The organism is Yimella sp. RIT 621, assembly GCF_004146205.1.
GTDB classification, from domain to species: Bacteria; Actinomycetota; Actinomycetes; order Actinomycetales; family Dermatophilaceae; genus Yimella; species Yimella lutea.
Map to the genome: position 1 here is coordinate 1 of NZ_SEIP01000020.1, position 41,510 is coordinate 41,510.

Consider the following 41,510-nt stretch of genomic DNA (forward strand, 5'->3'; position numbering starts at 1 on the left):
CGACGCAGCCGCTCGACCGAAACGTGGGTGTAGACCTGGGTGGTCGCGAGGCTGGAGTGCCCGAGCATCTCCTGCACCATGCGTAGATCCGCTCCCCCTTCGAGCATGTGGGTGGCGGCGCTGTGCCGAAGGCCGTGCGGACTCAGGTCGGGGGCGTCGGGGACGTGCCGCAGCGCCGCCTCCAACGAGCGCCGGATCGTGCGTGGGTCGATGCGGGAGCCCCGACGACCGAGGAAGAGCGCAGGGCCCGATCCGTCGACGGCCAACTTCGGCCGACCTTCACCCAGCCAGTGTTCGATCGCGATGCCGGCCGGGCGGCCGTACGGAACCGTCCGCTCTTTCTTCCCCTTGCCGAGGACCCGAACGACCTGGCGGTCACGATCCAGATCGTCGATGTCGAGCCCGACCAGCTCACCGATGCGCAGGCCGCTGGAGTAGAGCAGTTCGAGGGCCGCGCGGTCGCGCAGGTGCACGGGGTCGGAGTCGTCGGCTGCCATCTCGGCGATCCGCATCAAGTCGCCCGCCTCCGACTGCCGCAGAACGCCCGGGAGAGTCTTCGACTTCTTCGGCGAGGCCAGCCGCAGCGCAGGATCCTGTTCCAACTCACCGCGCCGTACGGCCCAGCGGAAGAAAGCGCGGACGCTGGTCGCTCTGCGGGCGATCGTCGACTTCGCCGCGCCGTCCTGCGACATCTGCGCCAGCCAGGACCGCAGGTCCGCCAACCGCACATCGTCCCAGCGCTGGATACCTCGCTCGCCGAAGAACTGTGCCAACGCACTCAGGTCCCCGGCATAGGCCCGGACGGTGTGCTCCGACCGATTGCGTTCGACTTCGAGATGCCGCAGGAAGTCTGCGACAAGGACGTCGTCGAGCGGGCAGGCCATGGCGCAAACGCTAGTCTCCCGATCGTGTGCCGGCCGCCTGAAACGCCGGGTCCCGTCTACCGGCCTGGCTCACCTCGTACCAGGCGCCAACCTCCGTTCCGTTGTTCGGCCAGACCGAGTGCGTTCAGTTCACCCAGTCCGGCCAGCACCTCAGCCACCGCCAGACCTGCCCGCGCCACGAGTTGGTCGACATTCACCGTTCTGGTTGCCGGGAAAGCGTCCCTGGTACGAGCCGCCACTTCCGAGACGAGATCGAGCAGAGTGTCGGGTTCGCGCCGATCGGGTGCAGCGCAGGCCTCGAAAGGACCGAGCAGTTCGATCACCTCGCTCGCGTCACACACCAGGTGCGCTCCCTGGCGGATCAGTTCGTGGGAGCCGGCGCTGGTCGCGGAGGTCACCGGTCCGGGCATCGCGCCCACCGGGCGCCCGAGATCATTCGCGTAGCTCGCGGTGTTGAGCGATCCGGACCGCAGACCCGCTTCGACCACCACCGTGCCGCCGGTGAGCGCCGCGATCAACCGGTTGCGAGCAAGAAACCGGTACTTCATCGGTGTCTGTCCCGGCGGATACTCCGATACGAGGACTCCGTCGTCCCGGATGCGGTCCAGTAGGTCGCGGTGCGCCGCTGGGTAAGCACGGTCAAGCCCACAGGCGAGCGCGGCGACTGTCGCCGATCCCGAGCCGAGTGCTCCCTCGTGCGCTGCGGCGTCGATCCCGAATGCCGCACCCGAGACCACTGTGACGCCGTAGCTGCTCAGTTCGGCGGCCAGGGTCCGCGCGAGCGTGCTTCCGTACGGCGTGGCCGCCCGGGACCCCACGATCGCGACCGAACGGGCGACCAACTGATCGAGCCGTCCGTGCCCGCGCGCCCACAGACACCAGGGAGGCACGGCCAGATCGTCCAGGCCGGTCGGCCATTCGTCGTCGCCGGGGAAGATCGGTCGCATTCGCAGGCACCTTGCGGCGTCCAACAACCGATCGAGTTCGAGTTGTTCGATGCGTGCACGGCACCGTTCGAACGGTCCGCCGAGACCGTTCTGCACGGTCGTCCACGCGTCCTGGGCCGACAGGCCCATCAGCTTCGGGGTGACGACGCGATCGAGTGGTTCGACGGCGATGTTGAGCCGCAGCCTTGCCTCGCGTTCGGCAGTCAGGTGCCGCATTTCGGCGTCGAGCGACTGCCGGTGACCGGACTCGGTACTCATGCCGCCTCCTGTGCCGACCGCAGACCCAATGCCTGCATGAGATGTGGCGCCTGCGGGCGATCAGCGCCGGCGAGGTCGGCGAGTGTCCAGGCCAGGCGCAGGCAGCGGTCGTAACCGCGCAGCGTGAGGATCCCGCGGTCGAGCTGATGGTCGAGCGGCCGCGTGACCTCCGCGGGCAGTCGCCAGCGCCCGGACCGCAGGACGGCCCCGCTGACCGAAGAGTTCGTCGTCTGACCTTCGCTCGCCCAGCGTTCACGCTGTCGCCGTCGCGCGACCTCCACCCGTTCGGCGATCACCGCGGAGGGTTCCTGGGGCGGCGCGTTCTGCACCTTCGTCACTGCCTGGACCTGCAACTGCACGTCGACGCGATCCATCAACGGGCCGGACAGCTTGTTGCGGTAGGTACGCAGAATCGTTGCGGTGCAACGACATCCACGGGTGAGGCCGAGGCCGCACGGGCACGGATTGGAAGCGAGGATCAGTTGGAAGCGCGCCGGGTACTTGAAGTAGCCCGCCGAACGCGCCACCTCGACCATGCCCGACTCCAGCGGTTGGCGCAGCGCGTCGAGCACCTCCCTGGAGAACTCCGGGCACTCGTCCAGGAACAGCACTCCACCGTGCGCGCGACTGATCGCGCCGGGCCGCACTTTCTGCGTGCCTCCGCCGACCATCGCCGCCATGCTCGCGCCGTGGTGGGGCGCCACGAACGGGGCGCGGCGCACCAACTCGCCGTCCTTCAACGCGCCGAGCACCGAATGGATCGCCGTCACCTGCAGCGCGGTCTCCTCCGGCAGTGGCGGCAGGATGCCGACCAGCCGCTCGGCGAGCATCGTCTTGCCGGCTCCGGGAGGCCCGACCATCGCAAGGTTGTGTCCGCCGGCGGCGGCGACCTCGATCGCGAACCTGGCCTCTGGCTGACCGATGACGTCGGCCATGTCGTGCACTGCGCGATCACCCCGCTTGCGAGGGGCCGGCACGTCCGGCAACGGCGGGAGCGGCCGCCTCTTGTACACACACTGGTAGCGCTCGACGATCTGGGCCAGGGATGACGCCGGTACGACCTGGATCCCGCTCACCAGACTGGCCTCGCGCGCATTGCCCACCGGCACCACGACGGTCGAGACGCCGTGATCACGTGCTGCAAGCACCGCCGGCAGCATGCCCGCGACCGGACGAAGCATCCCGTCGAGTCCGAGCTCACCGAGATGCACAATGTCGCGAATCACGCTGGGATCCAGTGCTTTTCGTGTCGCCAACACGGCCAACGCGATCGCGAGGTCGTAGCCGGATCCTTGTTTGGTCAGCGCCGCCGGCGAGAGATTCACGGTGATCTTGTCGCGCGGGAGCAGGAGCGTGCTGTTGGCCGCAGCAGCTTTGATCCGGTCGGGAGCCTGCCGGCATGCGCTGTCGGGCAGACCGATGATCCCGAATGCCGGCTGCCCGGGGCTGGTGAAGGCCTCGACCTCCACGACCGTGCCGTCGATACCGTTGACGGCAACACACAGCGTCCGTCCCAGAGTCATGCGATGTCCCGCAGGTGCTCGAGGTCGACGACGCTGCCGTCGACCAACACGATGCCGATCAGATCGACTCGCACCTGTCGGGCGAACAGACGTTGCTGTGACAGGTACATCCGCACGAGGCGGTGCAGCCGATCGATCTTCGCCTGCTTGACGGCTTCGACGGGCCGTCCGAAGTAGGCGGTCGTCCGGGTCTTCACCTCGACGGCGACCACGCATGCCTCGGCCTGGTCGTACGCGATCAGATCGAGCTCACCGGCAGGGCACCGCCAATTGCGTTCGACCACGATCCAGTCGAGTGATCGCACGTAGTCGGCGGCGATCTCCTCGCCTTCTTCCCCCAGCGACCGACGGTGCCGGGTCATTTCTTCGCTCATCAGCTCACCTCCGACGGTGAGCCTGCAACGACGCCCGAGGACGGGCGAACGCTCAGTGGCGGGCTGTGGACAACCCGGTACTCAGATCGAGGCTGTGGATCACTCCGGCATCTGCAGGTCGCGGGGCGGGAGTTCCTCGACGTTGACGTCCTTGAACGTCAGCACCCGCACGTTCTTCACGAAACGCGCCTGTCGGTACACGTCCCACACCCACGCGTCGTTCATCCGGACGTCGAAGAAGACCTCGGCGCCTTCGCCGCGCACCAGCACGTCGACCTCGTTGCACAGGTAGAACCGACGCTCGGTCTCCACGACGTGCGTGAACAGACCGACGACGTCGCGGTACTCGCGATAGAGCTGGAGTTCCTGCTCGGTTTCGTACTTCTCAAGATCCTCAGCGCTCACGCGCCCTCCTTCACGCTGGTGCGCTCCACTGTAAGCGTGCTGTCGCTGCCGGCGTCGCATCCGTCGAGCACCTGATCGGCTTGAGTGAATCGGCGCCAGGAGCGGCGGTGCAACTCACACGGCCCGTGCTCATCGAGTGCGGCCAGGTGGTCGGGCGCGGAGTAACCCTTGTTACCGGCCCAGTTGTAATGCGGGTGCTGGTCGTGCAGGGCGAGGAGGATCGAGTCGCGTTCCACCTTGGCCAGCACGCTTGCAGCTGCAACGGACGAACACTTCATGTCGGCCTTGATCATCGTCCGTACCGGGGGCGCGGGCGGCTGATCACTGACCAGAGCCAGCAGTCCTTCCTGGCGTGGGTCGGTCAACCAGTCGTGGTTGCCGTCCAGAATCACCAGGTCGGGCACGATCGTCAGTTGCGCGAGCGCGCGGCGTCCGGCCAACCGTAGTCCGGCGATGATGCCGATCTGGTCGATCTCGGCCGCACTGGCGTGGCCGACGGCGTGTTCGAGTGCCCAACGCCGCACTCGCGGAACCATCGCCTCACGGGCGCGCGGGCTGAGCAGCTTGCTGTCCTTCACGCCGGCGGGTGCGGTGCGAGTGCGCTCGTCGATGACGACGACTCCCACCGACACCGGTCCGGCCAGCGCACCGCGTCCGACCTCGTCCATTCCGGCGAGCACCCGGTAGCCCTCGCGTTGCAGCGCCCGCTCCGCTCGCAGGCTCGGCTTGCGGCCGACCGTCACTTGTTCGGCACCTTCTCGAACGTCGCGGGGTGGGCATCGACACTCTGCATCCGTGTCAGCGGCCAGGCGACGGCCACGACCTGTCCGGTGATGTCGGACTCGGGCACCGACCCCTTGCTCCCGGTGCCGTCATCATGACCACGGGAGTCGTAGGACGAGTCCCGGTTATCGCCCATGACCCAGATCCGGTCCTTCGGGACGGTGACCGAGAAGTCGGTCTGGCAGGGCTTGACTCCAGGCTTGAGATACGGCTCGTTCAGCGTGACGCCGTTGACCTTCATCTTCTGGCCGGAACACGCCACCTCGTCGCCGGGCAGGCCGATGAGCCGCTTGACGAGGTGCTGAGCGCCACCCGGAAGGATGCCGACGAAGGTCAGGCCGTCCTTGACGACCCGCTTCACGGCGTTGCTGCTCTCGGGCGGCGGGGGTCCCCAGGTGGCCGGCTGGGAGAACACGACGACGTCGCCGCGATGCAGGTCGGAGTGTTGCGGGGTGAACTTCGAGACCACGATGCGGTCCCCGATGTCGAGGGTGTTCTCCATCGACTGCGACGGGATGTAGAACGGCTGCGCCACGAACGTCTTCACCAGGAACGACAGAGTCAGCGCGATGACCGCGACCACGATCGCTTCCTTCAGGACGCTGGCCTTACCGCGCTTGTGCTGGGCATCCTGTTGTTCGGGAACTTCGCCGGGCGCGTAGGAATCATCGACCTTGGCGTCGTCCGGGGTGCTACGCGAGGTGTCGTGCGGGTCGTTCGCCTTCGCGGAGTCCGCGGAGTCGTTCGTCATGAATTCGGCACCTTGTCGAAGGTCGAGGAGAAATTGCTGAGCCCACCCATTCTGTCCAGTGGCCAGACGATTGCAACTGCCCGCCCCGTGATCGAGTCGATCGGGATCGAACCCTCCAGGCCGCCGGATTCCTCATCGTGCGCACGGCTGTCGCTGGAACCGCTGCGATGGTCGCCCATCACCCAGGCTCGACCCTGTGGGACGACGATGTCGAACGGCTCGTCGCAGGCTTCGTCTCCCGAGTAGAGGTAGGGCTCGGAGACCGGCTGCCCGTTGATCTTCATGCGTTCACCCGGCACGCAACTCACCGAATCACCGGGAAGTCCGATCAGCCGCTTGATCAGGTGGTCGTCGCCCTCCGGGTAGAGCCCGACGAACTGCAGCGGCTTCACGATCGCGTTGGCGATGGCACTGCGCTCGACGTTCGGCGACTCGAGCCAGTTCTCGTCGTCGGAGAAGACAACGACGTCGCCGCGCTTGAGATCGAACGGCCCGGGGGTCAATTTGCTGACGACCACCCGATCGCCGCGGACGAGGGTGTTCTCCATCGAACCCGACGGGATCCAGAACGGCTGCACCAGAAAGGTTTTCACGAGCACCGACAGGACGAGGGCAATGGCGACGACGATGCCGAGTTCACGCAGGAGGGACCGTGGACGACTCGACTTCTTCTCGCGCCCGAAGCGGCTCTTGCGGGGTGCCGCGGGGCCCGGAAGCCGTCCGACCTGGTTCGGTTCACCTCGCTTGGTGAGCTCCGCCAGTTGTTCGCGGGAGATGGACTCGGTCGCCGATACGTCCGGGTCCTGGGGACGCGGGAGCCGCCCGACCTGCTCGCGTTGCCCGTGTCGGCGCAGTTCGTCGAGCTCGTCGGCCGAGATGGCATCGGTCTGTTGGACCGATGAGTCCTGGGTGTTCGCCTTGAGGCGCTTCAGGTCGGCACGAGAAAGAGCACCGGTGACGGCGTCGTTCGTCTCGGGTTTCGAATCCTTGCGCGGCAGGCGGAACTGACGGTCATTCATCGTCCACACTCCCCCATCCGCTCTTCGGCCAGTATCTCCACACGACCTCTCCGATGACATCGGCGGCCCGTACGCTCCCTCCACCTGGGTCTCCCAGGTGATTACGCGAGTCGTCGGACGCCGGTCGATTGTCACCCATCACGAAGTACCGCCCCGGCGGGACCCGGATGCGCAAGGGTGTCGTGCTCGCCAGCACCCCGGGTGCGAGGTACGGCTCCTGGACAACGACGTCATCGATGCGAAGCGTTCCCGCCTCGTCGACGGTCAGTCGTTCGCCCGGCAGACCGATGACCCTCTTCACGTACACGCGCTCGTTCGGCCGGATTCCGAGGAAGTCGCCGATCCGCTGCAGCGTTCCTCGATCGGGGTGCTGATCGTAGAAGGCCTCGTCGGCGACGAACACCACCAGATCGCCGCGCTCGAGTTCTCCGTTCTTGGTGACGACGATGCGGTCTCCGGGTGACAGCGTGGGTGACATCGACCGCGACGGCACGGTGTACGTCTCGAACACCAACGGACGAAGCAACACCAACACCGCAAGTGCGGCCAACACTGCGATCCACGCTCGCCGACGCCCGGAACGCCGAGGGGAAGCAGAAGGCGGCGACGCGTCCGAAGACACATCGCCGCCCTCGAGGGTCACGACTGGACTCAGGCCTTGCTGGCCGGGGTCTCGCGACGCTCCTTGATCTTGGCTGCCTTGCCGCGCAGTTCGCGCAGGTAGTACAGCTTCGCGCGACGCACGTCACCGCGGGTCACGACCTCGATCTTGTCGATGACCGGGGTGTGCAGCGGGAAGGTGCGCTCGACGCCGACGCCGAAGCTCATCTTGCGGACGGTGAAGGTCTCGCCCACACCGGCGCCGTGGCGGCGGATGACGACACCCTGGAAGACCTGGACGCGGGAGCGGTTACCCTCGACGACCTTGACGTGCACCTTGACGGTGTCACCGGCGCGGAACGCGGGGATGTCGGACTTCAGGCTCTTGGCGTCGAGCTCGTCGAACTTCTGCATGACTGCTGCTTCCTTGTGGCGCCACAGGTCGCCACGATTTCGTGGTTCGGAACGTGTCCCTTTCGGCCTCATGACCACCGGAACCTGCCGATGGACCACTCCCCCTGCGGCGGGGGCCAGGACACAAGGACCAAGTTTGCCAGAGACTCGGCCCACCGGTGAAATCGTGCCGCTCCTCGACATGCAGCTCACATCTGATGATCCAGGTTGCTTCCGGCAGCGCCGGCGGAACCAGTCGTGACCTGGATGTCAAGGCGCGAACCGGGATCGCCAGTTACGCGTCCGGGTGAGACAGCCGGTAGGCGGCGTACATGTCCGGACGCCGAGCCGAGGTGCGCTCGAGTCGCTGCTGGTGGCGCCAAGCGGCGATCCGTCCGTGATCTCCCGACAGCAGGATCTCCGGGACAACCAGGCCGTTCCAGTCGGCCGGCTTGGTGTAGACGGGGTACTCCAGCAGGCCGTCCTCGTGCGATTCCTCCACGAGCGACTCGGCATTGCCGATGACGCCGGGCAGCAGTCGCGCGATCGCCTCGACCATCGCGAGCACCGCCACTTCGCCGCCGTTCAGAACGTAGTCGCCGAGCGACAACACTCGGACGTCGTAGTCGCGAGCTGCGTACTCGTAGACGCGTTCGTCGATTCCCTCGTAGCGACCGCAGGCGAAGACCAGTCGCTCCTTGCCCGCCAACTCGCGGGCGATCTGCTGGGTGAAGCGTTCGCCGCCAGGACCGGGGACGATCAGCGTCGGACGCGAATCATCGTCTGCAGCAAGCGAATCGAGGGCCTCACTCCACGGCTGCGGCTTCATCACCATGCCGGCGCCGCCGCCGTAGGGAGTGTCATCGACAGTGCGGTGCCGATCGTGCGTCCACGTCCGCAGGTCGTGCACGCGCAGGTCGAGGAGACCGTCACGGCGAGCCTTGCCGATCAGCGACAGGTCGAGGGGCGACAGGTACTCGGGAAAGATGGAGATGACGTCGAGGCGCACGCTCACTCCCCCAGTTCGAGCAGACCGGGCGGCGGATCGGCGATGACCTTGCCGGCGTCGAGGTCGACCTCGGGCACGATCTGCTCGACGAACGGCAGATAGGCGGTGCGACCGTCCGGCAGCTCGATCTCCAGCAGGTCCTGTACCGGACGCGGATGCAACGCAACGACCTTCCCGAGGGTCGTGCCGGCGGTGTCGACGACTTCGAGACCGACGAGGTCGTCCTCGTAGAACCCCTCGTCGTCCTCCTCGTCGGGAGCGGCGAACAGACGGGTGCCACGGAGCGCCTCGGCGGCAGTGCGGTCGCTCGCCTCCTCGAAGGAGAGCAACTGGATGCCGTTGTGCACGCGCTCGGCGCGGATCGTCAGCAATCCGCGATCGGGCTCGGTCGAGAAGCTCGCCCCTTCGACGAAACGCTCCTGCGGGGAGTCCGTGTGTACCTGCACGGTCACTTCACCCTTCAGACCGTGGGGTTTGCCGATGCGAGCGACGAGAACCTCATCCATGGGCGTCATCCTTCCAAAGTCCTCGACCAAGTCCCCCGTGATTCCTCGGTGGGCATCACCAGCGACAGTGCCGACACCATCACGGCACCGGCGAGCGGTAGTAACATCGCGTGCTGAATGCCGAACTCGTGAACGAGCAGACCCATGATTCCCGGGCCGACGAGCGTCGTCGCGTACCCACACGTGACGACCCGCGACATCGCGCGTCCGCCACCGAGCATGCCGGCCAGCCCGTAGATCTGCGGCGCAACGAGTGCCATTCCCCCACCGACGAGTGCCCAACCGAGCAGGAGCACCGGCATCGTGGGGCCCAAGATCGCAACGAGGTACCCGGTTGCTGCGACACCGGCTCCGATGCGCACGACGAGTCGGCGACCGAACGTGTGCACCAGGTAGTCGCCGCACATGCGAACCCCGACCATGCACACCGAGAACGCTGCCAGACCCCAGGCCGCGGTCGTCGAGGAGACCTCGGCGACGTCGCGCACGTGCACCGAGGACCAGTCGAAGGCAGTGCCCTCGGCCAGACCGAAACCGACGGCCATGGCGGCCAGGATCCAGGCGACGCGGGGGACCTTCGTCCGCCCTCCCGATTCATCGGTGTGATCGATCGGCGCGGTGTCGGCCGCGAACCGGTGCAGCACGGGCAGATCGGTGGCGATCAGCACCGCCGCGATCACGAACGCAGCCACCGAGATCGTGACCGCCCCGCTGAACAACGATCCACACACGAGCACGATCAGCGCCCCCAGCAATGATCCGATCGACCAGCAGGCGTGAAAACGGCTCATCAGCGGACGTGGTCGCGCCTGTTCGACCTGCACGGCCATGACGTTCATCGTCGTGTCCACCAGGCCGTTGCCCAAGCCGTACACCGCCGCCACTGCGACGGCCACGGCCAGGTTCGGGGAGGCCGCGATGAGGAGCATCCCGGCCGCCATCACGACGGTGCCGAGACGCAGCGGACGCAGCGCCCCACCGTGGTCGGCCATGCGTCCCCCGATGTTGATACCGCCGATCGCCGCCAGACCGAAAGCCATCAGCAGAACGCCGAGCCCACGGGCGTCGGTGTTCCAACGGTCGGCCAGCGTCGGCATCAGAGCGCCGACGGTGCCGACCCCGACACCGTTGACCACGAAGGTCGCGACCGTGGCCACGACGGCGTCGCGGCTGCTCAATGCAGAACGCACTTGGTGAATCCTCTTGTGTCAGTAGTGGATCGGGGAAACGCGAGACTCCCCGGAGGTTTCCCTCCAGGGAGTCTCGTGCAGGTGTCGGCGATCAGCGGCTGCGATCGGTGTCGACGATGTCGACCCTGATGTTGCGGCCGGATGCCAGAGCCTGGACGACCGTGCGCAGCGCCGAAGCGGTGCGACCGGATCGGCCGATCACGCGGCCGAGGTCGTCGGGGTGGACGCGCACCTCCAGGAGTTCGCCGCGGCGAATCTCCTTGTGGCGCACCACCACCTCGTCGTCGTGCTCGACGATGCCCTTGACCAGGTGTTCGAGCGCTTCCTCGAGCACCGGATCAGCTCTCGGTGGTCTCGGCCTCGGCCTCGGCCTTCGCCGAGTCCGGGGTCTCGTCGACGGTCACGGCCTCGTCGGCCTCGACCTGCTCGACCGTCTTGGCCTCGTCCTTCTTCGGGGACTCCGCCTTCTTCTTGGCGGTGGTCGCCGAGCCCTTGTCAGCCTTGTCGGCACCGTCCTGAGCAGCCTTGAGGGCCGCCTCGTACAGAGCCTTCTTCTCCGGCTTGGCTTCCTTGACCTTCAGGGTGCCTTCGGCGCCGGGCTCGCCCTTGAACTTCTGCCAGTCACCGGTGACCTTCAGCAGCGCCGCGACCTGCTCGGTCGGCTGCGCGCCGACGCCGAGCCAGTACTGCGCGCGCTCGGAGTCGATCTGGATCAGGCTCGGCTCTTCCTTGGGGTGGTAGAGGCCGATCTCCTCGATCGCGCGACCGTCACGCTTGGTGCGCGAGTCCATGACGACGACGCGGTACTGGGCGTTGCGGATGGCGCCGAGGCGCTTCAAACGAATCTTGACTGCCACAGTTGTGGTGTCTCCTGTTCATAGTTATGAGCGGCGGCAAGACCGGGTGAAGTCCACACCGGGGAGCCGTCGCTCGGGGCCGTAGTCCCTCGCCGCCGGGCGCGCGAGCGAGCCGTGTGCGAGTGGGTACGCGATCCATCATGCCAGAGCAGCCCGTGACCCTCCCAATCCGAAGTCTCACTCCGCCGGGGCGTGCTTGTCCAGGAACGCGTAGATCTCGGTGTCGTCGACGCCGGGAAAGACTCCCGGCGGCATGGCCGCCAAGAGGTGCGAGTGCACCCGCGCGGACGGCCACGCACGTCCGTCCCAGCGTCCGGCGAGGTCGGTGGGCGGCTGCAGGCAGCACGAAGGATCGGGGCAGCGCGACTTCGACCGCTCCTGGGTGTCGCGGCCGCGCATCCACTTCACATGCTGATATGGCACACCGACGTTGACCGAGAACGATCCGGCCGGCGTGCGGTCGACGACGGCGGTGCACCAGTACGTGCCCGAACGGGTGTCGGTGTACGCCTGGTAGGCCTTCGTGAGATCAGGCTGCTCGAAGACGCGGCGCGCGGTCCACTGGCGGCACACCCGCTGCCCCTCGATCGCACCCGTCGTGTCGGACGGGAAGACGATGCCATCGTTCTCGTACGCCTTGTAGATGACACCGTCCTGGGAGATACGCATGAAATGCACCGGAATGTCGAGGTGCTTGGTCGCCAGGTTGGTGAAGCGGTGAGCTGCGGTCTCGTACGACACCGCGAACGCGTCACGCAGGTCCTCGATCGCGATGTCCTTCGCGGTCTTGGCCGATCGCAGGAAGGAGACGGTGTCCCTCTGCGGCATGAGCAGCGCGGCGGCGAAGTAGTTGATCTCGACGCGTTGCGACAAGAACTCCGAGTAGTCGGCCGGGGGACGGTGCCCGAGGACGAGGTGGCCGACCGCCTGCATCGCCAGCGAGCGTGAATCGTGTTGCCCCGCTTCGGGTTGCGGCAGGTAGATGCGCTTGTTGCGCAGGTCGCTGACCGACCGGGTGGACGTCGGCAGGTCGGACGTGTGCACGAGTTTGTAGCCGAGGTGCCCCGCGATCCGGTCGATCGCGGCGCGACTGATCGGACCGCCCGGGTGGTTGATCGACTTCAGCAACTGGGCGGCTTCGTTCTCGAGTTCACCGAAGTAGTTGTCGGCCGAGCGCATCCGCTCGCGCAACTCACCGTTGGCCCGGCGTGCATGTTCGGGTGTGGCCGCCTGATCGGCCTGCGCCGATGCCATCGCCTCATGCATTCCGACGAGGGCTTCGAGCGCCTCCATCGGCAGCCGCGGACCGATCTTCACCTTCGGCAGACCGAGCGACTCGTAACTCTCGGCACGCTGCGCCTTCTCCAGCCGAATCTCCAGGGCCGCGCGCCGGCTCGGCGGAGTTGCTGTCAGGAAGTCCTGCACGGACGCGTCCAGCACCTTGGCCAGAGCCGCCAGGACCGACAACCGCGGCTCACGCTTGCCTGTCTCGATCAGCGACAACGCGGACGCCGAGATGCCGATCGCGTCGGCGACGTCACCGAGCGTGCGGCCAGCCTCCTGGCGCACGTGCCGCACCCGGCGTCCGATGGTCAGCGGGTCGGGGGCAGCGCTGTCGAGATCGACCTGTTCTCCCGGCGCTTCGGGCTCGGTGAGGCGGCCGATTGCGGCAACGGAGTTCATATGCCCCACCCTGGCGCGACCCTTGGAGGCGGTGCGACGTAGGTCACTCGAAACAGACGCCATGGCTGCATGTTACATAAAAATTCGTGGATATTTACATCGGTAACCCGGTTACTTTCGCGTCAGGCGGGTCAAGAATCGAGATGCAGCAAGGATTCCACCGAACGAATGAGGAGCCATGACCGACCACAAGCAGCTGTCCGCCGAAGAGCTGGCCAAGGACTGGGAGACCAACGAGCGCTGGAAGGGCATCGACCGCGATTACACCGCGGAAGACGTCGTCAAGCTGCGTGGCTCCTTCCCCATCGAGTACACGCTCGCGCGGCGTGGCTCCGAGCAGCTCTGGGAGAAGCTGCACACCGAGGACTTCGTCAACGCCCTCGGCGCCCTGACCGGAAACCAGGCCGTCCAGCAGGTGAAGGCCGGCCTCAAGGCCATCTACCTGTCGGGTTGGCAGGTCGCCGGTGACGCCAACCTCTCCGGCCACACCTACCCCGACCAGTCGCTCTACCCGGCCAACTCGGTGCCGTCCGTCGTCCAGCGCATCAACAACGCGCTGCTGCGCGCCGACCAGATCGAGCACTCCGAGGGCATCAAGACCGTCGACGAGTGGGTCGTGCCGATCGTCGCCGACGCCGAGGCCGGCTTCGGTGGACCGCTGAACGCGTACGAGCTGATGAAGGCCATGATCGCCGCCGGCGCGTCCGGTGTGCACTGGGAGGACCAGCTGGCCTCCGAGAAGAAGTGCGGTCACCTCGGTGGCAAGGTGCTCATCCCGACCCAGCAGCACGTCCGCACCCTCAACGCCGCCCGCCTCGCCGCGGACGTCGCCGGCGTGCCGAGCGTGGTCATCGCCCGCACAGACGCCGAGGCCGCGACGCTCATCACGACCGACGTCGACGACCGTGACAAGGAATTCCTGACCGGCGAACGCACCGGAGAAGGCTTCTACAAGGTGCGCAACGGCATCGAGCCGTGCATCGCCCGCGCCAAGGCGTACGCGCCCTACTCCGACCTCATCTGGATGGAGACCGGCACGCCTGACCTGGAGCTTGCTCGCAAGTTCGCCGAAGCGGTCAAGGCCGACTTCCCCGACCAGATGCTGGCGTACAACTGCTCGCCGAGCTTCAACTGGAAGAAGCACCTCGACGACGCGACGATCGCGAAGTTCCAGCGTGAACTGGGTGCGATGGGCTTCAAGTTCCAGTTCATCACCCTGGCCGGCTTCCACGCGCTCAACTACTCGATGTTCGACCTGGCCCACGGCTACGCCCGCAACCAGATGTCGGCCTACGTCGAGCTGCAGGAGCGCGAGTTCGCATCGGAGGAGCGCGGCTACACCGCCACGCGTCACCAGCGCGAGGTCGGCACCGGCTACTTCGACATGATCTCCACCGCCTTGAACCCGGACAGCTCCACCACCGCGCTCAAGGACTCCACGGAGACCGCTCAGTTCCACAAGTGAGCACCACCTAGTACCACTCGGGCTCCTGCGGTCAACTGGCTCCGGTCGCAGGAGCCCGAGTTCTCAATCAGCACAACGCAACCCGCGAGTCAGAACCAGCCGGCACAGAGCCGGGGCCCCTGAAGGAGGCACGTCATGAATCGACCCAACGGCACCCCGACGGTGCGTGGAACCATGCACCCCCGCTTCGACGAGATCGTCACCCCCGAGGCCCTTGCGTTCGTAGCCAAGCTCGACGCCGAGTTCGCCGGCCGCCGGGCCGAGTTGCTCCAGGCACGTCGTCAGCACTCACGCCGGATCAGCCAGGGCGCAAACCTCGACTTCCTGCCCGAGACCGCGTCCATCCGCGAGGACACCTCGTGGCGGGTCGCCGATCCGGCACCGGGCCTGGAGGACCGCCGGTGCGAGTTGGTTTCCCCGGCCAACCGCAAGATGGCCGTCCACGCCCTCAACTCCGGCGCCGACATCTGGCTCGCCGACCTCGAGGATGCCACCGCGCCGTCCTGGAAGAACCTCGTCCAGGGTCAGCTCAACCTGTTCGACGCGGTGCGGGGCCAGCTGAGCTACGACGAGTCCAACGGCGAGCGCCTGTCCGTCGGTGAACACCGTCCGACCCTGGTCATGCGTCCGCGTGGGTGGCACCTGTGCGAGAAGCACCTCGCCGTGGACTCGCGTCCGATGTCGGCTTCATTGGTCGACTTCGGTTTGTACTTCTTCCACAACGCCCAGAAGCTGATCGACCTCGGTGCCGGTCCGTACTTCTACCTGCCGAAGATCGAGAACCACCACGAGGCCCGCCTGTGGAACGACGTCTTCGTCTTCGCGCAGAACCAACTCGGCATCCCGCAGGGCACTATCCGCGCGACCGTGCTCATCGAGACGATCACCGCGGCGTTCGAGATGGAGGAGATCCTCTACGAACTGCGCGAGCACTGCTCGGGCCTCAATGCCGGACGCTGGGACTACATCTTCAGCTACGTGCGCACCTTCGCTCACCGTGGCGAGGAGTTCGTGCTCCCCGACCGCGACAAGATCACGATGACCACCCCGTTCATGCGGGCGTACACCTCGCTGCTGGTCTCGACCTGTCACAAGCGCGGCGCGCACGCCATCGGTGGCCCGGCCGCGGTCAATCCGACGCTGCAGGACGAGGAGCGCCGCCTGCGCGCCCTCAACGTCGTCCGGGCGGAGAAGGAGCGCGAAGCTGCTGAGGGCTTCGACGGTTCATGGGTCGCTCACCCGGCGCTGGTCGAGACCTGCCGGACCGCGTACGCGGCCGTCCTCGGCACCAAGCACGACCAGCGTGATGTCCAGCGCGAGGTGCAGGTGACTGCGGACGACCTCATCTCGCTCGACGGCGTGCAGCAGACGATCAGCCTGCAGGGTGTGCGCACCAACGTCTCGGTCGCGCTTCGCTACCTCGCCTCGTGGATCGGTGGACGTGGCGCGGTCGCGATCGACACACTGATGGAGGACGCGGCAACGGTCGAGATCAGCCGAGCCCAGTTGTGGCAGTGGCTGTTCCACGAGTCGCAGTTGGCCGAGGGTCCGTTCGTGACGCGTGACCTGCTCGACCGGGTGGTCGACGAGGAGATGACCAAACTGACCCGCGGCTTGGACGACCGACACACCGAGCGCTACCAGCAGGCCCGCGGTGTGCTGGAGGAGACCGCGTTCGGTGAGTACCTGCCGGGCTTCTTCACCACCTACGCGTACGTGCGATACCTGATCGACCGTCCGCTGCGGATCAGCGGACCGATCGACAAGGAAGACATCCGCCAGTCGGAGATGGTCGACAGCTCGGCGAAGGCCGGCTCGGCCGCCTGACACACGACCGCGAAAGTCCGCGGATCTGCGAGGTCAACTCGCCGGATCCGCGGACTTTCGCGTTGTTCAACCGAGAGCGAGGGCGCGGGCCTCAAGTGCAATTCGTGCGATGGCGGCGGGGCCGGTGGCGCCTACATGGACGAACAACACTCGCTCGGGCTGGACGTCTGCCCTCCGTAGGATCTCGTCGACGACGGCGGATCCCGTTGTGCCCGAGCCGATCTCAAGCACCGCTCCCCCAGCCGCGTCGGCCAGTACCGCCGCCGTCTGCTCCGGACTGAGCACTGCGTCGGACAGGACGGGGACGCCGAGTTCGCACGCCAGGTCCCGGGCCGTCGGAGACGACCCACCTGCGGACTCCACGACCACGGTGACCCTTGGATGGTCGTTCGGCCGGTACGCGACGGGATGCTCCTCAGCGGTGATCGCGTACGAGTCGTGGTCGCGCCAACTCGCCGGTCTGCCCGCGCCCTCGAGCCAGAGCATCCGCTTCATGTGCCGTTCACGCCGAAAACCGATGGACCGCAACAGACCTGCCGACCGGACGTTGGCTGGTTGCACGTTCGCTTCGAGGCGATGCAGACCCATTCCGTAGGGCTCGGCGGTGAAGACAAGACCGAGCAGGACACGCATACCCTCGGCGAACAAGCCCGTGCCGGCGTACGGATCGTAGGAGTTGTAGCCCATCGTCGCCGATTGGAATCGTCCGCGAATTACGTTGGAGACATTGACGATTCCGACGATCGCGTGATCGCCGACGGGTTTGCGGGCGTGGATGACGAATGTACGGTGAACCGAACTCTGGCGCTCGAGCTGCCCGGCGAGGTCGCCCGGGTCGACCGGGTTCCACTCCCGGATTCGCTCGGCCGAGCGCGCAACGGCCCGCATGTACGGGACGACGTCAGCCTCGTGCACGGTCGCGACCCACACCCGCTCTGCGTCCGCTCGCAGAGGCGGCAAGGGACCAGACATGGGGAGTCAGACGACCTGACCGCGCAACACGACCTGCTGCGGGTCCTTGAGCACGCCGACGTCCTCGCGTGGGTCGGACGCGTAGACCACGAAGTCGGCGCTCTGGCCTTCCTCGATGCCCGGACGCTCCAGCCAGGCTCTCGCCCCCCAGGTCGCGGCGCTCAACGCTTCGAGGTTGGTCATGCCCGCCTTCACGAACTCGGCCACTTCGTCGCCGACGAGTCCGTGCGGCAATTGCCCGCCCGCGTCCGTGCCGACGTAGATCTTGACGCCGGCCTCGTGGGCGGCGGCGACCGTCTCGAACCGGCGGTCGTACAGGTCGCGCATGTGTGCGGCGTACTTGGGGAACTTAGCCTCACCGGCCTCGGCGAACTTCGGGAAGTTCTCAATGTTGACCAGCGTCGGGACGATCGAAATCCCTTGAGCCGCAAACTGATCGATGCTCTCGGTGGTGAGACCGGTGGCATGTTCGATGCAGTCGGTGCCGGCTGCGGCGAAGTCGAGCAGCGACTCCTCGCCGAAGCAGTGCGCGGTGACCCGTGCGCCTTCCTCGTGCGCTGCGTCGATCGCCGCCTTCAGCGCTTCACGTGGCCAGCACGGCGCGAGGTCACCGCGGTCGCGGTCGATCCAGTCACCGACGAGCTTGACCCACCCGTCGCCGCGCCGAGCTTCCTGGCGGACGTAGGCGACGAGGTCTTCGGGTTCGATCTCGTGCGCGAAGTTGCGGATGTAGCGCTTCGTGCGAGCGATGTGGCGGCCGGCCCGGATGATGCGCGGCAGGTCGTCGCGCTCGTCCATCCAGTGCGTGTCGACCGGTGAGCCGGCGTCCCGCAGCAGCAGAGCGCCCGCCGTCCGATCGGTGATCGCGTGTTCCTCGGCCCGCTGCTGCGTCACCCCGCCGGTCGCCTCGAGACCGACGTGACAGTGCGCGTCGACCAGCCCCGGAAGGACATAGCCCGACACGGTGTCGACGTCGCCGGACAGCGGCCGGTTGAAGGTCACCCGTCCGTCGACCACCCAGAGTTCGTCACGAACCCCGGTCTCGGAGACCAGGATCTGGCCCTTCACGTGCAGGACGGCGCTCATGTCCTGACACTATCGGGCGGGGCAACCCCTCAGTCCAGCGAACGTTCGCGCTGTCTGCTTGGCGTCGGCGAAATCCCAAGTGCGGAAGAGGGATCGGTGATCGCCCATATTGTTCTCAGTCCCGGTCGGCTGCGAGGAAAGGGCGGATCGTGCTCAAGAAGACGTCCGGCTTCTGAGAGTGCGGCCAGTGGCCCACGTCCTTGATGGTCACCAACCGGACGCGTGGAAACAACGCCCTCATCGCGTCGGTGTTGCGCGGCTGCACGTAACCCGAGTCACTGCCTGCCACCCACAGGGTGGGCCCTTCGTACGGCTGGGCAGCGGACGCGACGTCCTGCGGCCATCCCCCCAGATCCGCCAGTGAGCGGGCGATCAGGTCGAGGTTCATCTGCCAGCGCCAACCGTCGTCCTCGCGGCGCAGGTTCTGCAGGAGAAAAGCGCGTACACCCGCATCGTCGACCCATTCCTGGGCAGTGCGGTCGGCGTCCGACCGGTTCTCGATGCGGCCGAGGTCCATCGCCTGCATGCCCTCGACGTAGTCGTCGAAGGTGGTGAGCCCACCGTAGGAGACCGGCGAGATGTCGACGACGATCAGTCGCTTCACGAGTTCCGGGTGCTGCAACGCCAGCAGCATCGCGGTCTTTCCACCCATCGAGTGGCCGAGAACGATCCACTGCTCCCCCGGTGCCGATCGGTCGAGTTCCTCGGCAACGGCGTCGGCCATCGCTTGGTACGAGAAGTCCTGGGTCCACGTCGACCGTCCATGGTTCGGCAGGTCGATCAAGGTCGACCGGTACTGGTCACCGAGAGCTTTGGCGATCTGGTTCCAGTTCTTGCCCTGACCGAACAACCCGTGCAGGAAGGCGATTCGCGGACCCTGCGAGCCGACGGACGTGGTGTGCAGACGGGGCGACACGGTTCTCCTGATCGAGGTGGTTCGAACGGCGACAGCCTAACGCTGTCGTGACCACACGACCTTCGCTGCCGGGCGGCACCTCGGTCCGCTCGAAGGGGTGCAGGGCCTCATGTGGCGTACCACCAGCCAACGGATCACTTGTCCGACGGCGAGAACGCGAGCTTCGCGCAACAGGCGCCGGGCCGGTGGCCCGTCCTAGGACGCGCTCAGTCCTTGTCGGCACCCGGGCCGAGGAACTTTTCGAAGCCCTTGGGGAGCTTGAGGTTGCTCATGTCCGGTTCGTCCTGCTGCCCGAACGCGCCGCCGAAGGCCTTCTCGCGAGCCTCCGATTGCCGTTGCGCGAGTGCTGCTTCTTCCTGGGCACGCTTGGCCGGGTTGCCCGACTTACCCTTCTTCTTCGGTTGCTGCTTGGCCCGCTTGCCGCCACCACCGGCCATGCCGGGCATCCCTGGCATGCCCGGCATCCCTGGCATCCCACCGCCCTTGCGCATCTGGCGCATCATCTTCTGCGCCTGACCGAAGCGTTCCAGCAGCTGGTTGACCTCGGACACCGTGACGCCCGAACCCTTGGCGATACGCGCGCGCCGCGAACCGTTGATCTGCTTGGGGTGAGTGCGCTCGAAGGGGGTCATCGAGCGCACCATCGCCTCGACCCGGTCGAACTCACGCTCGTCGAGCGAGTTCAGTTGGTCGCGCATCTGCGCCATGCCCGGCATCATGCCCAGGATCGACTTGAGGTTGCCCATCTTCTTGACCGCCTGCATCTGCTGCAGGAAGTCGTCGAAGGTGAAGTCCTCCTCGTCCATGAACTTCTTGGCCATCGCCGCGGCCTGACCACGGTCGAACGCCCGCTCGGCCTGCTCGATGAGGGTGAGCACGTCACCCATGTCGAGGATGCGCGAGGCCATGCGGTCGGGGTGGAAGACCTCAATGTCCTTCACACCCTCGCCGATGGAGGAGTACAGGATCGGCTTACCGGTGACGGTCGCGACCGACAGCGCCGCACCACCGCGCGCGTCACCGTCCAGCTTCGACAGCACGACACCGGTGAAGTCGACACCCTTGCTGAACGCGAGCGCCGTCTCGATCGCGGCCTGACCGATCATCGCGTCGATGACGAACAGCACCTCGTTCGGCTCGATCGCGTCACGGATGTCACGGGCCTGCTGCATCAGGCTCTCGTCGACGGCAAGGCGTCCGGCGGTGTCGACGATCACGACGTCGTACTGGCGCACCTTCGCCTGGCCGATGCCGGCGCGTGCCACCCAGACCGGGTCGCCGAAGCTGCGCGTGCCTTCACCGGATTCGGTCGTCGCGTCGTGGCCGCCCTCGTTGCCGCGCTCGGGAGCGAAGCACGGCACTCCGGCGCGCTCGGCGACGACCTCGAGCTGACGGACGGCGTTCGGACGCTGCAGGTCGGCCGCGACCAGGAGCGGGAAGTGGCCCTTGTCGCGCAGATGGCGGGCCAACTTGCCGGCGAAGGTCGTCTTACCCGAACCCTGCAGACCGGCGAGCATGATGACGGTCGGGCCGGTCTTGGCCATGTTGAGATTGCGGGTCTCGCCGCCGAGGATCGCGATGAGTTCCTCGTTGACGATCTTCACGACCTGCTGACCCGGGTTCAGCGCCGCGCTGACCTCGGCTCCGAGCGCACGCTCGCGGACGCGTCCGGTGAACTCGCGCACCACGGCGGTCGCGACGTCGGCGTCGATCAACGCCATCCGGATGTCACGGATGGTGGCGTTGATGTCGGACTCGGTCAGTCGACCCTTGCCACGGATGTTCTTGAAGGTGGCTGTGAGGCGGTCACTCAGGCTGTTGAACACCGCACAAGGGTAATCGGTCGAGCGCCTCGGTCGAATCCGCGCATCACCGTCCGGATAGGTGGCTTCGGCGGCCGAGCCCTGGTCAGGCCTGCATCGCGTCGATGACGGATCCGATCAGTGCTGCCGCTGCTGGTGGTTCGAGCGGTCGTCCGTCGGCAGCCGTCACATAGAACGTGTCGAGGGTCTGGCCGGCGTAGGTCGCCACATGGGCCGAACGCACCGCCATTCCGGCCTTCGTGAAGGCCAGACCGATGTCGCGCAGCAGGCCCGGACGGTCGGGGCACCGGACCTCCACCACGGTCGCCGTGTCGGACGCGCCAGGAACGACCGTTGCGCGCGGCGGTGGCGAACCCAGCGGGAACGGCGCCCGCCGCCGACGCTCGAGAGCCCGCAGCGGTGACGAGTCGCCGGATGCGAGCTGGCTCAAACCACGGACCAGGTCATATTCGGCCGGGAGATCACCGAAGGGGGACTCGATCTGCCACGTGTTCACCGCCACGCCGTCGATCGTGCGGACGCGGGCAGCGCGCACCACAACCCCGGTCGCGGCCAGGAGGCCGGCCGAGTCCGCGAACAGGCCGAGCCGGTCGCGGTCGGCGATCAGGATCTGCGCACCGCCCGGCGTCGATTCGACACGGACGTACGGCTCCCCCATCTGCAGCGACGGCATCGCATCGGTGACGATCTCGGTCGCCGGGTCCTCCTCCGGCTCCAGGGTCGGACGCGCGGTGAGGGCGCCGCGCACCTGGTCGGACAGTTCGTTCACCAGCCCCGAACGCCAACCCGTCCATGCCTTGGGTCCGGCCGCGAGGGCGTCCGCCTCGGTGAGCGCGCGCAGTTGCTCGAACAGATCGAGCCGGTCGTCCACCGCCTTCGTGAGAGCGGCGACGGTCGCGGGGTCACGCGGGTCACGGCGGGTGGCGAGATCGATGAGCGTGAGGTGCTCACGCACCAGCAGTTCGAGGTCGGCCACCTCACGATCTCCCAGACCGATGCGGCGGGCGATCGTCGCCGCGACCGGTGCACCTTCCGCAGCGTGGTCGAGCACCCCGGCGATCTTGCCGATGTCGTGCAGCAGAGCCGACAGCAGCAGGACATCTGGACGCGCGACATCGGCTCGGCGTTCGTAGGCCTGCACGACCGTCTCGATGAGGTGCCGGTCGACCGTGAAGCGATGGACGGAGTTGCGCTGCGGTCTGCTGCGCACGGCTTTCCACTCGGGGATCCACTGGTCGATGATGCCGGCGAGGTCGAGCGTCTCCCACACCTGCACCAGACCGGGGCCCGTCGCGAGCAGATCGAGGAAGGCGTCCCGGACCTCCGTCGGCCACGGAGTCGGCAAGGGCGCGAGGTCACGCGACAGGTTGTCGATCGTCGTGGGCGACAACGGGATTCGAGATCGTGCCGCTGCTCGTGCGGCGCGCATCAACAGCAGGTGATCCGGTTGGGTCGATCGGTGATTCGGGCCGAGCACGACCTCACCGTCGTGCTCGTAGAGTCCGTATCCGAGTGGGTTGAGGATCGGGCGCCGCGGGCCGACACGCAGCACGCGCGCCCGTTGGCTCTGCCCGGCGCGGCGCAGCGTCTCCTCCAGTGCGTGGCTGATCCGGCGGCCGGAATCGGCGACGGTCACCAGGAGCGAGTCGCTGTCGGGGCGTCCGAGCAGGGCTGCGACGGCGTCCTGGTCCTCGAGGTGCAGCTTCTCGCGCCCGCGCCCGGTGGCGACATGCAGCGCGTCCCGCACGTCGAGCAGTCGCGCGTACGCCTCGTCGACGGCGCCGTGGGGACGGTCGGCGAGCCAGGCTCCGGCGAGCGCACGCAGCACGGTCATGTCGCGTAGACCACCGCCACCTTCCTTGATGTCCGGCTCGAGCGAACTGGCGAGGTTGCCGTGACGGTCGTGTCGTGCACGCAGCGATTCGATGACCTCGGGCAGTCGGGTGCGGGCGTTGGAGCGCCAGTCGTGGGCGATGCCGTGCCGGACACCGGCCACCAGCACCGGGTCCCCTGCGATCCATTCGATGTCGAGCATGCCGATCGCCGCGCTGAGGTCACCGGAGGCGACCGTTCGGCACTCCCCCAAGGTCCGGACGCTGTGGTCGAGACGGATCCCGTTGTCCCACAACGGATACCAAATGGATTCGGCGATCGCTGCCACGTCACCCGCGCCGACCGTCCGCCCGTCGTGGACCAGGATCAAGTCGTAGTCGCTCAGTGGTCCGGCGTCGCCGCGGCCGAGGCTGCCGACTGCGGCAAGCGCGATGCCGTCCGCGGTGCGGTTGCCGTAGGGCTGGGTGGCGGCGTCCCACAGGTCGGCGAGCACGGTCTGGGTGTAGGCGCCGAGCCGCTGCCTTCGGATCGGTCCGGAGCCGGCCTGATGGAACGACCGGGTGTCGGCCAGATCGAGGCGCTTGGCCGCGTGGTCGTTGCTCATGTGCCTTCCCTCCCTGAAGCAAGTGTTCACCGGGTGGCCCGCGCTGGGGGACGCGGGCCACCCGGAGGTCTCACAAGGCTGCTTCGCCGCGTTCGCCGGTGCGCACGCGGACGACGTCCTCGACCGGCATGATCCACACCTTTCCGTCACCGATCCGTCCGGTTTGGGCCGACTTCACGATCACCTCGGCAACGCTGTGGGCATCCATGTCCTCCACGAGCACCTCGATGCGCAGCTTGGAGACGAAGTCGACGGTGTACTCCGCGCCACGGTAGACCTCACTGTGCCCACGCTGGCGGCCGTAACCGCTGGACTCACTGATCGTCATCCCGGCGACGCCGTACGCCTCTAGGGCTTCCTTCACCTCATCGAGCTTGAAGGGTTTGATGATGGCGGTGACGAGCTTCATGCCTGCGCTCCTGCCTTCTGCGTTTCGTTGTGGTGGCGAGCGTCCTTCTCCGGACGGCTCTGCCCGATGCGGTTGCCGCTGCCGAATCCGACCAGATCGTAAGCAGATTCAGCGTGTTCGGCGGTGTCGATTCCGGCGATCTCGTCGTCCTCGTCGATCCTCCAACCCATCGTCTTCTTCAGCGCGAAGCCGATGACGAAGGTGATGACGGCGGTGTAGACGAGGGCGACCAGCGCGATGACGATCTGGACGACGAGCTGCTTCCACTCCCCGTAGGCAAGGCCCGTGCCGCGGGCGAAGATGCCCAGGGCGACCGTGCCCCACAGACCGGCGACCAGGTGGACGCCGACGACGTCGAGCGAGTCGTCGTACCCGAACTTGTACTTCAGGCTGACCGCGAGTGCCGCGAGTGCTCCGGCGATCAGGCCGATGCCGATGGCGCCGAGCGGGGTCACGTTGCCGCACGCCGGGGTGATGGCCACCAGACCGGCCACGACACCGGACGCACCACCGACGGAGGTCATGTGGCCCTCACGGACCTTCTCGATCAGGAGCCAGCCGAGTACCGCGGCGCAGGTGGCGACGGTCGTGTTGATCCATGCGAGACCGGCGGACTCGTTCGCGCCGAGCGCGGAGCCTGCGTTGAAACCGAACCAGCCGAACCACAGGATTCCGGCACCGAGCATGACCAACGGAACGTTGTGCGGACGCATCGGCTGGCGTCCGAACCCGATGCGCTTGCCGACCAGGAGGGCGAGCACCAGACCGGCCATACCGGCGTTGATGTGCACGACGGTGCCACCGGCGAAGTCGATCGGGGCGACCGTGGCCGCACCGTCGGTGGTGCCGAACAGCTTGGCCGCAATGCCGCTCTCCGAACCAGACAGCAATCCCCCACCCCACACCATGTGGGCGAGCGGGAAGTAGGCAAGCGTGACCCAGAGGGCGCTGAACACCATCCAGGTGCTGAACTTCACGCGGTCGGCGATCGCGCCACTGATCAGGGCGACGGTGATGGCGGCGAAGGTGAACTGGAAGCCGACGAAGACGAGGGCCGGGATGCCGGCGCTGGTGATCGTCTCAGCGCCCGGCTCACCGGGGATCAAGCCTTTGAGGCCGAAGAACTCGAAGGGCCCGGCGAACAGGCCGCCGATGTCCTTGGTGCCGAAGGACATCGAGTAGCCGTACAGCACGTACAGGATGCCGATGAGCCCGAAGGAACCGAACGACATCATCATCATGTTGAGGACGCCCTTGGAACGGCCGAGACCGCCGTAGAAGAGCGCCAAGCCTGGAATGGTCATGAACAGGACGAGTGACGCCGCCATCAACATCCAGGCCGTGTTGCCCGTGTCGAGTGGTGTCGTCGCCGCGACCTGCGTCAGGGCGGTGTAGGTGTTCATGACGAACTACCTTGTGCGGCCGCGGTTTCGCCCGATGCGTCGTCGTGTTTCATCCATGTGACATGTTCTGCGGCCCCGTAAACACCTCGTTTCATGGCTCAGTACCGATACTGGGACCCATGTTTTCCCCGTGGCAGGCCGTCATCAGGGTGCGCGACGAGGTGCGCCACAAGGCGGCAGTCGACCTGCGCTCGCGTACCGGTGGCGCGGACGCGACCGCCCGGGCTCGCACGATCTGGGGAGCGCCTGGGCCGCGCTGGTTCACCCCGGACGACCCGATCTGGCAGGTTCATGCGAACGCTTCGATGTTCCTCGGCGGCCTGCGTGCCCTGCTGCTCCAGGCCCTGCACCCGGTCGCGATGGCGGGAGTCGCCCAGAACTCCACCTACCGCGAGGATCCATGGGGTCGGTTGCAGCAGATCAGCACCTTCATCTCGATGACCACCTACGGACCGGTGCCGGATGCCGAGCGGCTGATGGCACGGGTGACGAAGGTGCACTCGATGATCACCGGGGTCGCACCGAACGGTCGGCACTACACCGCGAGCGATCCCGATCTGCTGCTGTGGGTGCACTGCGCCGAGATCGACAGCTTCTTGGACGCCTACCGCCGCTTCGGCCACGCGGATCCGCTGGACGCCGACCGTTACGTCGCGCAGACCGCCCGCGCCGCCGAGGGCATCGGTGTGCCTGCTGCCCCGCGCTCGGAAGCCGAACTCACCGACGTCCTCGCCTCCTACCGTCCGCTGCTGGAAGCGGGCCCTGACGCTCTGGACGTACTGACCTACCTACGCCGACCCGCCGGCCTGGATCGCACCGGACTCCTCGGACATGCGGCGCTGTTCAACGGCGCACTCGCGTCGCTCCCGCCTTATGCCCGCGCCCTGTTCGGAATCGATTGGGGCTCAGCCAGATCGGCGACCGCGCTGCGTGTCGGAGACGCGGGTGTCACTGCCGTCCGCTGGATGTTGAACGATCCCCTCGTCGCCGACGACCGGCTGACGCACGAGCAACTTTCCCCAGCAGGCACGGCGCGATGATCTTCCTCCGATTGCACACCGCGCTCTCCGGTCGGACGCCGAGGTCACTCTTCGTGCATGAGGGCACTCCGTATCCGGAGTGCCCTCATGCACGAAGAGTGCCCTGGCGCCGATCAGTCGAGGACGGCGTCGACGAACGCCTTCGGGTCGAACGGGGCGAGATCGTCGGCACCTTCGCCCAGGCCGACGAGCTTGACGGGCACCCCGAGTTCACGCTGTACGAGCACCACGATGCCGCCCTTCGCGGTGCCGTCGAGCTTGGTGAGCACGACGCCGGTGATGTTGACCGCCTGCGCGAACACCTGCGCCTGACGCATGCCGTTCTGACCCGTCGTCGCGTCGAGCACCAGCAGGCACTCATCGATCGGGCTCTGCTTCTCGATGACTCGCTTCACCTTCGACAGCTCGTCCATCAGGCCGACCTTGTTGTGCAGGCGACCGGCGGTGTCGATGATGACGACGTCGACCTCCTCGTCCTTACCAGCCTTGACCGCGTCGAAGGCGACTGCAGCCGGGTCGGCGCCCTCCTTCTCGGAGCGGACGGTAGCCACGCCCACGCGGGCACCCCAGGTCTCGAGCTGGTCGGCCGCTGCGGCGCGGAAGGTGTCGGCGGCGCCGAGCAGCACCTCCTTGTCCTCGGCAACCAGGACGCGCGCGAGCTTGCCGACCGTGGTGGTCTTGCCGGTGCCGTTGACGCCGACCACCATCACGACGGCGGGACGGTCACCGACCCGGCTGGCCGCGATGCGACGGTCCATCGTCGGGTCGACGAGCTTCAGCAGTTCCTCGTGCAGCCACATCTCCAACTGCTCGGGGCTTGCGGATCCTTCGGTCTTGACCCGCTTCTTGAGGTTGTCGACGAGTTCGGTGGTGGCTTCGACGCCGAGGTCGGCGCCCAGCAGGATGTCTTCGACCTCTTCCCAGACGCTCTCGTCGAGCTTGCCGCCGCCGGAGAAGGCGCCGAGCAGTCCCTTGCCCATGGCGCTGTTGGATGCGGCCATCCGGGAGCTCAACCGGGTCATGCGACCACGGGCGGATTCCGGCTCCTCGATCGACGGTTCGGTGGGGGGCGCAGGCGCGGGCTCGACCGGAGCGGGCGCTTCCTCGACGGCCGTGCCGCCGCGGTTGGCTACCTTCTCCTTCGGTTCGGCCGAGCGGACCGGCGGTTCGTCGCGCTCGTCGGTGTCCGCCGGCGGCGGCGCGGTGGCGGTCGACCCTTTGCTGGTGTCGATCTTGGCGGTGCTGCTCGGCGTGTAGGTGTTCGCTTTGCGTTGCGGCGCATCCTTCGCTGCGGGCGGCGGCTCCTGCGGCGGCAGTTCCTTGGTCTTGCCTGCCTTGCCGCGAAGGAAGGCGACGGCGAGACCGACGGCTCCGAGGAGGACGACGGTCAGAACGACAAGGATTTCCCAGAGCTGATCCACGCGCCCATCATGACAAACGGGGCCGACATCGTGTCGCCCCCGGGTCATCGTGCGAGACGAACTCGCAAAATGTGCAGGTCAGGCTTGCGAGCGCTCCCGTTTGACGGTCTTGACGACGCCGTCGGTGGCTCCCTTGGCCTTGGTGCTGACCTTGTCGGTGGTCTGCGAGACGGTGGTCACCAGGTGTTCGCCACGCTGAGTCAGGACAGGCCGACCCTCACGACGGGCAGGCACGGCGACCATGCCGAGAACGGCGGAGGCGAGGGCTACGCAGACGACCAGCGCGAGGATCAACCAGAGCATGTCTCCATGGTGACCGAACGACCCGCACAAACCCGAATCCGAAACACCGTTTCTCGGCGAAATTCCGGTGAACGACGTGTTTTGTGCCGGATCTCACACCGCGGCGGCCTCGTCGGCCGGCCGCACGTCACTCATCCGCTGACTCACCACATTGGTCACACCGTCCCCACGCATGGACACGCCGTACAGCGCATCGGCCACTTCCATGGTGCGTTTCTGGTGGGTGATGACGATGAGCTGGCTGGAGTCACGCAGTTCCTCGAACAGCGTGATCAGGCGTCCGAGGTTGGCGTCGTCGAGGGCGGCCTCGACCTCGTCCATGATGTAGAACGGGCTGGGGCGCGCCTTGAAGATCGACACCAGCAGCGCGACGGCGACCAGCGACCGCTCGCCGCCCGACAGCAGTGACAACCGCTTGATCTTCTTGCCCGGCGGGCGCGCCTCCACCTCGAGTCCGGTGGTCAGCATGTTGTCCGGGTCGGTCAGGATGAGTCGGCCTTCGCCGCCGGGGAAGAGTCGGGAGAACACTCCCTCGAACTGCGCGGCGGTGTCGCGGAAGGCACTCGCGAACGCCTCCTCGACCCGGCGATCGACCTCGTCGACGATGTCGAGCAGGTCGCGCTTGGAGGTTCGCAGGTCCTCGAGTTGCTCGACCAGGAACTTGTGCCGCTCCTCCAGCGCCGCGAACTCCTCGAGCGCGAGCGGGTTCACCCGTCCGAGCTGTCCGAGTTTGCGTTCGGCGGAGCGCAGCCGCTTCTCCTGCGCCTCGCGGACGAAGGGCTTCGGTTCCGGCAGATCGTCCGGATCGTCGTCCGGACCGGGCACGTGCGGGATCAACTGGTGCGGCCCGAACTCCTCGACCAGCACCTCCGGATCGATCCCGTGTTCCTCCACGGCCTTGGTCTGCAGGGCTTCGATGCGCAGGCGCTGCTGCGCGCGAGCGACCTCATCACGGTGGACTGTGTCGGTCAGTACGCGCAGTTCGTCATTGATCGCGGTGACGTCCTTGCGCTGCGTGGCGAGCGCCTGGTCACGTTGAGTGCGGGCCCGGTCAGCCTCGGCGCGGCGTCCGGTTGCGATCGACAGAGCTGCGGTGACGCGCCCGGCCAGTTCGACGGCGGCAGTCTGCACGGTGCGTGCGGTCGCCGCCTCACTGGCACGGCGTTCGCGGCGCACGCGCGCCTTCTCGCGAGCTTCGAGCTCCGATCGCGCAGCGGCTTCCAGTCCGTCGGCACGACCGGAGACCGAGCGGGCCTGCTCCTCCTTGGTGCGCAAACCGAGCCGGACGTCGGTCTCGCGGCTGCGAGCAGCGGCGGCTTCCGCGGCGAGCCGATCGCGCTCGTCGGTGGTGGGTTCCTGCTCCTGCGGCGCTTCTTGCGCAGCGGTCAGCCGCTGCTGCAGTTCTTCGAGCTCGGTGCGGGCGGTGGCGAGGTTCTGTTCGACGCCGGCCCGCCCGGTCACCAGACGCTCCTGTTCCGAACGGGCGTTGCGCAGCGCCTGTCCCAGACGACTGAGTTGCTCGGCCACGGAGGACAGACGGGCATCGGACGCGTTCAACCGGTCGAGCGCGGCGTCCAGCTCAGCCTGGATCTCTTGCACGGCGGCGCGCGACTTCTCGACGGCGAACTGGGCCTGCTCACCGTTGCGCTTGGCGGTCTCGACCTTCTCGCGACTCTCGTCGACGGCGGCCTGGATCTCGAGCAGCGAGGGTGCAGCAGTCGACCCGCCACGCACGTACCCGGCCGCAAAGACGTCGCCCTCCTGAGTCACCGCGATCAACGAAACATCCTGAGCCGCAAGTCTTTTGGCCGAGGAAGCGTCGGGGACGACGGCAACACCGGCGAGCAGATGGGCGACGGACGTACGCAGGCCGTCGTCCGCGGACACCACATCGATGGCCCACCGCGCGCCGTCCGGCAACGAGATCGACTGCACGTCAACGGTTTTCGATCCGGACGCGAGCAACAGCGTTGCCCGGCCCGCGTCGTCCTGCCGCAGCCGATCGACGGCAGACGCCGCGGCTTCGAGGTCGTCGACGACGACCGCGTCCGCGGCCCACCCGAGCGCGGCGGCGATCGCCGCTTCGTAGCCGGACTCGACCTGCAGCAGTTCGGTCAGCGAACCGCGCACCGCACCGATCTCAATGAGATGTGCGGCGCCGTCCTTGCGGGTCAGGCTCATCTCGAGCGCATCGACACGGGCCTGGTAGGTGCTGCGTTCCTTCTCGGCATCGGCGAGCCGCTGTTTCGCGCCGGCGAGTTCCTCCTCGGCCGCAGCCAGACGCGTCTCGGCGTCCTCGTACGCGGCGTCGAGCCCTTCTTCGCCCTCTTCGTCCTGCGCGACCGTGGATTCGAGTTCGCGGTGATCGCGTTCGATACCGGCGATGCGATCCGCGATCTCCTGGGCATTGGAGGCCATTCGTCCGAGCTCGGCCTCCCCCGCCTCGATCCGGCTGCGACGGGCCGACACCTGGCCCTCCAGCTTGGCCAACCCCTCGCGGCGGTCGGCGGCTGCGCGGGCAAGCTTGGTCAGCCGCTGCTGCTCTGCGGTGTGGGCGTTCTCCAGATCGCCACGCCGCTGCACGGCCTCGTCCAGCGCACGACGGCCCTGCTCGATCTGATCGTTGAGCCGCGCGAGTTCCTCGCGGGCGGCCGCGGCCTGAGCCTTCAGCTTCTCCGGGTCCCGACCCGAGCCCTGCTGCTGTTCATGAGCATCGTCGTCGGCGAGCAGTCGCACTCGTTCGGCGGCGAGGCTCGCGGTGGCGTCGACCCGCTCCTTCAGCGAGGACAGCGCGAACCACTGGTCCTGGATCTTCGACTGCAAAGGGGCAGCGGCTTCGGCCTCGGCCTCCAGCTCGCCGAGCGTCCGCTGAGCGGCAGCGAGACGTTCTTGGACTCGCTTCTGCTGCTCCAGCAGCGCGGTCTCGTCGGCGACCTCCTGCTCGAGGGTCGTCGTCAGCTGGACGAGGTCGTCCGCGAGCAGACGCAGCCGGGAGTCGCGCACATCGGCCTGGATCATCGCCGCCTTGCGTGCCGTCTCCGCCTGACGACCGAGCGGTCCGAGTTGCCTGCGGATCTCGGTCGTGAGGTCACGGACGCGGGTGAGGTTGCCCTCCATCTGCTCCAGCTTGCGCAGCGCCTTCTCCTTGCGCTTGCGGTGCTTCAGGACGCCGGCGGCCTCCTCGATGAACCCACGACGCTCCTCGGGGGTCGCACGAAGGACGGTGTCGAGCTGGCCCTGTCCGACGATCACGTGCATCTCGCGGCCGATACCGCTGTCGGACAACAGTTCCTGAATGTCGAGCAGTCTGCAGCTCGTGCCGTTAATCGAGTAGTCGGAGCCGCCGCCCTTGAACATCGTCCGGGTGATCGTCACCTCGGTGTAGTCGATCGGGAGCGCACCGTCGGAGTTGTCGATGGTCAGCGAGACCTCTGCCCGACCGAGCGCCGGCCGGTTGGGGGTGCCGGCGAAGATGACGTCTTCCATCTTGCCGCCGCGAAGGCTCTTGGCGCCCTGCTCGCCCATCACCCACGCGAGTGCGTCGACGACATTGGACTTGCCGGACCCGTTGGGGCCGACGATGCAGGTGATGCCCGGTTCGAGCTTCATCGTGGTGGCCGAGGCGAAGGACTTGAAGCCCTTCAGGGTCAGGCTCTTGACGTACACGAGTTCAGGATCCTCCGGCCGGGCTACGGGTTCGGTCAGCCTACCGGCACGAGGGTTCGTCACCGCGGCGATCAGCGGTGATGCCGCGGACAGGAACGATCGCGACATGATCTTCCCCGAGGCCATCGGCTTCGGACAGACTCCTCTGATGACTCCGATTCGCGTCAGGTACGACGCCGACGCCGACGCTGCCTACTTCTGTTTCGCCGACGTGATCCATCCTGGAGAGGCCGTCCTGACGGTGCCCGTCGGTGGCGTCAGCATCGACGGAATCGTCAATCTGGACGTTGACGCTCAGGGACGCCTCTTGGGCCTTGAGGTACTCAACGCACGGCGCCTTTTGCGACCGGAGATCCTGCCGTCCGAGTAGGTGCGTCGAGACACAGATCAAACCTGCGCGACCATGCCGTCGGCTCACCGACGGAGGTTGTCGGTGGTCCCGCCTAGAGTTTCTTCATGGCCATCAGCTACGAGTTCTACGAACCGGTCTCACCGGTGGAATTCGTTCTGCTGCAAGCGCTTTCAGACCCGAAGCAGCGTTTGTTGATCCAGCTTCTGAACGCGTTGGGTTCACCTGCGGAGATGCTGACGTTCGCGAACCGGATGTCCCGGGAAGCGTTTCACCGGCTCGAATCTGACGCCGTGCGCAACACCGGGTCCGTCGCCACCGCTCGGCCTGTCGATGTCGATGACCATCGCATGCTCGAGAAAGCAGTCACCGGTTCCACCCAGTTGGCATCGATCTCCCAAGCCGTCCAAGCCATGGCAATGGCGCGGTACGCCGCGATCGACGAGGAGTTGGTCGATTCCGACACCGGTGTCACTGCCAGGGTCGAGCATGCGCTCGGTCATCAGGCGTCGTTCGCCGACACCGACCTGGCGGCTGCCTGTCAGATGGCACCCCGCACCGCGTCGAGCAAGATGAGCAACTCCATCGATACGTGCACCAAAACGCCCGGGCTGCTCGCCGCGGCGGTGGAAGGGGAGATCCCGTTCTGGAAGGTGTCCCTCGTTGCCTCGGAGTTGGTGAGCGCTTCACCCGAAACCTCTCACCGGGTCGAGCAGCACCTGCTCGACACCAAAGGCTTCGACACCTGGGGTTACCTGAAGGTGAAGAGCGCCGCACGGGCACTGGTGACCCAGTGGGAGGAAGAAGCCGCGAAGAAGGCGCGGGTCAAAGAAGCCGAAGAAGCCACCGGTGTCTGGGTTCGTCCCTCCGACATTGCCGGGATGGCCGAGCTGTGCGCCGTCGGTCCCGCCGACCAGATCGCCCGCATCTACGGAGCCGTGGACCAACTCGCTGATCAACGGTCCAAGAACCCATCCCCGAGTGAGAGCAGCGACACCGGAGATTCGAAGCCGACGCTCGGACAACTGCGCCTCGGCGCGTTGCACGACCTCGTCACCGCTGGCGCCGACGTGGCCTACCAGGTCGTCATCCAGGTCCCTGTCGTGCGCGAGGAACGTGAGGAACAGGCCGCCACGGCTGCAACGAAACGTGCCACCGGCGACCCGGAACGCGAGCCCGAGGCGTCCCCGGACGACGGGTCACCACCACCCGGACAATCCACCACGTCCCCACGCGGCCCGAACACCACCGATCAGCCCACCAACACCCCCAGCGCTTCCGGCGCTTCCGGTGCTTCCGGTCCCGAATCCGGCTCAACAGCAAGGAAATCGGACCACTGCTACACCACCGGGTGGGCACGGATCGCCGGGATCGGGTTCATCCGGCCCGAGGTGCTCGACGCGTTGATCGAGCAGTTCGGTTGCCGCCTCACCCGAGCACTGGTCGACGCCGACACCGGAGTCACCTGCGAAACCTCGACAACCGCGTACGAGCCCACGCCGCGGATCAGGCAGTTCGTCCAGCAACGCGACAAAACCTGCCGGTTCCCCATGTGCACCAGGACCGCCATCAGGTGCGACATCGACCACGTCATCGAATGGCCCCAAGGGACCCACCGCCGGGCACAACCTCGCCGCGCTCTGTCGTCACCACCACGACGCCAAGACCAAGAAGCACTGGGACTACAAGATGAGCGACGACGGAGTCTGCACCTGGACCTCCCGCACCGGCCGCACCTACATCACCTACCCCGACTCCGAACACGACGCTTCATGAACTCAGCCCGTGCGGTCAGGAATCCGATCATGGTCACCGGGTTTCGGCGCATGCGCCCTCCTTCGTCGGGCGCATGGCTCAACCAGCGGCGAAGCGACAACTCCGTACAAACCTCCGTCGGGCGCATGGCTCGACCAGCCGTGAGGCAACGGCTCAGCACGAACCTCGGTAGGGCGCATGGCTCAACCAGCGGTGAAGCGACGGCTGAGTACAAGCCTTCGTCGGACACCTGGCTCAACCAGCGGTAAAGCGACAACTCAGTACAAACCTCCGTCGGGCGCCCGGCTCAACCAGCGATGAAGCGACAACTCAGTACAAACCTCCGTCGGGCGCCCGGCTCAACCAGCGATGAAGCGACAACTCAGTACAAACCTCCGTCGGACACCTGGCTCAACCAGCGGTTCGAGGACGGTTCGGTACGAGCGTTCCTTGTCCATGGGATTCGATCAGCGGGCGCGGTGACCATGCAGTCACCAGGCGTCCACCCCTCGAACATCGGTTCGGTGACTGGTCCGTACGGGTGAGGCGCCGGGTACTGTGCGCTCGTGCACCAAGAACGAATCACCGACTCGACCGACGCCCACCTGGACGTCTGGTCCGCCATGTTCAGCGACGACGACGGACGTGATCGAGAGACCGAAGGGGTCCTCAACCGAGTCGTGCGCCTGAAGAACGAGTCGGATCGCCGGTTGCGCGAGGTGCTCCAGAACGACCCGCTCTCACTGGATGAGTACATGACGCTGCACGTGCTGGTCGGCGGCCAGACCAAGGGGCGTCCGCGCTCCACCCCAGCCCAACTGGCCGATCTTGCCGGCGTGAGCCGCGCGGGCATGACCGGGCGTCTGGACAAGCTGGAACGTTCCGGTCTGGTCACCCGCACCCCCGACACCGATGATCGCCGCAGTGTCATCGTCGAGATCACCGCCAAGGGCCGCGAGGCCTGGGAGCGCATCGCCAACCGCTGGTCCGGTGAAGATGTCCGGATGCTCGACGGCCTGTCGGTCGAGGAACTGCGGGAACTGAACGCACTGCTGCGCAAGGCGTTCCACGCCATCGAGAGCCGGCGCGACAGCTGACGTCCGCAGTCCGGTGCGGGTACTCAGCCCCGGGCGGTCAGCACCAGCGGGCCGTCCTGCGTGACCGCAACGGTGTGCTCGCTGTGCGCGCCCCGCGAACCATCGGCACTGCGCAACGTCCAGCCGTCCTCATCGGTATAGATCTCGTCGGTCGACTCCATCAGCCATGGTTCGATCGCGATCACCAGCCCCGGCTGCAGCTTGAGTCCGCGACCGGGCCGACCGTCGTTGGGCACGTGCGGTTCGCCATGCATCGTGCGGCCGACACCGTGTCCACCGAACTGAGTGTTCACCCGGTAGCCGGCTGCCTTGCAGACCTCTGCGACGGACGCAGAAATGTCGCCGAGCTTGTTACCCACAGTCGCCGCTGCAATGCCGGCTTCGAGCGCCTTCTCGGTCGTCTCGATCAGACGAAGGTCCTGTGCTCGGGGCGTGCCGACGACCAGCGACAGCGCCGAGTCCGACACCCACCCGTCGACCGACACCGCGAAGTCGACGCTGAGCAGGTCACCGTCGGCCAGGACGTAGTCGTGCGGCAGACCGTGCAGCACCGCGTCGTTGACGCTGGTGCACAGCACCTTGCCGAACGGGCTCGCCCCGAAGCTCGGGTGGTAGTCGATATAGCACGACTCTCCCCCGGCGTCCCGAATCATCTTGTGCGCCAACGCATCCAGTTCGAGCAGGTTGACGCCGACGTCCGCCTTCTCCCGCAGCGCGGTGAGCACCTCAGCGACGAGCCGACCGGCCGGACGCATCTGTTCGAGCTCCTTGGCGGAGCGGAGTTCTATCACTTTTCGAGCCAGTCGGCGTAGGCGTCGAAGGTGTAATCGCGTCCGAGGAAGTCGCGCACCAGTTCAGCAGCGTCCTTGCGTCCGCCCATGCCGAGCACCGTATCCCGGTAGCGGGTCGCGACGTCCTGGTCGAACAGGTCGCCGGCATCGAAGGCGCTGAACATGTCCTTGGCGATGACCAGCGACCACATGTAGGTGTAGTAACCCGAGCCATATCCGTCGAGGTGGCCGAACGAGCAGTGGAAGTGGTTGTCCGGCAACGGCGGGAAGACGGAGTACTTGCGCTGCGTCTGCTGCAGATAGGACGTCATGTCCTCGGGCCGGTCGACGTGCAGCCCGAGGGACACCGCCGCGTAGAACATCTGCGTCCGCGCCATGAAGCCCTTGCCGAACTCGTCGGCTTCCTTCATGCGTGCGACCAGGTCGGCCGGGATCGGCTCGCCCTCGTCGTTGGTGGCGAACGTCGCGAGAACGCTTGCGTCCCATGCCCATTCCTCGAGCATCTGGCTCGGTGCTTCGACGAAGTCCCACTCGGTGGCGACGCCGGAGAAGCGGTTCCACTGCTGTGCCTGACCGCCCACCACATGGTGAACGAGGTGACCGAACTCGTGGAAGAGCGTGACGACCTCGTCGTGCTCCATGAGTCCGCGGCTGAAGTTGCAGACCAGCACTCCCTCGGGCAGTTGCACACCGTCGACACCACTCACCAGCGTGAACTGTGCGGCGTGCTTGAACTTGCCCTCGCGCGGGTGCAGGTCGAGGTAGATGCGGCCGATGTGTTCGCCGTCCTTGAGGACGTCGTAGCCGGTGGCGTCCGCGTGCCACACGGTGACCTCCGGGACGGCTTTCCATTCCAGGCCGAACAACCGACCGGTCACGTCGAGCAGGCCCTGCCGGACGCGGTCGAACCGGAAGTAGGTGCGGGTCAGCTGCGCGTCGACGTCGTGCTGCTCCTTGCGCACCAATTCCGAGTAGTACGCCGTGTCGACGGCAGTGACGTCCTCGACGTCCGGGTGGTCCTGGTGCAGTCGATCGAGCAGGATCTGCTTGTCGGCGAGCGCTCGGTCGTTCGCGGCGTCGGTGATCTTGTCGATGAAGGTACGGATCTCCTTGCCCTCACCGATCATCTTCACCTCGGCATCGAAGTCGGCCCAGTTGGCGTACCCGAGCAGCGCGGCGTGCTCCTGTCGCAGGCCGAACAGCTGCGCCAGCACGGCATCGTTGGCCGGCCACGCTATGTTGTTGCGCTCGTGCGTCATCGCGGCGCGCACACCCCGATCGGCGCAGAAGGTCATCAGCGGCACCGAGTCGGGGTAGTCGGTGGTGACCGTGATGGTGCCGTCGGGCCCGGCCGGGTGGGCGTCGAGCCAGTCCTGCGGCATGCCGGCCAGTTGTTCGGGGCGGACGGCGATCGACCGCACGCCCTCACGGATGTTCTTGGCGAACTGCTGACCGGTCGTGAGCTCGGCACGGGCCAGTTCGCGAAGCCGCTCGCGGTCGACGTCGGACTTGTCGACGCCGGCACGACGGAAGTCGCGCCGGGTGAGGTCGAGCAGGCGCTGCGCGTCGGGGTCGTCGCCCGGCTCGGCCTTGTCGAGCATCGCGAACAACTCGCCGTCGAGGCCGAGCTCGGTGGAGTAGTCGTCGACCCGCTGCGCCGCCTCGTCGGCTGCTTCCCGCACGCCCGCGTCGGGGTGCACCTCGGAGAACAGCGACGCCGCCGCGGCGGCGTTACCCAGCTCGATCTGGACGGCGTTCCAGGTGGCCAGCACATCGGTGACCGTGCCCTGCTTGAGCCGCTCGACGAGGGTGCGGGCGTCGTCGAGCGCCCCGTCGCAGCGGTCGGTCAACCAGTCGTGGGCGTCGTCGGTGGGCAGTTCGAGAGCGGTGATGGTCACGGCGCCACCCTAACCGTCGGCCCCGACAGGATGCCCGGCGCGAGCGGCTACTTCCACACGGCGGGCGGGGTGTAGGCGCTCGAGCCGGTGTCGGCGTACTGCATCGCAAAGGTCTCGATGCTCGATCCCTTCGGCACGGCGAACGCAAGGGTCTCCTGGCTCGGCTCGTCGGGCGTCACGAGCAGCGGTGCGGAGGCTTTGATCTTGTCCGCCGGGTCGGTCGGGCAACGGCGTCCGCCACCGGTCAGCACGAAGTCGCTGCGTCCGAGCGAGGCCAGCCACTGGGTCGACACCGTCACCTTGACGTCGACGAAGTCGGTCGGCTCGCCGGCGCTGCCGGCCCGCTTCACGGGGGCGGCGACGGTGACGGTGGCGATCACCCGTCCGTCGCTCATCAGGTTGTGCGGCTTGCCGAACGCGAGCGTGGTCGCTCCGGCCGGGACGGCGGTCTTCGTGCCGGTGCACGCCGTCGGGTCGGCCGCTGCGTCGGTGGCTCCGGTCGGCGCGAACAGCGCCACCGCCTTGCCCGAGCCGTCGAGCACCACAGCGCGCACGTCGGTGCCGACCGCCTCGGGCACGTCGAACATGAGCGAGTCGTACTGCACCTTCCCAGCAGCCACTGCCTTCATCGGCGGCACGGTCGCGGCGTCACACAGTCGTCCGCCCTCGTCGACCAGCCTGATCACTCCACTGTTGAAGGTGGCGACATACTCGTCCTTGACCAGCACCCCGAACTTCGCAACCACCCGCTGCTTGCTGTCGGTCGTCGCGCCCGCCGTGGGCGCCGAGACGTTGAGTGCGTAGCGCTTGTCCCTCAGCTCGAAGTTGGCGGTGTTGCCCCACTTCGTCGCTTCGGGCAGCGAGCCGACCTGCTCCCCGGAACAGCCGCCACCACCCGCGCTGCTGCCGGTGTCGCCGGTGCTGCCTGATGTCGCCGTGGTCGACAGGTTCGGTGCCTGCGGCGATTGCGCGGAGTTGCCCGCGTCGTGCGAACCGCCGCAGGCGCTCGCCGCAAGCGCGAACGCCACGATCACGGGCACGGTCGTCACTCCCCTTGAGAGTCTCCCCATGGCTCACATCGTGGCACAGCCGCCCGGGTCAACGGCCGTTGCGGCCCGAACGAACCACCTGTCGGCCCACCTGCCGGCGCGGCCGGGGCTGACAGACCGGGCAGGAGAACGAACTGCGGTTCATGAACTGCTCGCGCACCATCAGCGCACCGCACCGGTGACACTCCTTGCCCTCCCGGCCGTAGGCGTCCAGCGACCGGTCGAAGTAACCGCTGGCACCGTTGACATTGACGTAGAGCGAGTCGAAGCTCGTGCCGCCCTGCGCGAGCGCCGCGGTCATCACGTCGGTGGCATGTCCGAGCAGTTCGGTGGCGACCTTCGCCGGCACCCTGTCCGTGAAGCGCTCACCGTGCAGCCTTGTGCGCCAAAGGGATTCATCGGCGTAGATGTTGCCGATGCCGGACACCAGAGTCTGATCGAGCAGGGCTCGTTTGATCTGGGTGTGCTTGCGCCGCATCCGGGTGACGGTCTGCCGGAGATCGAACGCGGACTCCAGTGGGTCGGGCGCGATATGCCGAATGACCCTGGGAATCAACGCATTCGAGTGATCATCCGGCAGCATCTCGACGAGCTGGAGCCCACCGAAGGTGCGCTGGTCGACGAACCGTAACTGCTTGCCGTCGTCGAGTCCGAAGAGCGCGTGACAGTGCTTCTCCCGCGGCGCATCGGGATCCTCGACGAGCAACTGGCCGCTCATGCCGAGGTGGACGACGAGCGCCTGCCCGTCGTCCAGATCCATCCACAGGTACTTGCCGCGTCGGCGGGCGGAGACCACCCGCACGCCGGTGAGCGCAGCAGCGAGCGCGGCCGGTCCGGCCTGGTGGCGGCGCGCCACCCGCGAGCCGAGCACCTCGGCCGTTTCGATGCGTCGCCCGACCACGTGATCGGCGACCCCGCGGCGGACGACCTCCACCTCAGGCAGTTCAGGCAAGCTCGACGTCCCGCTCGAGTTCGGTGGCGGGTTTCGCGGAGGTGCGCGCCTTGAGCGTCTTCCACGCTGCCTCGGCGGCGACCTGCTCCGCGGACTTCTTGTTGCGACCCACTCCGGTGCCGAGCACCTCACCGGCCACCAGGACGGATGCGGTGAACACCTTGTCGTGGTCGGGGCCCTCATCGGTGACCTGGTAGGACGGAGAGCCCAGTTCGTGGCCGGCGGCGAGTTCCTGCAGGGAGGTCTTCCAGTCCAGACCGGCGCCGAGATCCGCAGCCTGCTCGATCAGGTCGTCGACCATGTGGTGCACCAGGCGGTGTGCCGGCTCGATGCCTCCGCACAGGTAGACAGCACCGATGACTGCCTCGACGGTGTCGGCCAGGATCGAGTCCTTGTCGCGTCCGCCGCTGGTGTCCTCGCCGCGTCCGAGCAGGATGTACTCGCCCAACTCCAGAGCGCGGCCGACGCCGGCGAGCGCACGCGCGTTGACGACCGAGGCGCGGAACTTCGCCAGTTGCCCCTCGGGCAAGTCAGGGTGGGTGACATACAGCGCTTCGGTGACCACCAACCCCAGCACGGCGTCGCCGAGGAACTCCTGGCGCTCGTTGTGCGGCAGGTTCCCGTTCTCGTACGCGTACGACCGATGCGTCAGCGCACGCAGAAGCAGCGGCTCGTCGATGTCCGTTCCGCTGATCTGCGCGAGCAGGGCGGAAAGGTCACCGACGGGCCGCTGCGAAGCCTTCGCAGAGGCAGCCCGTTTCGACGAAGCCACGTCGACCGGGTGTCTCAGGCCTGGTGAGCGGTCTGCTCCGCGGCACTGTAGTGACGACCCTTGTAGGTGCCGCAGGCCGGGCAAGCCATGTGCGGCTGGGCCAGGGCGCTGCAGTTCGGGCACGTCGTGGTCACGACCGGCGTCGTCTTCCAGTTCGCACGGCGCGAACGGGTGTTGGAGCGCGACATCTTCCGCTTCGGGACAGCCACGTCAGTTCCTCTTCTCGTCGTTCTCGGCGTCGGCCATACCGGCCAGCGCCGACCATCGGGGATCGATCACTTCATGATGGTGGTCCGGGTCGTCCGCCAGGCGCACTCCGCATTCGGAGCACAGACCCGGGCAGTCTTCCTGGCACACCGGCTGGAAGGGCAGCAAAGGCACCACCACATCCCGCAACATCGGCTCCAGATCGGCGAGATCGCCGTCCAGAACGTGCATGTCCTCGTCGTCGCCGGCCACCTGGTTGTGGTGGGCCGCGCGGTCGGCGTAAGCGAACAGCTCCTGGAATTCGACATCCACAGGTTCGTGGACCGGTTCCAAGCACCGCACGCAAGCACCGGTCGCCGTGGCACGGGCCGAACCGGAGATCAGCACCCCTTCCATCACCGACTCAATGCGCAGGTCGAGCTCGATCGGCTCGCCCTGCGCGATCTCGATCACCTCGTTGCCGAAGAGATCGGGCGCCGGCACATCACGTTCGATCTGAGCCATGTGCCCCGGACGCCGCCCCAGTTCCTTGGTGTCAAGGACGAGCGGGTTACGCGGGTCGAGGTGCATGTCGGCTCGGCGATCTTCGTGGTGAGTCATGGGTGGTGGTACTGCTCGGTTCGGACCACGTCAAGGACGACGCAGACCGACACACAAGGTTACCGGTGCGATCACCGATTCCCCAAACTC

The 41,510-nt window shown here is 66.9% G+C and carries 39 protein-coding genes; 6 read left to right on the forward strand and 33 right to left on the reverse strand.

Annotated features, from left to right (window positions below; genetic code table 11):
* The 16 genes from EU513_RS14760 to EU513_RS14835 form a co-directional block, all read right to left on the reverse strand.
* Positions 1-884, reverse strand: an 884-nt coding sequence (locus EU513_RS14760) for a tyrosine recombinase XerC (RefSeq protein ID WP_129627382.1), incomplete at its 3' end; no start/stop codon positions are given.
* Between the two features lie 56 nt (positions 885-940).
* Positions 941-2,089, reverse strand: coding sequence for a DNA-processing protein DprA (dprA, locus tag EU513_RS14765; protein WP_129627385.1), 1,149 nt, complete (start codon positions 2,087-2,089; stop codon positions 941-943).
* A complete protein-coding gene (locus EU513_RS14770; protein WP_129627401.1) occupies positions 2,086-3,612 on the reverse strand; it encodes a YifB family Mg chelatase-like AAA ATPase in 1,527 nt (508 codons plus the stop codon). Before EU513_RS14770 ends, dprA begins: the two co-directional genes overlap by 4 nt.
* Positions 3,609-3,986: a YraN family protein gene (locus EU513_RS14775; RefSeq protein WP_129627404.1), complete on the reverse strand. Its 378-nt coding sequence runs from the start codon at positions 3,984-3,986 to the stop codon at positions 3,609-3,611. The genes EU513_RS14770 and EU513_RS14775 overlap by 4 nt, the downstream gene beginning before the upstream one ends.
* A gap of 99 nt (positions 3,987-4,085) precedes the next feature.
* Positions 4,086-4,391: a DUF2469 domain-containing protein gene (locus EU513_RS14780; protein ID WP_115922624.1), complete on the reverse strand. Its 306-nt coding sequence runs from the start codon at positions 4,389-4,391 to the stop codon at positions 4,086-4,088.
* Positions 4,388-5,134: a ribonuclease HII gene (locus EU513_RS14785; RefSeq protein WP_255407468.1), complete on the reverse strand. Its 747-nt coding sequence runs from the start codon at positions 5,132-5,134 to the stop codon at positions 4,388-4,390. Before EU513_RS14785 ends, EU513_RS14780 begins: the two co-directional genes overlap by 4 nt.
* Positions 5,131-5,925 carry a signal peptidase I gene (lepB, locus tag EU513_RS14790; RefSeq protein ID WP_129627407.1) on the reverse strand — a complete coding sequence of 265 codons (795 nt, stop codon included), beginning with the start codon at positions 5,923-5,925 and terminating at the stop codon, positions 5,131-5,133. The genes EU513_RS14785 and lepB (EU513_RS14790) overlap by 4 nt, the downstream gene beginning before the upstream one ends.
* Positions 5,922-6,944: a signal peptidase I gene (lepB, locus tag EU513_RS14795; RefSeq protein WP_129627409.1), complete on the reverse strand. Its 1,023-nt coding sequence runs from the start codon at positions 6,942-6,944 to the stop codon at positions 5,922-5,924. Before lepB (EU513_RS14795) ends, lepB (EU513_RS14790) begins: the two co-directional genes overlap by 4 nt.
* The gene (gene lepB / locus EU513_RS14800; protein WP_168990306.1) at positions 6,937-7,497 is read right to left on the reverse strand and encodes a signal peptidase I; all 561 of its coding nucleotides are present in this window, start codon (positions 7,495-7,497) and stop codon (positions 6,937-6,939) included. Before lepB (EU513_RS14800) ends, lepB (EU513_RS14795) begins: the two co-directional genes overlap by 8 nt.
* A gap of 98 nt (positions 7,498-7,595) precedes the next feature.
* Positions 7,596-7,958 (reverse strand): 50S ribosomal protein L19, encoded by a 363-nt coding sequence (rplS, locus tag EU513_RS14805; protein WP_129627415.1) that lies wholly within the window; start codon positions 7,956-7,958, stop codon positions 7,596-7,598.
* Positions 7,959-8,232: 274 nt separating this feature from the next.
* Positions 8,233-8,946 (reverse strand): tRNA (guanosine(37)-N1)-methyltransferase TrmD, encoded by a 714-nt coding sequence (gene trmD / locus EU513_RS14810; RefSeq protein ID WP_129627418.1) that lies wholly within the window; start codon positions 8,944-8,946, stop codon positions 8,233-8,235.
* 2 nt (positions 8,947-8,948) lie between these two features.
* Complete coding sequence (rimM, locus tag EU513_RS14815) at positions 8,949-9,452, reverse strand: ribosome maturation factor RimM (protein WP_129627421.1); 504 nt, start codon at positions 9,450-9,452, stop codon at positions 8,949-8,951.
* Between the two features lie 5 nt (positions 9,453-9,457).
* Positions 9,458-10,642: an MFS transporter gene (locus tag EU513_RS14820; RefSeq protein WP_129627424.1), complete on the reverse strand. Its 1,185-nt coding sequence runs from the start codon at positions 10,640-10,642 to the stop codon at positions 9,458-9,460.
* A 91-nt stretch (positions 10,643-10,733) separates the two neighbouring features.
* Positions 10,734-10,976, reverse strand: coding sequence for an RNA-binding protein (locus tag EU513_RS14825; protein ID WP_115922617.1), 243 nt, complete (start codon positions 10,974-10,976; stop codon positions 10,734-10,736).
* A 4-nt stretch (positions 10,977-10,980) separates the two neighbouring features.
* Positions 10,981-11,499 carry a 30S ribosomal protein S16 gene (gene rpsP / locus EU513_RS14830; protein ID WP_129627427.1) on the reverse strand — a complete coding sequence of 173 codons (519 nt, stop codon included), beginning with the start codon at positions 11,497-11,499 and terminating at the stop codon, positions 10,981-10,983.
* Positions 11,500-11,676: 177 nt separating this feature from the next.
* On the reverse strand, positions 11,677-13,182 hold the full coding sequence (locus EU513_RS14835; RefSeq protein WP_129627430.1) for a helix-turn-helix transcriptional regulator: 1,506 nt from the start codon (positions 13,180-13,182) through the stop codon (positions 11,677-11,679).
* Between the two features lie 178 nt (positions 13,183-13,360).
* Here EU513_RS14835 and aceA point away from each other — a divergent pair, with 178 nt between their 5' ends.
* Complete coding sequence (gene aceA, locus EU513_RS14840) at positions 13,361-14,647, forward strand: isocitrate lyase (RefSeq protein WP_129627433.1); 1,287 nt, start codon at positions 13,361-13,363, stop codon at positions 14,645-14,647.
* 135 nt (positions 14,648-14,782) lie between these two features.
* Positions 14,783-16,474: a malate synthase A gene (gene aceB / locus EU513_RS14845; RefSeq protein ID WP_129627436.1), complete on the forward strand. Its 1,692-nt coding sequence runs from the start codon at positions 14,783-14,785 to the stop codon at positions 16,472-16,474.
* 66 nt (positions 16,475-16,540) lie between these two features.
* On the opposite strand, the gene EU513_RS14850 is transcribed toward aceB, so the two are convergent.
* From EU513_RS14850 to EU513_RS14880, 7 genes are all read right to left on the reverse strand, one after another.
* Entirely contained in the window at positions 16,541-17,446 is a 906-nt protein-coding gene (locus EU513_RS14850; RefSeq protein ID WP_129627439.1) for a GNAT family N-acetyltransferase, read from the reverse strand.
* Between the two features lie 6 nt (positions 17,447-17,452).
* A complete protein-coding gene (locus EU513_RS14855) occupies positions 17,453-18,532 on the reverse strand; it encodes an amidohydrolase family protein (RefSeq protein WP_129627443.1) in 1,080 nt (359 codons plus the stop codon).
* Positions 18,533-18,647: 115 nt separating this feature from the next.
* The gene (locus tag EU513_RS14860) at positions 18,648-19,448 is read right to left on the reverse strand and encodes an alpha/beta fold hydrolase (protein ID WP_129627446.1); all 801 of its coding nucleotides are present in this window, start codon (positions 19,446-19,448) and stop codon (positions 18,648-18,650) included.
* Between the two features lie 206 nt (positions 19,449-19,654).
* The gene (gene ffh / locus EU513_RS14865) at positions 19,655-21,274 is read right to left on the reverse strand and encodes a signal recognition particle protein (RefSeq protein ID WP_129627449.1); all 1,620 of its coding nucleotides are present in this window, start codon (positions 21,272-21,274) and stop codon (positions 19,655-19,657) included.
* An 82-nt stretch (positions 21,275-21,356) separates the two neighbouring features.
* A complete protein-coding gene (locus EU513_RS14870; protein ID WP_129627452.1) occupies positions 21,357-23,708 on the reverse strand; it encodes a [protein-PII] uridylyltransferase in 2,352 nt (783 codons plus the stop codon).
* 70 nt (positions 23,709-23,778) lie between these two features.
* Entirely contained in the window at positions 23,779-24,117 is a 339-nt protein-coding gene (locus EU513_RS14875; protein ID WP_129627455.1) for a P-II family nitrogen regulator, read from the reverse strand.
* A complete protein-coding gene (locus tag EU513_RS14880; RefSeq protein ID WP_240796076.1) occupies positions 24,114-25,520 on the reverse strand; it encodes an ammonium transporter in 1,407 nt (468 codons plus the stop codon). The genes EU513_RS14875 and EU513_RS14880 overlap by 4 nt, the downstream gene beginning before the upstream one ends.
* Positions 25,521-25,639: 119 nt before the next feature.
* Between EU513_RS14880 and EU513_RS14885 the strand changes: the two genes are divergently transcribed.
* The gene (locus EU513_RS14885) at positions 25,640-26,560 is read left to right on the forward strand and encodes an oxygenase MpaB family protein (RefSeq protein ID WP_168990307.1); all 921 of its coding nucleotides are present in this window, start codon (positions 25,640-25,642) and stop codon (positions 26,558-26,560) included.
* 113 nt (positions 26,561-26,673) lie between these two features.
* Here the strand turns inward: EU513_RS14885 and ftsY are convergent, their stop codons facing one another.
* From ftsY to smc, 3 genes are all read right to left on the reverse strand, one after another.
* Positions 26,674-28,029, reverse strand: a complete 1,356-nt coding sequence (ftsY, locus tag EU513_RS14890) for a signal recognition particle-docking protein FtsY (RefSeq protein ID WP_129627461.1) — start codon at positions 28,027-28,029, stop codon at positions 26,674-26,676.
* 30 nt (positions 28,030-28,059) lie between these two features.
* On the reverse strand, positions 28,060-28,284 hold the full coding sequence (locus tag EU513_RS14895) for a hypothetical protein (RefSeq protein WP_129627464.1): 225 nt from the start codon (positions 28,282-28,284) through the stop codon (positions 28,060-28,062).
* A gap of 93 nt (positions 28,285-28,377) precedes the next feature.
* Positions 28,378-31,950 carry a chromosome segregation protein SMC gene (smc, locus tag EU513_RS14900; RefSeq protein WP_129627467.1) on the reverse strand — a complete coding sequence of 1,191 codons (3,573 nt, stop codon included), beginning with the start codon at positions 31,948-31,950 and terminating at the stop codon, positions 28,378-28,380.
* A 106-nt stretch (positions 31,951-32,056) separates the two neighbouring features.
* On the opposite strand from smc, the gene EU513_RS14905 reads away from it, so the two are divergent.
* From EU513_RS14905 to EU513_RS14915, 3 genes are all read left to right on the forward strand, one after another.
* On the forward strand, positions 32,057-32,320 hold the full coding sequence (locus tag EU513_RS14905; RefSeq protein ID WP_205744810.1) for a DUF2283 domain-containing protein: 264 nt from the start codon (positions 32,057-32,059) through the stop codon (positions 32,318-32,320).
* 86 nt (positions 32,321-32,406) lie between these two features.
* Complete coding sequence (locus tag EU513_RS14910; RefSeq protein WP_129627470.1) at positions 32,407-34,323, forward strand: HNH endonuclease; 1,917 nt, start codon at positions 32,407-32,409, stop codon at positions 34,321-34,323.
* Between the two features lie 297 nt (positions 34,324-34,620).
* Entirely contained in the window at positions 34,621-35,151 is a 531-nt protein-coding gene (locus tag EU513_RS14915) for a MarR family winged helix-turn-helix transcriptional regulator (RefSeq protein WP_129627474.1), read from the forward strand.
* Positions 35,152-35,174: 23 nt separating this feature from the next.
* Here the strand turns inward: EU513_RS14915 and map are convergent, their stop codons facing one another.
* The 7 genes from map to EU513_RS14950 are packed head-to-tail and all read right to left on the reverse strand — an operon-like array spanning position 35,175 to position 41,420.
* Positions 35,175-35,942 (reverse strand): type I methionyl aminopeptidase, encoded by a 768-nt coding sequence (map, locus tag EU513_RS14920; protein WP_129627477.1) that lies wholly within the window; start codon positions 35,940-35,942, stop codon positions 35,175-35,177.
* Positions 35,939-37,840, reverse strand: a complete 1,902-nt coding sequence (locus tag EU513_RS14925) for a M3 family metallopeptidase (RefSeq protein WP_129627480.1) — start codon at positions 37,838-37,840, stop codon at positions 35,939-35,941. The genes map and EU513_RS14925 overlap by 4 nt, the downstream gene beginning before the upstream one ends.
* A 47-nt stretch (positions 37,841-37,887) precedes the next feature.
* On the reverse strand, positions 37,888-38,889 hold the full coding sequence (locus tag EU513_RS14930; protein WP_129627483.1) for a hypothetical protein: 1,002 nt from the start codon (positions 38,887-38,889) through the stop codon (positions 37,888-37,890).
* A gap of 49 nt (positions 38,890-38,938) precedes the next feature.
* Positions 38,939-39,841: a bifunctional DNA-formamidopyrimidine glycosylase/DNA-(apurinic or apyrimidinic site) lyase gene (gene mutM / locus EU513_RS14935; RefSeq protein WP_129627488.1), complete on the reverse strand. Its 903-nt coding sequence runs from the start codon at positions 39,839-39,841 to the stop codon at positions 38,939-38,941.
* The gene (gene rnc, locus EU513_RS14940) at positions 39,834-40,613 is read right to left on the reverse strand and encodes a ribonuclease III (RefSeq protein ID WP_129627491.1); all 780 of its coding nucleotides are present in this window, start codon (positions 40,611-40,613) and stop codon (positions 39,834-39,836) included. Before rnc ends, mutM begins: the two co-directional genes overlap by 8 nt.
* A 14-nt stretch (positions 40,614-40,627) precedes the next feature.
* A complete protein-coding gene (gene rpmF, locus EU513_RS14945; RefSeq protein ID WP_129627494.1) occupies positions 40,628-40,822 on the reverse strand; it encodes a 50S ribosomal protein L32 in 195 nt (64 codons plus the stop codon).
* A 1-nt stretch (position 40,823) separates the two neighbouring features.
* Positions 40,824-41,420: a DUF177 domain-containing protein gene (locus EU513_RS14950; protein WP_240796078.1), complete on the reverse strand. Its 597-nt coding sequence runs from the start codon at positions 41,418-41,420 to the stop codon at positions 40,824-40,826.
* Positions 41,421-41,510: the final 90 nt, after the last annotated feature.

What these genes read in the sequence shown, in the direction of transcription:
- rplS (WP_129627415.1), bottom strand. Translation starts at nt 7,958, where the DNA reads ATGCAGAAGTTCGACGAGCTCGACGCCAAGAGCCTGAAGTCCGACATC.
- EU513_RS14770 (WP_129627401.1), bottom strand. Translation starts at nt 3,612, where the DNA reads ATGACTCTGGGACGGACGCTGTGTGTTGCCGTCAACGGTATCGACGGC.
- EU513_RS14850 (WP_129627439.1), bottom strand. Translation starts at nt 17,446, where the DNA reads ATGTCTGGTCCCTTGCCGCCTCTGCGAGCGGACGCAGAGCGGGTGTGG.
- EU513_RS14910 (WP_129627470.1), top strand. Translation starts at nt 32,407, where the DNA reads ATGGCCATCAGCTACGAGTTCTACGAACCGGTCTCACCGGTGGAATTC.
- EU513_RS14905 (WP_205744810.1), top strand. Translation starts at nt 32,057, where the DNA reads ATGATCTTCCCCGAGGCCATCGGCTTCGGACAGACTCCTCTGATGACT.
- EU513_RS14885 (WP_168990307.1), top strand. Translation starts at nt 25,640, where the DNA reads ATGTTTTCCCCGTGGCAGGCCGTCATCAGGGTGCGCGACGAGGTGCGC.
- lepB (WP_129627407.1), bottom strand. Translation starts at nt 5,925, where the DNA reads ATGACGAACGACTCCGCGGACTCCGCGAAGGCGAACGACCCGCACGAC.
- aceB (WP_129627436.1), top strand. Translation starts at nt 14,783, where the DNA reads ATGAATCGACCCAACGGCACCCCGACGGTGCGTGGAACCATGCACCCC.
- aceA (WP_129627433.1), top strand. Translation starts at nt 13,361, where the DNA reads ATGACCGACCACAAGCAGCTGTCCGCCGAAGAGCTGGCCAAGGACTGG.
- EU513_RS14855 (WP_129627443.1), bottom strand. Translation starts at nt 18,532, where the DNA reads ATGAGCGCCGTCCTGCACGTGAAGGGCCAGATCCTGGTCTCCGAGACC.
- lepB (WP_129627409.1), bottom strand. Translation starts at nt 6,944, where the DNA reads ATGAATGACCGTCAGTTCCGCCTGCCGCGCAAGGATTCGAAACCCGAG.
- EU513_RS14775 (WP_129627404.1), bottom strand. Translation starts at nt 3,986, where the DNA reads ATGAGCGAAGAAATGACCCGGCACCGTCGGTCGCTGGGGGAAGAAGGC.
- dprA (WP_129627385.1), bottom strand. Translation starts at nt 2,089, where the DNA reads ATGAGTACCGAGTCCGGTCACCGGCAGTCGCTCGACGCCGAAATGCGG.
- EU513_RS14835 (WP_129627430.1), bottom strand. Translation starts at nt 13,182, where the DNA reads ATGAACTCCGTTGCCGCAATCGGCCGCCTCACCGAGCCCGAAGCGCCG.
- EU513_RS14875 (WP_129627455.1), bottom strand. Translation starts at nt 24,117, where the DNA reads ATGAAGCTCGTCACCGCCATCATCAAACCCTTCAAGCTCGATGAGGTG.
- ftsY (WP_129627461.1), bottom strand. Translation starts at nt 28,029, where the DNA reads ATGACCCGGGGGCGACACGATGTCGGCCCCGTTTGTCATGATGGGCGC.
- rimM (WP_129627421.1), bottom strand. Translation starts at nt 9,452, where the DNA reads ATGGATGAGGTTCTCGTCGCTCGCATCGGCAAACCCCACGGTCTGAAG.
- EU513_RS14950 (WP_240796078.1), bottom strand. Translation starts at nt 41,420, where the DNA reads ATGACTCACCACGAAGATCGCCGAGCCGACATGCACCTCGACCCGCGT.
- EU513_RS14880 (WP_240796076.1), bottom strand. Translation starts at nt 25,520, where the DNA reads ATGAACACCTACACCGCCCTGACGCAGGTCGCGGCGACGACACCACTC.
- EU513_RS14895 (WP_129627464.1), bottom strand. Translation starts at nt 28,284, where the DNA reads ATGCTCTGGTTGATCCTCGCGCTGGTCGTCTGCGTAGCCCTCGCCTCC.
- EU513_RS14870 (WP_129627452.1), bottom strand. Translation starts at nt 23,708, where the DNA reads ATGAGCAACGACCACGCGGCCAAGCGCCTCGATCTGGCCGACACCCGG.